Origin of the sequence: Collinsella sp. SGI.180, from assembly GCF_050313455.1 — a bacterium.
Lineage (GTDB): Bacteria > Actinomycetota > Coriobacteriia > Coriobacteriales > Coriobacteriaceae > Collinsella.
Window position 1 is genome coordinate 115,343 of sequence record NZ_JBNPLL010000001.1, and the last position, 57,671, is coordinate 173,013.

At 59.1% G+C, this 57,671-nt stretch carries 39 protein-coding genes, 1 tRNA gene, 1 pseudogene and 1 CRISPR repeat array (1 of these 42 cut by a window edge); of the genes and pseudogenes, 13 read left to right on the top strand and 28 right to left on the bottom strand.

Annotated features, from left to right (window positions below):
* From ACQRAP_RS00455 to ACQRAP_RS00465, 3 genes are all read right to left on the bottom strand, one after another.
* Positions 1–426: the 5' portion of a C69 family dipeptidase gene (locus ACQRAP_RS00455; RefSeq protein ID WP_427747736.1), read on the bottom strand. 1,098 nt of this gene lie to the left of the window's left edge; the window shows 426 of its 1,524 coding nt (coding positions 1–426); it begins with the start codon at positions 424–426; the stop codon falls past the left edge of the window.
* Positions 427–525: 99 nt separating this feature from the next.
* Positions 526–1,380: a bifunctional 5,10-methylenetetrahydrofolate dehydrogenase/5,10-methenyltetrahydrofolate cyclohydrolase gene (locus ACQRAP_RS00460; protein WP_427794624.1), complete on the bottom strand. Its 855-nt coding sequence runs from the start codon at positions 1,378–1,380 to the stop codon at positions 526–528.
* A gap of 2 nt (positions 1,381–1,382) precedes the next feature.
* A complete protein-coding gene (locus ACQRAP_RS00465) occupies positions 1,383–2,015 on the bottom strand; it encodes a cyclodeaminase/cyclohydrolase family protein (RefSeq protein WP_427794625.1) in 633 nt (210 codons plus the stop codon).
* A gap of 460 nt (positions 2,016–2,475) precedes the next feature.
* Here ACQRAP_RS00465 and ACQRAP_RS00470 point away from each other — a divergent pair, with 460 nt between their 5' ends.
* Entirely contained in the window at positions 2,476–4,929 is a 2,454-nt protein-coding gene (locus ACQRAP_RS00470) for a phosphatidylinositol-specific phospholipase C (RefSeq protein ID WP_427794626.1), read from the top strand.
* A 94-nt stretch (positions 4,930–5,023) separates the two neighbouring features.
* On the opposite strand, the gene ACQRAP_RS00475 is transcribed toward ACQRAP_RS00470, so the two are convergent.
* Entirely contained in the window at positions 5,024–5,293 is a 270-nt protein-coding gene (locus ACQRAP_RS00475; protein WP_373116800.1) for a hypothetical protein, read from the bottom strand.
* Between the two features lie 198 nt (positions 5,294–5,491).
* On the opposite strand from ACQRAP_RS00475, the gene ACQRAP_RS00480 reads away from it, so the two are divergent.
* Both ACQRAP_RS00480 and ACQRAP_RS00485 read left to right on the top strand, forming a co-directional pair.
* Positions 5,492–5,944 carry a helix-turn-helix domain-containing protein gene (locus ACQRAP_RS00480; protein WP_427794627.1) on the top strand — a complete coding sequence of 151 codons (453 nt, stop codon included), beginning with the start codon at positions 5,492–5,494 and terminating at the stop codon, positions 5,942–5,944.
* 139 nt (positions 5,945–6,083) lie between these two features.
* The gene (locus tag ACQRAP_RS00485) at positions 6,084–6,872 is read left to right on the top strand and encodes an ADP-ribosylglycohydrolase family protein (protein ID WP_427727497.1); all 789 of its coding nucleotides are present in this window, start codon (positions 6,084–6,086) and stop codon (positions 6,870–6,872) included.
* Here the strand turns inward: ACQRAP_RS00485 and ACQRAP_RS00490 are convergent.
* From ACQRAP_RS00490 to ACQRAP_RS00500, 3 genes are all read right to left on the bottom strand, one after another.
* Complete coding sequence (locus tag ACQRAP_RS00490; protein WP_427727495.1) at positions 6,869–7,063, bottom strand: hypothetical protein; 195 nt, start codon at positions 7,061–7,063, stop codon at positions 6,869–6,871. The two genes, ACQRAP_RS00485 and ACQRAP_RS00490, sit on opposite strands and share 4 nt — an antisense overlap.
* A gap of 102 nt (positions 7,064–7,165) precedes the next feature.
* Positions 7,166–7,250: transfer RNA gene (locus ACQRAP_RS00495), tRNA-Leu, on the bottom strand.
* Between the two features lie 229 nt (positions 7,251–7,479).
* On the bottom strand, positions 7,480–8,226 hold the full coding sequence (locus tag ACQRAP_RS00500) for a hypothetical protein (protein ID WP_427727493.1): 747 nt from the start codon (positions 8,224–8,226) through the stop codon (positions 7,480–7,482).
* A gap of 152 nt (positions 8,227–8,378) precedes the next feature.
* Here ACQRAP_RS00500 and ACQRAP_RS00505 point away from each other — a divergent pair, with 152 nt between their 5' ends.
* The 5 genes and pseudogenes from ACQRAP_RS00505 to ACQRAP_RS00525 all read left to right on the top strand — a co-directional run.
* Positions 8,379–9,356 (top strand): hypothetical protein, encoded by a 978-nt coding sequence (locus tag ACQRAP_RS00505; RefSeq protein ID WP_427794628.1) that lies wholly within the window; start codon positions 8,379–8,381, stop codon positions 9,354–9,356.
* Positions 9,353–9,547 (top strand): hypothetical protein, encoded by a 195-nt coding sequence (locus tag ACQRAP_RS00510; protein WP_427794629.1) that lies wholly within the window; start codon positions 9,353–9,355, stop codon positions 9,545–9,547. The genes ACQRAP_RS00505 and ACQRAP_RS00510 overlap by 4 nt, the downstream gene beginning before the upstream one ends.
* Before the next feature lie 121 nt (positions 9,548–9,668).
* Positions 9,669–10,550, top strand: a complete 882-nt coding sequence (locus ACQRAP_RS00515; protein WP_427794630.1) for a hypothetical protein — start codon at positions 9,669–9,671, stop codon at positions 10,548–10,550.
* Positions 10,519–10,689: a hypothetical protein gene (locus ACQRAP_RS00520; RefSeq protein ID WP_427794631.1), complete on the top strand. Its 171-nt coding sequence runs from the start codon at positions 10,519–10,521 to the stop codon at positions 10,687–10,689. Before ACQRAP_RS00515 ends, ACQRAP_RS00520 begins: the two co-directional genes overlap by 32 nt.
* Positions 10,689–11,048, top strand: a pseudogene (locus ACQRAP_RS00525) (HK97 gp10 family phage protein); the annotation flags it as partial. The gene ACQRAP_RS00520 and the pseudogene ACQRAP_RS00525, both read left to right, overlap by 1 nt.
* Before the next feature lie 339 nt (positions 11,049–11,387).
* A CRISPR array of direct repeats spans positions 11,388–16,284; the repeat unit is 36 nt; unit sequence GTTTGATTACCAGTTAGATCGACACTGCTCCAAAAC.
* A 55-nt stretch (positions 16,285–16,339) separates the two neighbouring features.
* Here ACQRAP_RS00525 and csn2 read toward each other — a convergent pair.
* The 5 genes from csn2 to ACQRAP_RS00550 all read right to left on the bottom strand — a co-directional run bounded on the left by csn2 (position 16,340) and on the right by ACQRAP_RS00550 (position 24,124).
* On the bottom strand, positions 16,340–17,020 hold the full coding sequence (csn2, locus tag ACQRAP_RS00530; RefSeq protein ID WP_154515875.1) for a type II-A CRISPR-associated protein Csn2: 681 nt from the start codon (positions 17,018–17,020) through the stop codon (positions 16,340–16,342).
* Positions 17,017–17,325, bottom strand: coding sequence for a CRISPR-associated endonuclease Cas2 (cas2, locus tag ACQRAP_RS00535; RefSeq protein WP_427794632.1), 309 nt, complete (start codon positions 17,323–17,325; stop codon positions 17,017–17,019). The genes csn2 and cas2 overlap by 4 nt, the downstream gene beginning before the upstream one ends.
* 23 nt (positions 17,326–17,348) lie before the next feature.
* The gene (cas1, locus tag ACQRAP_RS00540) at positions 17,349–18,230 is read right to left on the bottom strand and encodes a type II CRISPR-associated endonuclease Cas1 (RefSeq protein WP_427794633.1); all 882 of its coding nucleotides are present in this window, start codon (positions 18,228–18,230) and stop codon (positions 17,349–17,351) included.
* A complete protein-coding gene (cas9, locus tag ACQRAP_RS00545) occupies positions 18,217–22,425 on the bottom strand; it encodes a type II CRISPR RNA-guided endonuclease Cas9 (RefSeq protein ID WP_427794634.1) in 4,209 nt (1,402 codons plus the stop codon). Before cas9 ends, cas1 begins: the two co-directional genes overlap by 14 nt.
* Positions 22,426–22,786: 361 nt before the next feature.
* Positions 22,787–24,124, bottom strand: coding sequence for a hypothetical protein (locus ACQRAP_RS00550; protein WP_427794635.1), 1,338 nt, complete (start codon positions 24,122–24,124; stop codon positions 22,787–22,789).
* Between the two features lie 218 nt (positions 24,125–24,342).
* Between ACQRAP_RS00550 and ACQRAP_RS00555 the strand changes: the two genes are divergently transcribed.
* Entirely contained in the window at positions 24,343–25,524 is a 1,182-nt protein-coding gene (locus tag ACQRAP_RS00555; protein WP_427794636.1) for a cation diffusion facilitator family transporter, read from the top strand.
* An 18-nt stretch (positions 25,525–25,542) separates the two neighbouring features.
* On the opposite strand, the gene ACQRAP_RS00560 is transcribed toward ACQRAP_RS00555, so the two are convergent.
* Entirely contained in the window at positions 25,543–26,499 is a 957-nt protein-coding gene (locus ACQRAP_RS00560; protein WP_427794637.1) for a hypothetical protein, read from the bottom strand.
* A gap of 138 nt (positions 26,500–26,637) precedes the next feature.
* Between ACQRAP_RS00560 and ACQRAP_RS00565 the strand changes: the two genes are divergently transcribed.
* Positions 26,638–26,874, top strand: coding sequence for a hypothetical protein (locus ACQRAP_RS00565; RefSeq protein ID WP_035137347.1), 237 nt, complete (start codon positions 26,638–26,640; stop codon positions 26,872–26,874).
* 290 nt (positions 26,875–27,164) lie between these two features.
* On the opposite strand, the gene ACQRAP_RS00570 is transcribed toward ACQRAP_RS00565, so the two are convergent.
* The 12 genes from ACQRAP_RS00570 to ACQRAP_RS00625 all read right to left on the bottom strand — a co-directional run bounded on the left by ACQRAP_RS00570 (position 27,165) and on the right by ACQRAP_RS00625 (position 51,140).
* A complete protein-coding gene (locus tag ACQRAP_RS00570; protein WP_427794638.1) occupies positions 27,165–29,186 on the bottom strand; it encodes a zinc-ribbon domain-containing protein in 2,022 nt (673 codons plus the stop codon).
* A gap of 191 nt (positions 29,187–29,377) precedes the next feature.
* Positions 29,378–31,045 carry a formate--tetrahydrofolate ligase gene (locus ACQRAP_RS00575; protein WP_427794639.1) on the bottom strand — a complete coding sequence of 556 codons (1,668 nt, stop codon included), beginning with the start codon at positions 31,043–31,045 and terminating at the stop codon, positions 29,378–29,380.
* A 146-nt stretch (positions 31,046–31,191) separates the two neighbouring features.
* Entirely contained in the window at positions 31,192–32,259 is a 1,068-nt protein-coding gene (gene ruvB, locus ACQRAP_RS00580) for a Holliday junction branch migration DNA helicase RuvB (protein ID WP_427794640.1), read from the bottom strand.
* Positions 32,259–32,879 carry a Holliday junction branch migration protein RuvA gene (gene ruvA / locus ACQRAP_RS00585; protein WP_427793317.1) on the bottom strand — a complete coding sequence of 207 codons (621 nt, stop codon included), beginning with the start codon at positions 32,877–32,879 and terminating at the stop codon, positions 32,259–32,261. The genes ruvB and ruvA overlap by 1 nt, the downstream gene beginning before the upstream one ends.
* On the bottom strand, positions 32,879–33,400 hold the full coding sequence (ruvC, locus tag ACQRAP_RS00590; protein ID WP_035137351.1) for a crossover junction endodeoxyribonuclease RuvC: 522 nt from the start codon (positions 33,398–33,400) through the stop codon (positions 32,879–32,881). Before ruvC ends, ruvA begins: the two co-directional genes overlap by 1 nt.
* Positions 33,401–33,537: 137 nt before the next feature.
* On the bottom strand, positions 33,538–35,523 hold the full coding sequence (locus tag ACQRAP_RS00595) for a hypothetical protein (RefSeq protein ID WP_427794641.1): 1,986 nt from the start codon (positions 35,521–35,523) through the stop codon (positions 33,538–33,540).
* A 117-nt stretch (positions 35,524–35,640) separates the two neighbouring features.
* Positions 35,641–36,003, bottom strand: a complete 363-nt coding sequence (locus tag ACQRAP_RS00600; protein WP_427727454.1) for a desulfoferrodoxin family protein — start codon at positions 36,001–36,003, stop codon at positions 35,641–35,643.
* Between the two features lie 165 nt (positions 36,004–36,168).
* On the bottom strand, positions 36,169–39,642 hold the full coding sequence (locus ACQRAP_RS00605) for an SNF2-related protein (protein ID WP_427794642.1): 3,474 nt from the start codon (positions 39,640–39,642) through the stop codon (positions 36,169–36,171).
* A 162-nt stretch (positions 39,643–39,804) separates the two neighbouring features.
* Positions 39,805–43,608, bottom strand: a complete 3,804-nt coding sequence (gene dnaE / locus ACQRAP_RS00610; protein WP_427727452.1) for a DNA polymerase III subunit alpha — start codon at positions 43,606–43,608, stop codon at positions 39,805–39,807.
* Between the two features lie 263 nt (positions 43,609–43,871).
* On the bottom strand, positions 43,872–47,498 hold the full coding sequence (locus ACQRAP_RS00615; RefSeq protein WP_427794643.1) for a UvrD-helicase domain-containing protein: 3,627 nt from the start codon (positions 47,496–47,498) through the stop codon (positions 43,872–43,874).
* A gap of 3 nt (positions 47,499–47,501) precedes the next feature.
* On the bottom strand, positions 47,502–50,600 hold the full coding sequence (locus ACQRAP_RS00620; RefSeq protein WP_427794644.1) for a PD-(D/E)XK nuclease family protein: 3,099 nt from the start codon (positions 50,598–50,600) through the stop codon (positions 47,502–47,504).
* Between the two features lie 240 nt (positions 50,601–50,840).
* Positions 50,841–51,140, bottom strand: a complete 300-nt coding sequence (locus tag ACQRAP_RS00625) for a YerC/YecD family TrpR-related protein (RefSeq protein WP_154515917.1) — start codon at positions 51,138–51,140, stop codon at positions 50,841–50,843.
* A 326-nt stretch (positions 51,141–51,466) separates the two neighbouring features.
* Between ACQRAP_RS00625 and ACQRAP_RS00630 the strand changes: the two genes are divergently transcribed.
* Complete coding sequence (locus tag ACQRAP_RS00630) at positions 51,467–51,832, top strand: phage holin family protein (protein WP_427717799.1); 366 nt, start codon at positions 51,467–51,469, stop codon at positions 51,830–51,832.
* Positions 51,833–51,969: 137 nt separating this feature from the next.
* Here ACQRAP_RS00630 and ACQRAP_RS00635 read toward each other — a convergent pair whose 3' ends face one another.
* Complete coding sequence (locus ACQRAP_RS00635) at positions 51,970–52,398, bottom strand: RrF2 family transcriptional regulator (RefSeq protein WP_154515923.1); 429 nt, start codon at positions 52,396–52,398, stop codon at positions 51,970–51,972.
* Between the two features lie 251 nt (positions 52,399–52,649).
* Here ACQRAP_RS00635 and cysK point away from each other — a divergent pair, with 251 nt between their 5' ends.
* On the top strand, positions 52,650–53,588 hold the full coding sequence (cysK, locus tag ACQRAP_RS00640; RefSeq protein ID WP_427794645.1) for a cysteine synthase A: 939 nt from the start codon (positions 52,650–52,652) through the stop codon (positions 53,586–53,588).
* Positions 53,589–53,651: 63 nt separating this feature from the next.
* Complete coding sequence (gene mnmA, locus ACQRAP_RS00645) at positions 53,652–54,875, top strand: tRNA 2-thiouridine(34) synthase MnmA (protein WP_427794660.1); 1,224 nt, start codon at positions 53,652–53,654, stop codon at positions 54,873–54,875.
* A gap of 8 nt (positions 54,876–54,883) precedes the next feature.
* Here mnmA and ACQRAP_RS00650 read toward each other — a convergent pair whose 3' ends face one another.
* Both ACQRAP_RS00650 and ACQRAP_RS00655 read right to left on the bottom strand, forming a co-directional pair.
* Positions 54,884–56,257, bottom strand: a complete 1,374-nt coding sequence (locus ACQRAP_RS00650; protein WP_427747721.1) for a hypothetical protein — start codon at positions 56,255–56,257, stop codon at positions 54,884–54,886.
* A gap of 137 nt (positions 56,258–56,394) precedes the next feature.
* The gene (locus ACQRAP_RS00655) at positions 56,395–57,438 is read right to left on the bottom strand and encodes a M42 family metallopeptidase (protein WP_427794646.1); all 1,044 of its coding nucleotides are present in this window, start codon (positions 57,436–57,438) and stop codon (positions 56,395–56,397) included.
* Positions 57,439–57,671: the final 233 nt, after the last annotated feature.

The following is a 57,671-nucleotide window of genomic DNA, read 5'->3' on the forward strand; positions in this document are numbered from 1 at the left end:
CAGCACCAGGGTCACCATGTCCTCCTCGCCCAAACCGCCGGGCTGCGCCGGCACATAGCCGTCCTCGCCCTCGTTACCCTTGGCGGGCACGCAGTCCACGAGCGGATCGGCGCCGCGGACGCGCTCGTTGGTGGTGAGCGTCTCGGTTGCGGACATGCCAACATTGAGCTCGTTGAAACCGGCCTCGGCCCAAATGCCATGACCCGGGACAACGTCGGGGACGCTTGTGTAACGCATGGGATTGTCGGGCAGCTCAACGGTCAGGTGGCTCAGGACACTCGTGTAGACACGCGGCTGCTCGTCGGGATGCACTACGCGCATGCGCTTGGGCTCAAATACCCCATTGGGCGAGTCCTCGTTGCGGGCAACCAGCGTCGACCCGTCATAGCTCGCGTTCTTACCGACCAAAATCGTTGTGCACGGCATGCGCATCCTCCTTGAGCGAAGAAATCAAACGGCAACAGTGTATCGCTTCGATGCAAAAAGGGCGAAACCACAGCCTCGGTAGCCCCCGTGGTCAAAAGCCTATTTCGATGCGCGCTCGGCCGCTTCGATCACGTGTTTGGCGAGAATCGCGGTGGTCACAGCCCCCACGCCGCCCGGCACAGGCGTGATGGCGCCAACGATCGGCTCCGCAGCATCAAAATCGACGTCCCCGACCAGCTTGCCAGCGGCCTCGTCCCAGTTAATGCCCACATCGATGATCGTCTGGCCCTCGCGAACCGCATCCGCGCCAATCGTGCGCGCGCGTCCAACTGCCGCAACCACAACATCAGCCGCACGACACTCGGCAGCAAGGTCGCGCGTATGCGTATGGCACGTCGTCACCGTGGCATTGCGAGCCGTAAGCATGGCGGCAACGGGACGGCCAATCACCAGAGACCGACCGACGACCGCGACCTTGGCCCCATCCAGCTCAACACCGTAATGGTCCAGCAACGCCAACACGGCCTCGGCCGTGCAAGGAGCAAAGCCCTCGCCTCGCCCCGAAAGCGTGGTAAGTAGCGAGGCCGGCGTCATGGAGTCGACATCCTTGGCAGGATCGAGTGCCGCGGCAACCGCACCCTCGTCAAGCCCAGCGGGCAGCGGGCGAAACACTAGGCAGCCATGAACGGCGGGGTCGGCATTGATGTCCTTAATAGCCGCCAGCAGCTCATCCTGCGAAGCATCGGCAGGAAGCAAAACGCGGCGAGCATCGATGCCAGCCTTTTCACAGCGCTTGAGGGCGCCGCGCTCGTACGATAGATCGTCCTCGCGCTCGCCCACACGAACGATGGCCAGCGTCGGCACAACGCCCTGTTCGCGCAGGGCGGCGCAGTGAGCAGCGAGCTTCTCGGTCAAAGCACGGGCAACGGGAGCGCCTTTGAGCAGCTCTGCCATGGCTATCCCCTCTTCCTGGCTGCGTCGGCAGCACGGCGCGCCAGCGCATCGGCACGCGGCAGCCACGTATCCAGCAGCTCATCGCACGCCGCCTCGAGCTCCTCGGCGCGCGCCCGGTCTTTCATAGACGTAGTGTTGGCAAAGAGCGTCAGACTCGCGCCCTGCATGGCGGCGCGGCAGAACACGGCACCGCACGCCACGTCGGACAGCAGCTGGCGCGAACCCTTATCGGCCATGTCCTCGAGCAGCGCCAGCGCGCGCCCGCAGGCATCCATAATACGATACGGTGGCATAGCCGCCACGTGCAGCGCATCCTGAATCGCAGCCGGTCGAGCCGGATCCTCGCGAGAAATACCGTACGCCGCAGACACCTGCCCGTAGGCACGAACGTCCTCGGCAACCAGATCCACAAGCTCCTGCGCCAACTCATCCGCCTGGGCAAACGCGTGCGCCAAATCGTCCGCTCGATCGGCAAGCGCGGGATTCGTCGCACCGTAGCGGGCAACCATCCCGCAAAGTGAGGCTCCCAGCGCGCCCACAAAGGCGCTCGCGCTGCCACCGCCGGGAACCGGCTCGCGCGCGGCAAGTGCCTCGGCAAATCCGCGACAGGTTTTATCCATCATCTCTTGGCTCATACGCACGCACCTTCAAGTCATATAGATCGGTCGGGCGGCAACCGCCGGCCAACTGTATCGATCAAGTAATGGTGCTAAGTCTAGCCCATAAGCACATGAGCGTCAGCGCATCTGGCCATCGCGGATTTCTATGACACACGATAGGCGTCGGCACCGCAAGCATGGGACACATGGCCCACCCGAGCGAGCCGTCCACGCGTACAGTAAAGGCAGGTAATCCATGGGCGGTTACAGATCGAGGAGACACAACCATGAAAAACTTTCTTATGCCGGTAGCCGACGAACGCGAGGATGCCGGAACCACCCCAAATGTGGCAACAGTACGAAAACGGCAGGCACCCCAACACGTCCGCCCGCCGATTTATTGCGCCGCGCAGACAATTAAACCGGCTTCTTTAAACGTCTGGGCAGTATAGTGACCACAACGAGCGCGCAGCCGCACCCTGCGAATGGAGGATTTATGACCGAACATCACGCCATCAGTCGCCGAGCGTTTACGCTGGGCCTTGGACTTGCAGCGTTGTCGCCTCTGGCAAGCCTGCCCGAAACCGCCATGCTGGGCATTAGTCCGCGGACAGCCTTTGCGGACGGCACGGCCGATCCAGCGGCCAGCCTCGACAAGTTCGTCATTCGCCTTCGCCCCGCGGGCTATTTTCGCACCGCGAGCGTCAACGAAGACGGCAACGTCATCGGCAACGTCTGCCACCTATTTAATGACGGCACGTCCAGCAAGCTCATCCTTGAGCACGTAGCGACCGATACAGATAATACAAAATGGTATGCCATCCGCACCCTGCTCAATTTCGAAGAGCACAAGAAGACGGGCTACAGCATTTGGTCGGTCGATGGCGACTCGGACGAAGATGGAAAGGTCATCCACGTATGGAGTGGCGAGCATGACGACAAGCCCAGCCGCTCTTTTGCGTTCGACCGCCAGCAAGACGGAACCTACATCATCCGAGACCGCACAAACGAGGACAAAGACTTTAATTACCTGGCCATAGAAAAGGACGGCAAAGACCAAGACGACAACAAGATCTGCCACAAGAGGACGAGCATTCCGTGGGAACTCGAACTTGTCGGTTACGACATGGGCGAGACCAATGCCACAGTTAGCAGCATCGACTGGACCACGTATAGCAGCTACATCGACGGACCATGTTGGATGAGCCACGTCGACGACAACAAGTACCTCGACGAGCTGAGCATCCCGGGAACTCACGATTCGAGTACCTGCAGCGTCGACAACGACACCGAGCCCCAAACCTCGCTTGTAAAGTGCCAGCAGGATTACATACCCACGCAGTTGCTCGAAGGCATTCGCTATTTTGATATCCGACTTGGAGGGAACAACGAGCACGACGACCCCGGAATCGTCCATGGAAGAGGCTACCTGTTCAAAAAAGACGGGCACTATATGCAGCTCTCCGATGTCATCGGTTACTTCAAAACATTTTTGAACGAACACTCGTCAGAAGCGCTCATCATGCTTGTGTCACGAGGCAACAACGAAGCCACCGACGAAAGTGCTACGACGGCTTTCGCCAAGGTTATGGACGATAATCCCAATCTGTTCTACACGTCGAGCCACGTTCCCACACTGGGCGAGGCGCGCGGAAAGATCGTCCTGCTGCGTCGATTTGGACTCGCCGGCAGCAGCGCAAACGGCCGCACGTGGGGTCTCGACCTCACCGAATGGGACGACAAAATCGCAGCACACTCAGACAGCTCCTCTATGTGTCTCGTCAAAGACGCGCAAGGCTTTGAGGCTACGGGCAATGCGGGCAACATAGAGCCCTATTGCACAAAGGTATATGCCCAAGACCATTACAGCTGCACGGGATCCAGTAAGATAGCATGGGTCGATAGCGCCCTGAAGGCAGCGTCCGAACTCAAGCGCAACACCGTAGATATCACTGCCGCGGATGGAACAACGATGCAGGCAACGGAGCGCTGCTGGTCTATCAACTACACCAGCTGCACGCAAAACAACCCTTTTACCGCAGCGCGAGTGGTCAACGAGCATCTGTACAAGAGCCCGTACATCAATCCCGACGGCACCGAGGAAACAGAGCCAGATTACCTCAAGCACATTGGCATCATCGCATCCGACTTTGTTGATGCAGCGCTGGCCCGGAGCATCTATCAGCGCAATTACGATACGGAGCACAAGCAGACGGCTTCGTACCACCTCCCGACCCGCATGCGCATGACGTACGGCGACTCGCTGAGCGATGCCTCGCTCCAGGATGGCAAGACCGCTGGCGAGGGCTATTTCCGCCTCGTCGACAGCAGCAACGTACTCAACGTGGCGGCTTCGGGCCATGTGTTTGAAATCGTATATGTGGATGTCGACGCCTTGGGCAACGAGACCGTTACGGCGCTGCGGGGCTCCGTGCCCATCGATATCGATCCGCGCGCGTTGACACCCCATTTTAAGGGGCTCGAGGGCCTTAAGGCCGGCGAGGACGTGCGCGCCAAGATTACGGCGTCACTCGAGGGCAAGCTCGAAAACGATGCCTGCACCGCCCAACTCGAGTTTATGCACGATGCAAACGGCGCTCCGGGAACGGCGATGGCCGAGGGTGAGGCATTTGCCGCGGAAACGTACTGGGTGCGTGCGAAAAAAGACCTGTTGGGCGACGCGGCGCAGAACTACACGCTCGCCAGCGACGGAGCCGCAAGCTTTACCGTAGCGGCCTCGGACAGTGCAGGCGGCGCCGGCGCCAACGCGGGCAGCGCGAACAAGAACGGTAAGGGCAACAAGGGCAAGGGCTCGGGCGGAAAGCTCGCCGACACGGGCGACGGCTCTGGCATTGCCGCCGGGCTCGCTGCCGCCGCCATAGCTACAACGGTCGCCGGCGCAGCAATGCTTGTCAACGACCGCGAAGACAGCGAAGGCGCTAGCGAATAGGCAAGCCGACCGTTTGGACACATCGACTCAATCGGGGGCGCAGGATACCGTTCTGCGCCCCCGATTTTTACCGTGGCCCGAACGCCGCCATATGCTACATCACCATGTTCAGCGCGTTCACAAATTCCTGGGCCTGGGAGCGGCTGCTCAGGCTAAAGACACAAGCAGTCAACAGCCTGTTACGTAGGAAAACATCGCGGCCTTTGATTCTATTGACGCCCGTAATGTCCTTAAGATAGACAATCTCGGTGTGCTTGCCGCCGAAAGTGCCCTTCTTGAGCACCTCAATACGGTTGGGGTAGATCTTAACGTCTTTAAACCTACCCGAACCTTTGTCCTGGAACAGCAAAGTGTTGTTATCCATGCGTGTCGCTCCCGCGGGGTTCGCTAAAACTGCCTCTATGGCCACATTTTAGTCACCGCAAACCCTTTTCGCGGTCGTGCGCGGAGCACCAAAATCGTGTCCGCACGAGGCTTCAAACTAGAATCAATAAAGGTGTTTGATGCGCTTGGTGAGCTCTTAGGATGTTCCTCAAATCGCCGGCATCGGAGGAGGTCTTACATGGTTTACGTATGGGAATCCGAGTTCTTTGATTCGGACGGCATGGTCGATGCCGTGCCATGTGGCTCGCTGGGCGGAAGCGGAACGTTCGGATCCGGCCTAAACGACGCTGTCGAAAGCGCCGCTGATTTTCTCGCATGCATGGTCGATGACCACCTAATGGGCGGCGTCGACCTGCCTGCGCCGGACTTTGGCCACGAGCCGCAGCACGGTGGCAAGATTATTGCCGTGGCCGTCAGTCGCGAACTCGGCGACATCCCCACCGTCACCGCAGCGGATGCCGCTCGTATGCTCGGTGTTAGCTCAGCACGGGTATCGCAACTGATAAATGCAGGACTGTTGGATTCATGGAAGGATGGCACCAAGCGCATGGTGTCCAAAGCTTCCATCGAGGCACGACTCGCCGATACACCAAAGGCAGGACGCCCAAAAGAAATGCCTGTTGCCGTGTAAAGAGACGTCTATGCATACCATTTTGACATATTGACCATTGTGTTCTCTCGATTCGCGACGCACTGCATCGCGAATCGAGCTGGACATATTGCCGCTGATCGCCGCGCATCTCCAATCCGAAGTGCAAGAGGAGTTTTCCATGACAGACAGACCGAAAACAACACTGCGCGACTGCATCTACGGACTTGCCGTTGGCGACGCACTGGGCGTTCCCTACGAGTTTATGCCTCGCGGCACGTTCAAATGCACCGACATGATTGGCTATGGCACGCATGGGCAACCCGCCGGCACCTGGAGCGACGACACATCTATGACGCTTGCTACCTGTGACTCGATTAGGGAGCTCGAGCATATCGACACCGCAGACATGCGCGACAAGTTCGTAGGCTGGATTGCCCGTGGCGAGTATACGATTGACGGCGTTTTCGATTACGGCGGCACGACCGCTCGAGCCCTGCGCACCGGCAAAGGAGGCTCCGGCGAGCGCGACAACGGCAACGGATCGCTCATGCGCATCGCTCCCCTGGCGTTTGTCGACGCGACGGACGAAGAGATCCGTGAGATCTCCGCGATAACGCACGCTCACAGAACGTCGACCGAGTCATGCGTCACGTTCATCGAGCTGTTGAGGTCCGCGATGGACGGCGCGCTCCCCGAATGGGCACTCTGTCTGAAAGATGTACCCGAGCACGAAATCAGATCCGGCGGCTTCGTGCGCGACACGCTTAAGGCAGCCACCTGGTGCTTCGTCAACACCAGCAGCTACGAAGACTGCGTGCTTGCCGCCGTCAACCTGGGCGACGACACCGACACCACTGCAGCCGTCGCAGGCGCCCTCGCCGGCACGGCCTACGGTATCGAGGCAATTCCACGGGAGTGGATCGACACTCTACGAGGGAAGGATCTGATTGAGAGCTGCCTGTTTTAGGGCGCGGCGGCAGCAGAAACAAGCCAGAAGGCATCGCGGAGAGGTCGATGTTGCGTGAGGCTGCGAGAGTCTTTGCGCGACTCCTTCAGCGCGTTCTCGTAGAGCGCCTTGTAGTCGGGCTCCTGACCGGCGCCTCCGCCCTGTGCAGGTTCGGTCGGCTTGGTCTCGGTGGGCGTGGTCTCCTGGGCCACACTCCCTCCATTTCCGCCCCGTGCGGGGCATCGTCTTGCCCCGTGCGGGGCGCTTTTAGGCATGAAAAAGGCCACCCGTGCGGATGGCCTGCTTCAACGTTTTGGCCGGGGCGGCGGGACTCGAACCCGCACGGGCGATGTCCACGTGCTCCTGAGGCACGCGCGTCTGCCGTTCCGCCACGCCCCGGTAAGATGTGGCCCGCAGTTTAATCCGCGGTCGATGTGGTAGAATAATCTTAAAAAGAGCGCCTAGACCTGGGTGAGGAACCGAGGCCGCGGGCGCTTTTTCTATGGACGTGCGACTTGGCCGTCAGGCAGAATGCACCAGACGTTCACGGCCGTCCCTCCCGACTGCATGTCCGCGGCGATTGCGCGGGCACGGTCAACATCATTGACCTTTTGCAATCCAAGATAAGTCACCTTCTCCCCGGAGCCCACCGCCTCAAGCTGAGCCTTTGCGTGGCGAAGCCTTGCGGAGATTTTTTAGCCGAAGTTGGACATTTAATTTCGGCATAACCCAACGATGTCTGGATATCAGGGACGACATCCTGATCTGACGGAAGAAACTTTATGAAGCGCTCATAGGGCGAAATCTTGGCTGCGACCCAGAGCTCATCGCCATTTGGGTTGGCATATACAGCCGTCCCCCCGATATTCCTAATCGAGCCGCATTCCCATGTCGCCCCGTACTGCCCACCAAGGAGCCGCACAAACTCCCCGAAAGTCGCTTCGTAGTTCTGTTCGGTTTTCTCCCTCGCAAACCTATTCCAAGCGTCTCTTCTTGCCGCCTCGAATATCTCGGAAAGCTCAGACGAAGGTATCCGCTGTCTGCCGGACTGGGCAGCGAACCGATCGAGGCATGCATGCTTGAGTGCATCCTCCTGAATCCTCGGCAGACCGCAGTCGTCTATTTCCTTGAACCGAACGTACAGGTCGCGCAGCTCCTCCGGGTTCACGCCCTCCACGAGCTCCGCGTCCGGGTCGTCCTCGAAGCCGGGGACCACCTTGCAGTCGCAGTGCCGGTGGAAGTGCTTGAACTCGCCGGCGGACTTGCGCGTGTGGTAGACCGCGCCGCGGCTCGCGAGCATGATGCAGAAGGTGCAGGTCTCAAAGCCCGTCGGCACGCGCGCGAAGCGCACGCCCTTGCCGCTGTCGCGGCCCACGTTGGAGATGATCGTCTCATTCAGGCTTCGGAGCGCGTCGTTACGGGCGTACTCGCCGCACGCCCTGGCGAACGCCGCGTCGCCGCCCTTCGCGAGCTTCTTCGCCTGGTAGCGCGCGACCTCGTCGGCGGGGCCCCGGCCTGTAGGTCGCTATGGTGACGCGCAGCAGGGCCGGATTTCCAGCTGGCTCGACACTGCTCCAAAACAGAGAGCGCGGCATCCCACCTGGCTCGTTCCGCAAGATGAGCGCCGGCGACCAGCAGAAGGTACTGGACACGGCGCTGGCCCGAATTCGGCGCATCGCGGGCAAGCCCGATATGCCTGCTTCCGTCTACTCGTGCCTCAATGGGGATCAAAGGGATGCGGTGAAAGGCATTCTCAAGCGTTCGGACAAGGCTGCCCGTAGCGTTTACCTGAAGCATGAGCGTGATTTCGTTTTGCTGAACGGCGGATGGGGCGGGACCGCCCACTACAGCCCAACGGACGGTGGCGTGAGGCTCAACCTTGAAAGAGTGTTTTCGAAAGATGGATTGAGACCCCAAGGAACGACCTGGTTCCATGAGTTCGGGCACATGGTCGACGGTCTCAACTCGAATATATCGGAGACTTACAAAGGTGGGGTATTCGCGAAGACGATCAAGAAGGAGGCGAACGCATACATCGACGCTCGCAACAAGGAGATGCGCGAAGGCTTCAAGCGGGCAAAGGCGGCTAAGGACCTCGGGTGGCTAGAGGCGAACGGCTATATCTCAAAATGGAAGGTAGACTATTTAAGGAAGCACCCCGACAACGTCGCCGAGGCGATCTCATCCCTCAAGCACACGAAGGCGGACGCATACAACTCCGTCGCCTCCGAGATATGCGAGATGAGCAATGCGGACAAAGCAGACCTTTCCGACCTTTTCGGCGGGGCGACGCTGAACAAGTGCGAAGACGGCTGGTACCATGATAGAGACTATTGGAGGCCCAAGGGGTCAGGCGAGGACTTCACTCTGATGCGCTTGTCTCATGAAGGTTTTGCCGAGTTCTTCAGTGCTCATACCGCGAACCCGGAATCTCTCGCCGTCCTGCGCAAATACCTACCTGAATCAAGTAAAATATTCGAAGAGATGCTTGAGGAGCTGATTTGATAGAAAGCCAGGTTAAGCAGGAGAAGCTTGCAAAAGCTCGTATCGAGAAGGCCGAGCCCGTCTTTATTGAGATGTTCGGCTATGAGCCTATGTTCTACGGGCACGTTTGCGAATATGCCGACCTTCTGGAAGAGTCCATCTCGTCCGGTGAGCCTAAGCTTATGGAGCATGACTCTAGCATCTTCCTTTAGCCCATCAATCGGCTAATCGGTCTAACCGCTTGCCTAGTTCAGCCCCGCCGTGGCGGGGCTTTTTCATGCCGCGTGACCGCGGCGGGAACATCCTCGCAAGCAACCGAGCGCGGGGAGGGACATGAGCAAGAGCAGGGAGAGCTTCACAGGCTACGACGGCTTCGTCGAGAAGTTCAAGCCTAAAAAGACCACCGACGACTGCTACACGCCGCCGGAGGTGTACGCCGTCGTGCTCGACTACGTGCGAGAGCGATGGGGCGTGGAGGAGTCCGACGTCGTGAGGCCGTTCTGGCCGGGCGGCGACTGCGAGGCATTCGAGTACCCGGAGGGCTGCGTCGTGGTCGACAACCCGCCGTTCTCCATCCTCTCCAGGATTCAGGCGTTCTACCTCGAGTGCGGCATCAGGTTCTTCCTGTTCGCGCCGTCGCTCACCTGCCTCAGCGGCAGGCGCTGCATGGAGGTCGACCACATCGTCTGCGACTGCAGCATCACCTACGAGAACGGCGCAGTCGTGAGCACGGGTTTCGTGACGAACCTCGACGACGAGAACGTCCTAGAGGCTGACCCCGAGCTCGGGCGCAGACTGAACCATGCCAACGACGCGCGGCTCAAGGCGATGAGGAAGACGGTCGCCAAGTATGAGTACCCAAACGAAGTCATAACCGCCGCCCGCGCGCAGTGGCTCGCCGCGCACGGCACGCCCTACCGCGTCCGCAGGCGCGACGCGTGCCGCATCTCCGCGCTCGACGAGCAGCGCGAGCGCGGCAAGTGCATATTCGGCGGCGGCCTGCTGCTAAGCCGGGCCGCCGCCGCAGAACGCGCCGCCGCAGAACGATGGCACCTTAGCGACCGCGAGCGCGCCGTGCAGGCCGCGCTCGGTTATCGCGTGACAATGTCGCGACACTGCCCGCAGAGAGATTGGGGCAGGCATGAAAGAGCTATTCACATGTGCGAGCTGCGGCGACTGCGCCGTGAGGCTCGGTTTCGGTTTCACGTTCCCTGATACCTACATCTGCACGCAGCGCGGCGACGAGGTTGAGCCCGACGACGGCTGCACGCTCGGGTGCGAGGGCGTGCCGGTGCAGGCCATCGAGGCGGACGTCAACGGCCGCGTGGGCTACGGGTGCGAGGTGATGGACTGATGGCTTACGGGCTTGTCGGCGGCGTCGGCGACCATGGGCGGCACGGGACCCTCATCACCGAGGAGATCGTAAACGCCGCGAAGCTGGATACAGCCGGGCTCGTCGAGATACGGCAGGACAACCGCGAGGCCATCGCGGAGGCCATCGACCAGGCGCTCGCCACGGCGCTTGAGGAGATCGGCCTCGTCGCGGAGGGCTACGCCAAGCGTGCCTGCCCGGTCGACACGGGCCGGTTGCGTAACTCCATCACCCACATCGTCGACGAGGGCAGCAAGTGCGCCGTCATCGGCACGAACGTCGAGTACGCGCCATATGTCGAACTTGGAACGAGGCGCCAGAAGCCGCAGCCCTACCTCAAGCCGGCGGCCGAGGACCACGAATCCACATACCGCTCAATCTTCCGTAAGCACCTCGGGGCTAGTACCGCGTTGCGTCGTTTGGATACTCACCCTTGCCGCGAGGTATTGCGGCAAGGGCCCTGCCGAGGCATCAGGCGGGAACCCGCCCATTCCGAAGCAAGGGAGATTCTGTTGGCACTCACACGAAAGATGCTCAAGGCAATGGGCATCGAGGACGAGAAGATCGACCAGATCATCGACGAGCACGCCGAGAGCGTTAACGCGCTCAAGGCCAAGCTTGATTACCGTTAGATCGACACCGACCCAAAGCTACTACTATCAACCCATTGGCGCGTGGTGGTTTGATTGCCAGTTAGATCGACACTGCGCCAGAACTATAGTGGTGCCTTGCAAATCCGGTTCTACGTTTGATTGCCAGTTAGATCGACACTGCTCCAAAACGGCAATGTAGAGATTAAAGACGAGGACGGGTTTGATTACCAGTTAGATCGACACTGCTCCAAAACCCAGGGTACTGTCAACACCAACTGTGGTCAGTTTGATTACCAGTTAGATCGACACTGCTCCAAAACAACTTCTGGAAAGATTCCGCGATGCGAGCGTTTGATTACCAGTTAGATCGACACTGCTCCAAAACGCAAAGTTGACCTTCAGCTTGATGAAATCAGTTTGATTACCAGTTAGATCGACACTGCTCCAAAACGCTACACGTGGGACTTCGTCGTGTTGAACGTTTGATTACCAGTTAGATCGACACTGCTCCAAAACATGGCCGGCTTCGGTATCCCGGCGTATGCGTTTGATTACCAGTTAGATCGACACTGCTCCAAAACTTTCATAGGTTTACGCTATATCATGCAAGTGTTTGATTACCAGTTAGATCGACACTGCTCCAAAACCGATGCCGTTGATCTGCGCCAATGTCTGGGTTTGATTACCAGTTAGATCGACACTGCTCCAAAACAGGTTCATCGTCACCTCCAATATAGGGAAGTTTGATTACCAGTTAGATCGACACTGCTCCAAAACGGACGGCAGACCAATATCGACACTGCCTCAGTTTGATTACCAGTTAGATCGACACTGCTCCAAAACCGTCCGCGGTGGGGTGCTCCACGTCACCGTGTTTGATTACCAGTTAGATCGACACTGCTCCAAAACCCGCTATCGAGCATCACGGTAGTGCGCGGTGTTTGATTACCAGTTAGATCGACACTGCTCCAAAACAGCGGCGTCAACCAGGCTGTCGTGTCGCAGTTTGATTACCAGTTAGATCGACACTGCTCCAAAACTCGTGTTCGCAGTGACCTCGATGAGATGGAGTTTGATTACCAGTTAGATCGACACTGCTCCAAAACTCGTTTGCTTTGCGTCCTCGGTCTCTGCGAGTTTGATTACCAGTTAGATCGACACTGCTCCAAAACCGATCGCCGAGTCAGCCGAGACGAGTTTACGTTTGATTACCAGTTAGATCGACACTGCTCCAAAACTGACTTCAAGCTCTACACTATACGTTAGGGTTTGATTACCAGTTAGATCGACACTGCTCCAAAACTTCAACCGCGACTACGAGGGCGAGATTCGAGGTTTGATTACCAGTTAGATCGACACTGCTCCAAAACCGTGCCATTCATTCATTAACGGGTCGAGGGTTTGATTACCAGTTAGATCGACACTGCTCCAAAACACGGTTGCGGAACAGTCACGACGGAACACAGTTTGATTACCAGTTAGATCGACACTGCTCCAAAACCCACCTTGCGGTTGTTGACGTTGAATGCCGTTTGATTACCAGTTAGATCGACACTGCTCCAAAACGCGGATGCTCGCATACTGAGCCGCTAAAAAGTTTGATTACCAGTTAGATCGACACTGCTCCAAAACAGACGGTCGAGACGGTCGTGAAGATTGACGTTTGATTACCAGTTAGATCGACACTGCTCCAAAACTCTCTGATACTGTTGCAACTACTGAAAAAGGTTTGATTACCAGTTAGATCGACACTGCTCCAAAACCCGCTTGCCATGCTGTTCACGTGGTGAGCTGTTTGATTACCAGTTAGATCGACACTGCTCCAAAACCAAAGCAGTACGGCTACATCGAGATGTGGAGTTTGATTACCAGTTAGATCGACACTGCTCCAAAACAAAATATCTCGCCTGAAACCGCATTCCCAAGTTTGATTACCAGTTAGATCGACACTGCTCCAAAACTTATGAGACTTGGCGCTATCTTATGACCGTGTTTGATTACCAGTTAGATCGACACTGCTCCAAAACTGTTATGCTCCAAACTGTAGCAGTGATGAGTTTGATTACCAGTTAGATCGACACTGCTCCAAAACCGTACTTGTCGACGTCGACCGTTAAAAGGAGGTTTGATTACCAGTTAGATCGACACTGCTCCAAAACTTTCGGTAGCAATTAAAACGTTAATGTATGGTTTGATTACCAGTTAGATCGACACTGCTCCAAAACTCGGGCACCTCGAATATCTCGAATGGTGTGTTTGATTACCAGTTAGATCGACACTGCTCCAAAACCATCCCTCCATGAGGGAGCGGCTGCTGCATGTTTGATTACCAGTTAGATCGACACTGCTCCAAAACTCGCTGGTCCTCATGTCACTCCTTGATGAGGTTTGATTACCAGTTAGATCGACACTGCTCCAAAACTGCAACTCTTCGCAGTCTCGATAGCATCGGGTTTGATTACCAGTTAGATCGACACTGCTCCAAAACTAGAGATGAACGGCGTAAAGTGCGGCACGAGTTTGATTACCAGTTAGATCGACACTGCTCCAAAACCAGTATTGAGCCAAGGAGGTGAGCACATGGTTTGATTACCAGTTAGATCGACACTGCTCCAAAACACCTGATAGCGCCGCTATATGCTACTAGCTGTTTGATTACCAGTTAGATCGGCACTGCTCCAAAACATAATGTATATAAAGAGCTTGGATGTCAAGGTTTGATTACCAGTTAGATCGACACTGCTCCAAAACTCCGGAGGCCGAGGCGCTTGAAGATGCCGTGTTTGATTACCAGTTAGATCGACACTGCTCCAAAACCCAGCACCGTGAGCGTATCGTTTTAATCGGGTTTGATTACCAGTTAGATCGACACTGCTCCAAAACAGCGATACACGGCCAACCGATTCCCGAAGGGTTTGATTACCAGTTAGATCGACACTGCTCCAAAACGGTCTTCCACGACCTTCATGCCCCAGAGCAGTTTGATTACCAGTTAGATCGACACTGCTCCAAAACGAGCCACCCGGCGCGCGCGGTGGTCTGCGAGTTTGATTACCAGTTAGATCGACACTGCTCCAAAACTTCCCGAGTGGAGCCTTGGACGCTGTGACGTTTGATTACCAGTTAGATCGACACTGCTCCAAAACCCATTTGGTCCTCCTTGACCTCGAAACCAGTTTGATTACCAGTTAGATCGACACTGCTCCAAAACCGCTTGCCATGCTGTTCACGTGGTGAGCTTGTTTGATTACCAGTTAGATCGACACTGCTCCAAAACGTTCAAGTGATTAATCGCCTGTCGTTCGGGGTTTGATTACCAGTTAGATCGACACTGCTCCAAAACGCTTGCCCAGTGGTTGCGATCTGGCTTCGCGTTTGATTACCAGTTAGATCGACACTGCTCCAAAACGGATCGCGCCTCGGATGGCGGACACGATGTGTTTGATTACCAGTTAGATCGACACTGCTCCAAAACGCGCACGTTCAAAGCTGATTGTAAAGAGTGGTTTGATTACCAGTTAGATCGACACTGCTCCAAAACTGGATTACCCGGCAAAATCACTGGCGCATGTTTGATTACCAGTTAGATCGACACTGCTCCAAAACCAAAGCGAATCGCTGTGCGAGCAATAAGCGTTTGATTACCAGTTAGATCGACACTGCTCCAAAACCGTACTGGTCGACGTCGACAGTTAGAAGGAGTTTGATTACCAGTTAGATCGACACTGCTCCAAAACCGGATGCGCTTGTATCCGGTTGGGATTTTGGTTTGATTACCAGTTAGATCGACACTGCTCCAAAACCGCGAGGTTGAAGTAATGATTTCTCATTATGTTTGATTACCAGTTAGATCGACACTGCTCCAAAACTTATCTCGATATATCCAACGGGGAGAACTGGTTTGATTACCAGTTAGATCGACACTGCTCCAAAACGACCCTTAAGGCCGTTAGGGACGAGTCAATGTTTGATTACCAGTTAGATCGACACTGCTCCAAAACCCAGCATGGCGTTGAGGGCGGAGTCGCACGTTTGATTACCAGTTAGATCGACACTGCTCCAAAACTCCATCGGACGCGACAATGTATCCAGTAAGTTTGATTACCAGTTAGATCGACACTGCTCCAAAACGGTAGCCGATCGTCACGCCCGTGGGATCGGTTTGATTACCAGTTAGATCGACACTGCTCCAAAACGGGTATGTTTGGGCGTGCGAGTTGGTTTTAGTTTGATTACCAGTTAGATCGACACTGCTCCAAAACTGCGACCAACGTATTTATCATAATAAATAGTTTGATTACCAGTTAGATCGACACTGCTCCAAAACTTGCCTAAGTTAGGGTTTTGACACCCCGCGGTTTGATTACCAGTTAGATCGACACTGCTCCAAAACATGAGACCGTCATGTTCGGTAACGCCCCCGTTTGATTACCAGTTAGATCGACACTGCTCCAAAACATATGCGATTAACCCATAGGTGCATCATCAGTTTGATTACCAGTTAGATCGACACTGCTCCAAAACAGACAGACCGCGCGTACAACCTAGATCTGGTTTGATTACCAGTTAGATCGACACTGCTCCAAAACACCCTCCATTGCCTCATGCTCGGTCTGAAGTTTGATTACCAGTTAGATCGACACTGCTCCAAAACTTTAATGAAGGACTACTTCCATTGAAAGGAGTTTGATTACCAGTTAGATCGACACTGCTCCAAAACCCGCCTCAGGGTTTTCCAAGGCCCTCTGGTGTTTGATTACCAGTTAGATCGACACTGCTCCAAAACGGACGGCAGAGCAGTATCGCTACTGCCTCAGTTTGATTACCAGTTAGATCGACACTGCTCCAAAACTGGTCATGTCCTTTGTTTTCCCGTTTATCCGTTTGATTACCAGTTAGATCGACACTGCTCCAAAACCCACGAGGTGCCCATGGTCAGGTTGTAGGTGTTTGATTACCAGTTAGATCGACACTGCTCCAAAACCATTGGAGTAAAATCCCTACTGCGACGGGACGTTCAATCTAACCGGTCAGTTCTTTCAATGCTCTAAAAACTGCAGGTCAACCGTTAGTTTATGTTCATGTCCATAAGACATGGTGTCTTTTTTATTCTCCAGGAGCAACAGACTCAACTTAAGGAAAAACACGTGGTCATAGAGCGTTTGCAGCTCATTTTCCGTCAAAAAAGTTTTGAGATTTACAAATACGATTGTCTTTCTACAGCCAGCGTCAAGAGCAAATGAAAGGAAATTCAGCAGATTATCAAGGAACGATTTATCTTCTTGAGGCGCTGCGCCAAATCCTAAAAACTTGAGGTAGCGCTTCAAATCCCATTCTAACCCAAACCCCAAATCGGCATTAAAGCCAAGGTTCAATCCACCCAAACGCAGCTTTATTGCTCGTTCAGCCTCTTCCACTTGCATACGCAAATCTTCGTCTTCTAGAAACTCGCGCTCAACCTTCTTGGTGATTGCGGTCATAAACGCACGGTCATCCCATGGAAGATTCAACGCATCAGGTACCACCATCAGAGCGTTGCCGGGCTTAATCTCCTCATCGTCTTTCCAAAGGGAATAAGGCTCCATTGCCTGTCGTCCCAATCCGTTTTGCAAAGAAGCTACAATCCGCGCGAACAGAGCCGAGTTCTCGACTTGCAAAACCGATGTCTCCCCTGCTGTTAGCTCCAACGAGTTCTCAAGTCCCGCAAATACGAGCCTCATAAAACCAGAAGCTCCTCCATCGTGTCTATCTCCTCATGGGTCTCACGACTGCCCGTTATGTACTCCATGGTCGAAAACTGAGATTCAGTCACGCGTAACACCTGCACGAGGCCGGCGGGCGGGCGATGCTTCCTGAGCCTTTGCACCGCGCTTCCCGCCGCCCCATCATTAACAACGAGCTTTGCATACACGGATTCCTGGAGCATAAGATAGCCATCTTTAAGAAGAAATTTACGGAACACCCGGTAGTCTTTTCTCTGCGCAGGAGTATCGACGGGCAAATCAAAGAAGACAACAAGCCTCATATATCTGATCCTTTCCCCGGCACTCATACGACCTCAAACGACTCGATCTCATCTACCGACAGCTTCCGGTCAAGAGCCTTGAGGCAGTCGGCAACATACAGAGAAATTACGGAACCCACGCGATACGTGCCGCCTCGATATGCGATCCCCTGATTAAGCATGTCGACCAAAAGCAGCTTTGTCTCCTTAGAGAACTCGCCGTCAAAGTTGTCAAACACAATACGGTCTACAAGAGGCCTAAACGGCTCCATAAAATCACAGCTCAAGTTGAACTGGTTAAACTCATTTCTGTGACAAATCCCCGCCTGCGTAAGGTATCCGCGCGCCGCAATCTCGCGATTAACGCTCGACAGCAGAATCGCATAGCCGTAATTGAGAGCAGCGTTCAGAGGCGTGTCATCATCCCTCGAGAAGGACGAACCAAACAGAGAGCTGAAATACAGCCGGGCTGCATGTCCTTCGCGATTCGTCGTATCACCCGAACGCACCTCGGCAACAATGCTCCTGAGCGTCTCGCCCTGTTCCTCACGCGCACGGGCGTGGAGCACATCAGACTGATGCTTGATTTTGTCGCGCACGATTCGTTGCCATACGCGCTTTTTGATCGGCTCGCCCCACTCAAGCTGCTCCGCAATACGCTTGCTGGTGTTATGAGCCCCGTATAGCGGCAAATATTGCCCAATGGGGTCGCGTTTCTCGTCAGAAACGACAAACGCGACCTTTGCCTTGGCAAGCTCCGAGAGCAGATAAGCACTTATGAACACCTGATTGGTCTGAAGGACGACCGACGAAATCTCCGAAAGGTGGACTTTCGCCGTGTCGTCCTCCCGACGGACAACCATGTACCCGCCCTTGTACTGCAATTTGCAGGGGCTAGAAATGACAATGTTCCTAAAGCCCGACACGAGTCCTTCTCTCGAACATACCCGTTACGGACTGGTCAACAATAAAGAATGTGACTTGTGGATCGTTCAGCAACTTAGAGAATACGATGCTCATATGACCCGCTTTAGAAGGACCTCCCACCATCGACAAATCAACAATTCGATCGTTGCCATTTACGAGCGCAATAAGACCGCTAAGCAACTTTTTCCTCTGATCAGCAGAAAGATTCGCGTACGCCTCATCAAACCTGCCCAGATTTAGCTGCAACGACAAGCGTTTATTAAAAGTGAGCAGTGATTGATTAATTCCTAGCCAAATGGTATTTAGCTCAGCGATAGCATCAGAGGTTGGCATCTCGTCAGCAAATAGCAGGGCGCTCATCTCATCCTGCGAAAACGACAGTTGAGAACCCGATCTGACCTCCTTTGCGCCAGTAATAATCAAACGGTCTCCATCCACCTCAATCAGCTGTTTCTTGTAGATCTTCGACCTCGTGATACCGATGTATTCCAGGCCCTCCTTCTCCGCAAGTCCCCTCGCATACTCACCAAGCGCTGCCGAGTCGCCCTCGATGCGCGCCGCAAGCCACACGGGAACCTGAGAGAACCGGAACACCGGCTTACCTTTCTTTTTGGCCTCATAGATAAAGAAATACGCAAACTGCTGGCTCGAAAAACCGCCGTATTGTTTGGCGTCGAGCCCCTGTTTGGTCGACAACTCAAGCTTTGCGCCCATCTTGGGATCACGCGGCGAGTAAATCGTTGCCTTCCAGAACGCGCCCGTATCCTCCTGCGGCATCCTCGAGATGTAGCACTGGCGGTAGTTGAGCGCACGGCGAATGCCCTCGACCTCTGCCGCTGCGTTCCAGCCGTCCGGAAGATACTTTCCCCTATAACGTTTGACTTCGTCGTCCTCGGTCCAGGCATCGTCAAAGACCTCACCCGTCTCGGGATCAAAACCCGCAGTCATAAAACTATTGACGACAAATCCGGCCGATCCAGGCATGCGATGGGTTTTCTTAAACAGCTCGGACTGCTCGCGCACGTATTTCTTAATCACATGCGAGTAGCCAATGGGGTTCTCATACATTCCGGGGTGGCGCATCTGAATAAACAGCCCCAAGCGGCATGCCAGATAGGCATCGTGCGCATGATGGAAATCATTGGCTTCGCGGCATTTGACCAAGCCAGCTGCCTCACGAAGATTGTGCGACACGCTCGCCTTAACGGGAACGATCTTCGTCCCCTCATCGGCATAACGTGCCTCAAGCAACGCCTGCGCCATCTTGACCATCTGGCTCGTCTCCACGAGCTGACGCGCGACAAAGCCCTTCATAGCGTTCTCGTTTATGGAAGAACGCAGCAGGTTGCGATACTTTTTATCGCCAATGAGCTTCGCCTGATGCAGCTGTTTCCACGTCTCGCCCATCTTCCAGCGAATGCTCTTATCAATCAAAAGCTGGTCGGTCTTGTGCTGGTTCTCCTCGCGGTACACCAGCGCCTTGTTTTCGAGGCTGTCGTCCTTAATGTAGGCACGCGGAATGATATGGTCGACCTCGTACTCGCCCGAGCCTGCCATAAGCTTATTGAGATCGATAGCGCGGCCGGAATACAGGCATTTTCCGTTTTGCATCAGATAGAGGGTCAAGCGCTCGTCAAGGTCTACATTGGCTGCCTTGAGCTCTTTAAAATCGTCCATAACAGCCAGGTTGCCGCCCTCGGCCTTGAACGCCTTGAGAGCGTCCTCGATGGCGTCCCAGCGCTTCGTAGTCCGCTTGCCCTTTTTCTTTTCGTCCTCGTCGCGAGTCACCTCAACAAAAACGTTAGCCGGCGCGTGCCCCGCAATCCTTGCGATTTCGTCAACAATGCGAATCGCTTGATTCAGGCTGCGACGAATCGCCGGAGATCCGGGAAGCTCATTTACGCCTAGAGTCTTCTCATGTTCGGCATAGTATTTGCGATTGTGCTCATCCACTTTTTCCTGGAAGCCCAGTGTGTTGTCGTGGAGAATCTCCATCATCACCATGGTCTCGCCCAGGCGACGCTCGGAGCTGGGGTTTCCCTCTCGCAGCACGTCCATGATGCTCATAGAGCGACCAGCTTGCGTATCAATCCTGATGCCCGTCAGGAACTTCTCCGACAGACGTCCCCAACCAGTCAGGCGCTTTTTGCAGATCTTTTTTATCTGCTCGGCATCGAGCATTCCGTTGCCACTGGGGCCAAACTCATCCTGCAGTTTTTCCTTAAGGATCGAGCGGTCCTCGAACAACGTGTTCCAAAGAATGATCTTTTCGATAACCGGATACTCGGCGCGGCTCAACTCATCCACGCCAAAGATATCCTTGGCAAAGAAGATGTACGAGCCCATCTTTGATTCAAGGCCGCTCTCACCCTGGCCACCGCGGACAACCGGATTTGTCGCGTCGCCCTCTTTTACCAGCCAGTCGGCAATCATCTTGTAGGTAACGCGACGTTTTTTATGGAAAAGCTCATGGACAATGCCTTCGCGCTGCGCGGCATCCAGGCGCTGCCAATCGTCACCATCTTCGGACCAGCGAACACCATTGAGTTCATTCAGAACGCAGAACTCCTCATAGAGCAGAGACTGCTTGGGAAGCACCTTTTCACCAGCAAGATACGTGCAATCGCCCGTCATGCGCAGAATAAAGTTCTCGGCGCTCTTGTTCTTATCGATCACGGTATCCCAGTTCCAAGGCGTGATCGTCGCATCTTCCATGCCGGGCTTACGCTCGGACCATTGGAATCGGTGGTTGCCATGTTTGTCCTGGGCAGCATTTTTAGGCGTCAGCGGTCCCACATAGTACGGGATACGGAACGTGACCAGGCTCTCGATCTTCGCTGCATCGTCCTTGAGGAACGGATAGAAGCGGCCCTGGTTTTTGAGAATAGCCTGCAACTCCTCAAGATGCAGCTGATAGTAGATGGCACCGTTATCACTCGTCTTAAGGCGACGCAAAAAGCGTTGTTTGTCGAATGCGTCCATCATGGCAATATAGCGCTCATCCGTCTCCGCACCCGTTCCCGCAAAGAGCTTCTTTACGGATTTAGCGAAGTCATCATAGGACAGTTTATGCAGGTCATATGCGGTGTAACCCTGTGCCTTAGAGGCATCGTAGTCGCGCGAGGGGTCATCGCTATTCGAATCGTGATAGGTTGCGCCGCGGAAGAAAGACTCATATGAGCCGGGAGCATATTCGTGGACCAAAGTCTTGAGTCGATCAAGATCATTCGCGTAACAATTATATTTTTCGATCATGTTGACCGAGATTGTCTGGCCCTCAGCATAGGACAAAAGCCCCTGCAGCACGTAAGCAGAGTAAACACCGCAAACGGACTCAAGAAGCTCGACGCAGTCATCGGGACATGCGGCCTGCAGCGCTTCTAACTTCTCGTCATCCGAAAGCGCGAGCTTAGTCGCCTCGCACTCAAACTCGCCAAACACATCTTTGAACTCGCATTGGAGACCGACGACAGCGCTCGACAAACCCTTCGCCAGCTTTTTGTTCGCAGCCGCATCCGCAGTATCCACTTTAACAAGCGCCTGAATGTCTTTTGCCTTTTGCGAACGAGAAGATCGCTCATCAGCCAAGATCTTCGCTACAGAGAGTTCATCAAGCTTCGCGAACTCATATTCTCTCGATTCACACCATGCCTTCAGAGCGCCATTGAGATTCTTAAGGGCATCGGATGTCTTTGCCGTCTTTGCCGTCAGCTTCTCCCCCTGGCGCAAGAAGTTACCGCGATGCTTAACGATGTTATGGATTGCGAGATACACCAATCGAAGATCGGCCTGCTCATCGGTGTCCATAAGGTAAGTGCGCAGATGATAGATGGTCGGGAAGCGATCGTAGTAATCGGCCTTCGTGAAGTCCTTGGTAAAGATCGGATCGCCCTCAATGGTCCGCGACTGGTTAAGTCGCATGAAAAAGCCCGGATCAACCTCGCTCATCGCAGGCTCGAACAGCTTTTGCAGCAAGTCGAGGCGCCAGCGGCGGCGCACGTAACGGCGACGCTGTCCACGATGAACGCGCGCCTCGGACGCCGGCTGTGCGCTATCGAACAAACGACTGCCCCACGTCGGCTGTTTCTTAAAATGCAGAAGCTTGCCCTGGGCATCGGTCACCGCCCAGCCAACGGAGCCAGTTCCCATGTCGAGGCCGATATTGTAGTCGCCAGAGTAGTTTCTTAAATTCATGTCGACCAGCCCTTCCGCGCTGTGTTACAGTTGCCTTGTCGATTACCAGTTACATCGACACTGCGAGTCAAAATACGGCTTTGCCAAAAATGCCTTCCTTGGAAGGCGTCCCGTAGGGGACAATTTGACTTGCCAGAGGGGTTCCATTCGGGACCCCTCTTTTTTGATGCTACTACCGCGAACGGACATTTTTTAATAGCTATCGGCAAACGTAATGTTGCTCAACGTTCGTGCTGTGAGCGTGAGCGTTTAATGGAGTGCCTGCGGGTCCTGCTGCCGCACAAAACGGGGCGGCCCGCACCCCTGCGAGCCGCCCTGCACCCCCGGTCATCACGTTACAGCGCCAACCGGCACTACTCCCCTACTTCCCAAATAGCGCACCCAGCAGGCCGCGGCGTTTGGGCTTCTCTTCTCGGTAGGAACCCTCGGCCGCCGCTGCCACCTGACGCGGTTGCCCGCCACCTCCACGGCGCACGATCTGGTACAGAAACGGCGATTTAACGTATTTGACCTCGATGGGCGTGGCATGCACGGTGCTTTCGCTCGACAGCATCACGTTGGGATTGAGCGGTGCCACCACATGCGTCTCGCGCTTGTCGCTAAACACTACCGCGGCCGCACGACCCGTCTGGCCGTTTACGGCAATGCGCACCTGCTCGCCTTCGCGGCTGTCCGACGCCGGACGATCGACAAAGTAGACCGGCACCATCACCAGACCATCCTTGTGCTTGCGGGCCTTGCGCGCCCACGTGCGGATACTCTTTTTATTGAGCCCCAACACCGCCTCGGCATCGTTTCCGGCAACGTCGAGCGCCAGCTTATCAATGACCACCTGGTCCTTGGTAGACGCATCGACGGAAACAACGCGAAAGTCACCTTCCTGCATGGCAGGATCGAACGGCCCCACCCTGCCAAAGTCCCACGGCTCCAAAATGCCCATAAGACGAACGTCCAGGTAGTTTGCCCGCGGGTATGCCCAGTCGAGCACCTCGTAGTACACCAAGGTCTCCTTGCTCAGCCCCTTGCCCGGGAAGGACGCCATCATGCGCAAATCCGCGAGCGCCATGGGAAAGTAGAAGAGCATCATGTCGTTTTGGATCGCGTCTTCTACATCGTGACCGGCAAAGGCTTCCGCATACTGGTGCACCAGCTGCAGCGCGTTGGCACGTGCCTGCTGCGGCGAGATTTCGCAGGGAATACCCTGCTCGGGTACATACTCCGCACCAACGCCCATGGTCAGGCGCTTGCTAAAGGTGCCGGGCTTGAGTAGGTCTGCAACGCCGATCTTATTGCCGCAGGACGGGCATTCAAACACGCGCTGGGTCGACTCGCCTTCGAAGGATGCGCCACAGAAGGGGCACGGGATGCTCACGTGCGTAGCCTCCTGGAACTCCTGCGCCGTGCCGCGGTCCTCCCACAGTAGATGCTCCAGAACCGACTGGTTGCGCCAGTGCGCGTTGAAGAAATACCAGTCGGGATCCACCGGGCGCTCGAGCTGCGACACATGGGTGAGCTTAAGCAGCCCATCGACAACCGTCAGCGGCGCATGGCGAATGCCCAGGGCGCTCTTGGGCTCCCCCGCATCGGCCTGCCACGGAACGACCGTGCCGCAATAGGCGCACTCAAAGCTGCGTTGAGCCTGGTGTGAGTACATGGGGCCGCCGCAGTTTTGGCATTTAATGGCAAACATCTCGTCCATGGATACATCCTCCTTTACGCAGGGGCTGTCGACATTAAGTATGTCGGGCAGGCAGGCACATGCCCATACCCATGTGGCCCAAAATGGAGCACCCGGTCGGACAAGAAGCCCCGATCGTTAGCTCCAGCAGACCATTGCTGCATTTTCTGAGCATCGGCGCACGGCGCGCCCATGCGAGCTACACTATCCCCTTAAACGAGGATGCGAGGAGGTACGCCATGCTATTTGTAAATCGGCTGGTACATACACTTGTTCCTGGCAGCGAGGGCGAGCCGGTCGATGCATCATGTCGCACTAACGCGGGCTTTGCCGCAAGCCTCATCTGCATTGGCCTCAACATTACCCTGTGCCTGGCCAAGGGCATCGCGGGTCTGCTCGCCGGCTCTGTCTCGCTCATCGCCGATGCCTTTAACAACCTCTCCGACGCCTCGAGCAACATTGTGAGCTTGCTCGGGTTCCGCCTTGCCAGCCGCCCGGCAGACGAAGGCCACCCCTATGGCCACGGCCGTTACGAATATCTCGCCGGCTTGTTTGTCGCCGTCCTCGTTTGTGCCGTCGGCATCAACCTGGTGCTCGAGTCCATTACCAAGATCATCAAGCCCTCCCCCACCGCCTACACGCTGGTCTCCCTAGCCGCCCTCGTCTTGTCCATGCTCGTCAAATTATGGATGGCCGCATTCAACCGCGCGCTGGGCGACCGCATCGACTCGGAGACGCTCATCGCCACGGCGCAGGACTCCAAAAACGACGTCATCGCCTCGGGCTCGGTCTTGGCGGCGGCGCTTATTTCGCAGACGACCGGCTTTGACCTCGATGGCTGGGCAGGCCTGGGTGTGGGTATCTTCATCTGCATCAGCGGCATGGGCCTGGTGCGCGACGCCATCAGCCCGCTGTTGGGACAAGCGCCCGACCCCAAGCTCGTCCAGGAAATCCGCGACAGGATCATGTCGTACCCCCAGGTCTTGGGCACACACGACCTCATGGTGCACGACTACGGCCCCGGCCGTCAGTTTGCCAGCGCACACGTGGAAATGCCCGGCGAGGGCGATGCCTTTGAGCACCACGAGATCCTGGACACCATCGAGCACGATATTAAACGCCAGATGGGCATCGACATCACGCTGCACTGCGACCCCATCGCCACCACCGGTGACGACCTACGCGGCTGGGTCAAGCGTGGCGTGATGCAGATCGATCCCGCGCTCTCCATCCACGACCTGCACGAACACGATGGCTTTGTGTCATTTGACCTGGTGCGTCCCGACGGTTTTCGCATCTCCGACGACGAGCTGTTGGAGCGCGTAACGCATATCGTGCACGAGCGCAGGCCCGATGCATCATGCGTTGTCACGTTTGACTCGGGCTTTAGCTCGCCCGACCGTCCGGCCGAGCAGTTGTAGCCCCGCTCCGCTCGGCCGCTAGTTTCCCTGCGCGCCCGAAATGCCATTTTGCAGGGCATCCCAGGCGTTCGTTGCCATATCGCCCAGATTCTGAGCAGTATCACCGAGGTTCTGGGCTGTGTCGCCCAGCTCTTGCGCCTTGTCTCCCAACTCCTGTGCCTTGTTGCTCAGGTCTTCCAGCGTGTTGGAGCTCGAGCTGTCCGCGCCGCCCTGATCGCCGGACGCGTTGCTCGACGAGCTGTCCTTGCGCGTGAGCTGAATCTCAAGGTTGCCGTCACCGTTGTAGTAGGCAGATGTGACGACCCAGTTGGCATCGACGACGGGCGTCGAGCCGTCGTCGGTCAGAATCACGGCATTCGAAAGATCGGCCCCGCGCGACTTGAGGAGCTTCTTGGCGTTTGACCAGTACTGACCCGGGATATCGCTCAGGTCGACGGTGCCGGACTGGGCAGTCTCGGTCTGCTCGGCCATGGTATCAGTCGTGGCGCCCCGCTTGTTGAGCATGCCCGACACGATGGCAAACACAACCGACAAGGCAAAGAAGATCGCCAGCACGATAAGAATCTTCTTGATCACGCTCGACGAACGCGAAGGCTTCTTCTCCTCGTCCTCGCCATACTGGGGGATGGACTTGGGATACTCACGATACGGCTCGCGCGCGTATCGGTCGTGCGACTCGTAGCGCGGCTGTGCCGTGCGCGGCATATATGTCGTCTGCTGGGGCTGCGGAATGGGATTTTGCAGCAGGTCATCATAAGGGTCTACCGCCGCGTTGCCGTAGGGGTTCTGCGATGAGACACCATGCGGGTCCTGCGCCGCGTTTCCGTAATTCACAACGCGCGTAGGATCGGCCGACACCTGCGTCGTATCGGGGGCAGCGTAGCCGGGATTCGGCACGACGCGGGTCTCATCGGCGCCATTGCCCGTCCGCGGGGAGCCGTAGCCACCCATTACGGTCGTCTTGTCCTGGTCCATGCAACGATTCCTTTCCGTCGCCCGTAAGCATCAAGATATCCATGCATTCTACCCGCGCAAAAGCCTATGATGGACAAAGCCCGCCGGTATCTACAAGACATGCGCGGCCGACGGTCACAAGCGAATCGAGGATATGTCATGGCAAAAAGCAAGCTCATCAAGGACACGACGCGTGCCGAGCGTGAGGAGATCATCAAGCTAGCGCTCGCGGGCTGCGGCAACGGCAGCTGCGACAACTGCGGCAGCTGCAGCTTGGGAGCCGGCGACCCGTACGGTACCTACCAGCCCTACATTGACGGCGAGATGGAAATCGCCGACATCAACATGATGGTCGCCGAGCGCAACGCCAAACTTTTCGGCCTCCAGCGCGGCTAACGACCTCTTCTTGGGCTGTGCACCACAAAATGCGCCCATCTACTACGTTTAACCCAAGGGTGCCAACCATAGCCATATTTGTGTTAACAAAACCGCAGGTAAACGTCTTGCCGGATTGTTAAAAAACGCTCCATGGTCGGTCCAACCCTGGCAAACGTAGTAGATGGGCGCTTTTCGTGGCGCGGCTGGCCCAGACAGCTTGTCTCGGAGCCAATTTGCATCAAAAAGTCCCCGGCGGCGCTGCGTTTTGCGCCACCGGGGACTGTTCAATTTATCCCTCGCGGTCCACCTTACTCATTGGGTACGTACGTAGCCCTGGCTCGCTCGGGCGTCACGTCCTGACCACTGGAATAGCTCGAGTCGAATGCGTGCGCAACCAAGTCGTGCGTATCCCATGCCATGCAGTCAAACTCACCAGTATCGAGGACAACGATATAGCCCTTGCCGTCGTAGTAGAAATGGTCCTCGGTGTAGTTATTGTCATCGTCGATGTTGTCTTCAGACACAGAGTCCATATCCGGCTTTGCCGTCTTAATTGCCTGCTTGGCCTCACTCTTGAGGGTATCGAACGAGAGCCCGTGCTGCGCAAGCGAGTCCTCGAGCGAAACCTGCTCACCCGTCTTGAGGTTGTAGAACGCCGACCTTGTCACTCGCTCCGATCGATACGGAGGCTGATAGCTGTCGGTAAACGTGCGCACACAGGCAATATCGCCATCGATCGAGACGATCTCGGCGGTGTACATCATGGTCACGCGGCTGTCCTCGTCATCCATCGAGGCCTGCTTGCTCGCATCGAGCGTATCCGCAACGAGCTGGACCATATCCTTGTTAAACTTGGCGACACCAACGCCCTGGCCCTTCACCTGGGGATAGGTCCACGTTGCCGTGATCTGGCACGTGTCATCGGGGGACGGATTCAGCGGGCCTTCGCCAACCGCAGCCGTAAAGTCAACATCCTGCGTGGCAGAAACGGCCTCGTAGCCCACCTGCACATCATCGCCAGCGTCCTTCGACTTCAGCTGCTCCAGCGTCGTGGCGACCGTACCAATGGTGCTGTTAACCGAGCTCTCGTCGGCATATAAGAAACCAAAACCGCCCAAAGAGGCAGAACCGACTTCATTCGGGGCAACAAGGTCGGTCATGGCTTTGAATGACTTGCCGTCGTAGCCAATGAATTTAACTTGGTATTCGTGAGCAGAAGGACCACTTTCGCCAGAGAGATTGCTTTGTTTAATTGCTGTCCCATGGTCATACCACTGCGAAAAACCAATCTTGCCCTCGTATTCATCAAGCCAGACAGACACACACGCCTCCTGATGAGATACGTTTACCTCTGGCGTGTAGACCTTCTCAATCTCGCCATTCTTATACGCCCAGACCTCAAGATGCGCAGCGGCTGCGTTATCCCCACGGTCCACCGGTTCATCGGAATACTCAATCAGCAGCTCATCTTGACCATCGCCATCAAAGTCAATGAGCTTGGCGTAAGCAACACCCTGGGCTCCATACGCATATTCATCGAACCCGACAGCCTCGCCCTCGCCGTACTTCTTTTGGTACTCGAGAATCTTATCGGTGAACAGCTCGTTTGCCGTCTTGACCGCCGCCTTGGCAGAGGCTTTGGCCTCCTTTTTGGACTGCGTGAGCTCGACATTCTTGGGGGCGTCCGAACCTTCCTTGGTATAGTCGACCTTCATGGTTGTCGTGCTCTTCTTTTTGCCCTTACCCGAGGTGATGGTCATCTGGTACTTCTGATCGGGCAGCTCGCCAAAATCTTCCATGGCAAAGCCGTCCTCGCCATCGACCTTGATGGTGTAGCTCTTGCCCTTGCCGGACACCGGCGCCAGCTCGACGGTATAGCTCTTGAGCTTTTTACCCTTGCTGTTCTTGGGCAGCACTTTAGTCTCGCACGCGCAGACAACATAGCCCTTGCCGCCCGAAGTCACCTCGGACGACGCGCCAATACGCGGCACGATCACGATAGCGGCAACAATGGCGACAACGGCAACACCGCCGATAACGGCCGCGACGATACGGCCCTTGTGCTTGGATTTCTTTGGCTGCGGCGTCGGGACAAACGCCCGAGAAGCCTCGGCAGGCTCGGTCATAGGCTCCTCATAACGAGGCTGCGCCGCCATATGAGCCGAGATACCCTGAGGAGCGTGCTGCCCCGCAGGAGCGGAAGCCGGCGCGTCCTCCATCGGAAACGCCACGGGCTCCGCTTGGTCCTCGGTGCCACCCACGCGAGCCCCGCAGCTCGTGCAAAACGTGGAGCCGTCGGGTATTTGAGCTCCACACTTGGTGCAATACATCACATCTCCCGTCTCTCGCCGCAGCCGCAATGCGCCCGCGCAGTTCTTCCAACTACACCGTACGAGAGAAATCCCCATTCTTGTTGCGCAACATTGCCGCCGCAAAAAATGATCCCTTGGGGACGAAGGAAAAAGCCCCGCCGGGCCTTGGTAGGCACGGCGGGGCGGGCAAGCGGCTATGAGCAGCAGGCTTAGAACAGGCCGGTGATGTTGCCGTCGTTGTCGACGTCGATGTTCTCTGCCGCGGGAACCTTGGGCAGGCCCGGCATGGTCAGAACGCTGCCGGTCAGCGCGACCACAAAGTGGGCACCGGCGGAAACCTTGAGCTCGCGCACGGTGATGCGGAAGCCCTCGGGCGCGCCCAGAGCCTTGGCGTTATCGCTAAAGCTGTACTGGGTCTTGGCGACGCACACCGGCAGGTTACCAAAGCCGTTCTCGCGCAGCTCGGCGAGCTGGCGCTTGGCAGCCGGCGTAAAGTCGACGCCATCGGCGCGGTAGACCTTGGTGGCAACGGCCTCCAGGGCGTCGGCCACATCGGCACCGTCCTCGTAGGCAAACTTGAGCTCGCTCGGCTGCTCAATCAGGCGCATGACCTCATCGGCCAGGTCGAGCGCACCCTCGCCGCCCTTGGCCCAAACCTCGGACAGCTTAACGTTGACGCCGAGCTTCTGGCACTCGGACTCGATGAGCGCAAGTTCGGCCTCGGTGTCCGTCGGGAAGCGGTTGATGGCGACCACGCAGGGAAGACCATAGACGTTCTGGATGTTGTCGACGTGGCGCAGCAGGTTGGGCATGCCGGCCTTAAGGGCCTCGAGGTTCTCGTCGTTGAGGTCGGCCTTGGCAACACCGCCGTTGTACTTAAGCGCGCGGGCGGTGGCGACAACCACGACAGCACTGGGTCGAACGCCCGTCATGCGGCACTTGATGTCCAGGAACTTCTCGGCACCAAGGTCGGCGCCAAAGCCGGCCTCGGTAATCGCAACATCGCCAAAACGCATGGCCATGCGGGTGGCCATGATGGAGTTGCAGCCGTGGGCGATATTGGCGAAGGGGCCGCCGTGGACAAACGCGGGCGTGCCCTCGAGCGTCTGCACCAGGTTGGGCTTGAGCGCATCCTTAAGCAGCGCGGCCATGGCGCCCTGGGCCTTAAGATCGCGGGCGCGGACGGGCTCGCCGGCATAGCTGTAGCCGACAACGATCTCGCCCAAGCGCTCCTTAAGATCGTTGATGCTCGTGGACAGGCACAGGATTGCCATGACCTCGGAGGCAACGGTGATATCGAAGCCGTCCTCGCGCGGCACGCCCTGGGCCTTGCCGCCAATGCCATCGATAACATGGCGCAGTTGACGGTCGTTCATGTCGACGACGCGCTTCCAGGTGATGCGCTTAACATCGATGCCGAGCTGGTTGCCCTGCTGAATATGGTTGTCGAGCATGGCTGCCAGCAGGTTGTTGGCGGCACCGATAGCATGGAAGTCACCGGTAAAGTGCAGGTTGATGTCCTCCATGGGGATGACCTGGGCCCAGCCGCCGCCGGCGGCACCGCCCTTGACGCCAAAGACGGGACCGAGCGAAGGCTCGCGCAGGGCAACGGCGCTCTTGACGCCGCGACGACGCAGACCGTCGGCCAGACCGATGGTCGTGGTGGTCTTGCCCTCGCCCGCAGGCGTGGGATTAATAGCGGTCACAAGGACAAGCTTGGCCTGGTGATCAGTTGGCTCGTTGAGCAGAGAATAGTCGACCTTTGCCTTGTCGAAGCCGTACGGAATCAGGTGCTTAACGTCGACGCCGGCGTTCTTGGCCACCTCGGTAATAGGCAGCGGCGTAACAGAACGTGCGATTTCGATGTCAGTAGGCATGGGCGGTCCTTTCGTTACCGGATGAGAAAAAGACCAATTCAGCATAGCACGGGCGCGCAATAGTAAAACACCCGTAACCGATGAACGGCGATATGTTTATCCAATGTCCAGCGATAGCCTAACAGCCCGCCAAAACAAACCCGCCCCTAAACGGTAGGTTCAATCCCCAAGTGCTCAAAGGTGCGAAGGGTTGCCTGACGGCCCTGCGGCGTGCGAATCATCAACCCGCACTGCAACAGGTAGGGTTCGTAGACATCTTCGAGCGTACCCGGATCCTCGCCCACCGCGCTGGCAAGGGTCGTCAGGCCCACGGCACGGCCGGAGAACGTCTTGGCGAGCGTCTCCAAGATGCGAATGTCCATCCAGTCCAGACCAAGCTCATCAATCTCAAAGAACTCGAGCGCCTGACGGCAGATATCAAGCTCAATAGGACCGTTGCCGCGCACCTGGGCGTAATCGCGCACGCGCTTGAGCAAGCGGTTGGCAAGACGCGGCGTACCACGCGAGCGTGAGCCGATCTCGAGCGCGCTCGGATGGTCTATTGTCACGCCCAAAATGGTTGCCGAGCGCGTCACGATCTGGGCAAGCTCCTCGACCGTGTAGTAGTCCAGGCGATACGAAATACCAAAACGGTCGCGCAGCGGGCCGGTCAGCATACCCGAGCGGGTCGTTGCCGCCACCAGCGTAAACTTGGGGATATCCAGGCGAATCGAGCGCGCCGCCGGACCTTTGCCAATCACGATATCGAGCGCAAAGTCCTCCATCGCGGGATACAGGACTTCCTCCACCGAACGGTTGAGACGGTGGATCTCGTCGATAAACAGCACGTCACCCGGCTGTAAGTTGGTAAGGATGGCCGCCAGGTCGCCGGTGCGCGCGATGGCCGGGCCACTCGTCGTCTTAATCTGAGCGCCCAGCTCGTTGGCGATAACGGTGGCCAGCGTGGTCTTGCCCAGACCCGGAGGGCCCGAGAAGATCACGTGGTCGAGCGTCTCGCCACGGCTCTGCGCCGCCTCGATCAGCACGCGAAGGCTCTGCTTGATATGCTCCTGACCGCAGTAGTCGTCCAGGTGCTGGGGACGCAGGGTACGGTCGACATCGAGGTCCTCGGGCGTCAGCTCCGAGCCCACCATGCGCTCGCCATGCGCCATGGATACCGCCGGCGAGTTGCCGGGCGTCGCCCACAGGTCCTGAGAGTCATCGGCTTCCCACATCACGCATCCATTCCGAGTCGCTTAAGCGCCGCGCCGAGCAGATCCTCGACACGCATATCCTGCCCATCATACCCGCTCAGAGCGACATCGGCCTCCTGCGGGCTAAAGCCCATGGAAAGGAGTGCCGCGCGGGCATCATCGATGGCCGAGGGAGCGGCAGCGGGCACGGGCATCGCAACCTGTCCGGGAATCACGTCGACCGGCACAAAGCCCTTATCCTTGGCAAAGGTACTCTTGAGCTCCAGAATGAGGCGCTGAGCTGTCTTTTTACCCACACCGGGTACCTTGGCCATGCCCTTGTCGTCCTCGGCCATCACCAGCGAATACAGCTGCCCCACGGTATAGGTGGAAAGCACGGCGAGCGCCAAGCGCGGACCAACGCCCGAGACGGACACGAGCCGGTCGAACATCGTGCGCTCGTCCTTGGAGGCAAAACCAAAGAGCGTCATGGCGTCCTCGCGCACCTGCATGCGCGTGTAGAGGCGGACCTCGCCGCCGGGCGTCGGCAACGTGGCCGCAGTGCTGCCCGAGATGCCGAGCTCAAAGCCCACGCCCGACACATCGACGACAGCAGAGCTCATCGTGGCCTCGACAAGCGTTCCGTGGAGCTGGGAGATCATCAGTATCCGGTTCCTCTCTGTTGATAGAACTCGCCGCCGGTAAGCGCTCGGGTGCGGCTGAGGTTAACGTGGCAGATGGCGCAGGCCAGGGCATCGGCGGCATGGTCGGGGTGCGGGTCGTGATCGAGCTGCGTAAGCGTACGAACCATGTAGGCGACCTGTCGCTTATCTGCGGCGCCGGTGCCCACAACAGCCTGCTTAATCTGCATAGGCGTGTATTCGCCAATCTCGAGCGCGCATTCCGAAAGCGCCACAAGCGCAGCGCCGCGGGCATGCGCCGTGGGGATGGCCGAACGAACGTTAGCGCCAAAGTAGATGCTCTCGATAGCAGCGGTATCGGGACGATAGCGTTCGACAACGCCCTTAAGGTCGCGGGCGATATGCGACAGGCGCACCGCGAGCGGACTTCCAGCACTGGTCTCGATGCAGCCATAGGCACGACAGCGAACCTCGCCACGTCGTTCCTCGATAATCCCCCACCCCGTATGGGCCAAACCAGGGTCGATACCCAAGATAACCAAGCCAACCTCCCCTCGCCACAAGCGCAGCGCGAGGCAAGGCCCCACGCACTATTCACGAACGTCTGTTCTAGAATAACACAACAGGGCCAAGATGCTTAGCTAAAGCATCGGGGTTGGGAGCGAATCCTATCCCCAGTTTAGTTCTGCGAGAAAAAAGGAAACTGACGGGGATCCACCGGCGGATGTGGCATCGGCGTACCCTGGGGCCCGCCCTGCGGTCCGCCCTGGCCGCCCATCATCCTTTCGATGGCGTCCTGGACCTCGCCCTCGAACTTTTTCATTCCCTCGTGCAAACGACGCTGACCGTCCTCAGAGCGCAGCTCCTCCATCTGCTCGGGCGAAATACCCAACAGCTCACCCAACAGACCCATCATCTCACCGCGTATGCGATCGCCCGTATCGCTATCGGCAAAGCGGCGCACTTCGGCGCGCGCCAGTGAATCAACCGTCATGCGCTCCTTGCCGTTGAGCCCCAAATCGGACCACGCAAGCATGTACGGCCAAGCGCGCTCGGCAAACGAACGGGCCGAAACGATCGGCGCCGTCGGCAACATGCGACGGGCAGCCTCACCCTGTCGAACGAGCATCAGCAGCAGCGAGCAGGCCTCAGGCTTGCCAGCGGCCATCGGGATGTCGTCGAAAGATCGATTGCGGTCCACGTGCGCCTCGAGCGCGCCATCGACCTCACCCGGCTCAAGCCCGCCGAGCAGCTGTGCCGCGCGGTCGAGCATATCGACCGGACCGTCGAGCGTCGAGAGCGCCTGCGCCAGCACTCGCTCCATACAATCTTCCACCGCGTTGAGCGTCACGAGCTCTTGGGGCACCACGGCAGACGTGCGGTTGCGCACGCGCGCCACAAACTCAAGCGTCGACAGGTACACATCGCCAAAGGGCGCAAAGTCGCCCTGGTAGCCGCCGGACAGTGCGGGTGCCGCTAGCGCGTACTCGGTCTTGGAGAGCGGGCTCAACGCCATGGCGCCCAGCTCGAGCGCCGTATCCTCGAGCATCAGGCCCAGCGCACGCGAGCGCAGACGCTCGGCATCGCCCGCCGACACGTCGCGATCGAGCACACGCGCCGCATCCGGTGCATCGCGCTCGACGGTGCGAATGTGCAGGCGCTCGGCAATCGCGCGGACGGCGACACAGCGGGCAGCCTCGGCCTCTTCCTGAGCAGGCGTAAAGATACGGTTGCGCCCCAGCACAAGGCCAATCACATTACGCGGGCCCAGAGCGTCAACGGCAAGTGCTGCCAGCAGGGACGACGGCAAGTCACCCTCGAGTGCCACCACAGCACGCGACGCGCCGCGAGCGCGGGCATTGTCGCGCACGGCGAGCACCAGCGCCTGCCACAGCCACTCCTCGGAACGAAACTCGGGCAGTTCGTGATCTTCCAGGGCATCGAGCATCACGCCGCGCTGAATCTCCTGAACCAGCAGGCTCTCCTCAAAACACGGCGCCTGGGCCACCACGCGACCGCAGTCGTCGAGCACAAACGAACCGCCGGTATATACCGACTCGTCGTACGCACCGACCGGCGCCATGCAGGCAAACCACACGCTGCGCTTAGATGCGATCTTGCGGTAGGCACCGCTGCGAACGGCGGCGATGGCGGCAGTCTCGCGGTCGGTCATGTCAAACGCGTTGAATTGGAAATACGCAATGAGGTCAACACCGGTCGGCAACATCTCGAGTTCGCGGTCCAAGTCAAAAATCACGGCGATGCGCACGCCGTCCACGTCGAACACCGGCGGCGCCCAACGCGTGTCGTTGTTCTCGCCACGCTGCAGGGCAATGCTCGATCGCGCCGGCACCACACGACCGTCCTTGAGCATCATGTAGTCGAGCAGCGGCTGGCCCTCAAACGAAACCGCCGCGGGCACGATGCAGATCATATCGAGCTCTTGGATACGCTCGGCAACACCGGTCAGGCCTGTCAGCATGTCGTGCTCAAAGTCGGCAGTACCCATCAGGCCGCCGGGCAGAGCACCCATAAAGAGCGGAGCCGGGACGCACAGCACGCGCGCCCCGCGCTCGTGGGCCAGACGAGCCTGGTCCTCGATGCGACCGCAAATGCCCTCAATATCACCCAGGCGCATATCGATCTGTGCAAGCGCGAGCTTCATGGCCCAGCCCTTTCCGTCGTAAACCATCGAAACCGTAGTAAAAGCGCCGGCCGCATAATGCAGCCGGCGCTTGCATGTGCATATGCTAGCTATGATACCCCGAGCGGGGGCGCGCTCCTAGAACGTCGCGGACCACAGCCCATGCAGGTTGCAGTAGGCATAGACGGTACCGGTCTTGGAGCCGCCAGCGAAAAACGTCGCGGGCTTCATGCCGGGCTCAAGGTAATGGACCTCCAGGCGGCCCTCGGCCTCAAGCGCGATCCATTCGATGTAGTGCTCGGGCAGCATGGGGTGCTCCGTCGAGCCCACGCGCGCGCGAATGACGTGGCCGTCGCGCTCGATCTCGACAACAGGCACGTGCTTCTCGTGCGCCGCATCCTCGGTGTTTGCCGTCAGCTCCGTGCAGCCGGCAGGGGACGCAACGTCGTCGCCAAGAGCGGCAACGAGCTTGCCGTCGGAGTCTTTAAAGAATTTCGCCATGATGTTCTCCTTTGCTGATGTGCCAATGTTCTCGTTAGTTCTTATGCCCAAAGAGCGCCGAACCATCCATGGCATTGCAAATGAACACATAACGGGTGAGGCAAGCGGTCGGGCCAGGACGAACCGGCGACCTGGCCCAGCCCGGCAGCCCCATCCCGCGCGCAGCTAGCGACCGTCGCCACCGAGCAGCGCCAGAACATCCTCGCGGGTAAACAGCGCCGACGAGATGCCATCGCCGCCGAGCACACTGTTGACCAGGTCGCGCTTGGACTCCTGCATCTGCATGATGCGTTCCTCGATCGTGTCCTTGGCGATGAGCTTGTACACGGTCACGGTGTGCTGCTGGCCAATGCGGTGGGCGCGGTCGGTCGCCTGGTCCTGCGCCGCCACGTTCCACCACGGGTCGTAGTGGATGACCACGTCGGCAGCCGTCAAATTAAGGCCCACGCCGCCCGCCTTGAGCGAAATCAAGAACACCGGCACCTCGCCCGCTTGGAACTGCGCAACCATCTTGGCGCGGCTCTCTTTAGACGATGCGCCCGTAAGCTTAAGGAAGGCGATATCCTCCTTGGCCAGGCGCTTGCCGATGATATCGAGCATGCCCGTAAACTGGCTGAACAGCAAGATGCGATGACCGCCGTCGAGCGCGCCGTGGACGAGCTCCATACACGTATCGAGCTTGGCGCTTCCGGCCTTGTAGTCCGCGTAATGCAGATGAGGATCACAGCAGATCTGGCGCAGCTTGGTGAGCTCGGCAAGTACCTTGAGCTTATCTTTTTTGAACTCCCCGGCCTCGCGGTGCTGCACTTGCTGGGCAATGCGGTCCTGGTTGGCCAGGTAGAGCTTGCGCTGCTCGCCGGTGAGTTGCGCCATCACCGTATCCTCGATCTTCTCGGGCAGGTCGGCCACCACGTCTTCCTTGACGCGGCGCAGCACAAACGGCGACACGAGCGCCTGTAGGCGAGCGGCGCTGTCACCCTCGGCGTGCTCGACCGGGCTTTCGAAGCGCTTGGCAAACGACTCGCGCGTGCCGAGCAGGCCCGGCATCAAAAAGTCGAAGATGCTCCAGAGCTCGGACAAGCGGTTTTCGATGGGCGTACCCGTCAGGGCAAAGCGCACACCGGCCGGCAGACGCTTTGCGGCGCGAGCCACCTGCGTGAGCGGGTTTTTAATGTACTGGGCTTCATCCAGCACCACGCGGGCAAAGTCCTGCTCGACGTACTCGTCGATATCGCGGCGCATGAGGTCATACGACGTCACGACCACGTTATGCTCGGCCACGCCGGCAATTTGCACGCGACGCTGGGCCTTGGTGCCCACAATGGCGCACACATCAATCGACGGGGCAAAGCGCTCCAGCTCGGCAGTCCAGTTGTACACGAGCGACGCAGGGCACACCACAAGCGTGGGCTTAGCGTCCCCCGCCTCCACGCGCGCCAGGATATGCGCGATCATCTGGAGCGTTTTGCCCAGGCCCATGTCGTCGGCCAAGATGCCGCCAAGGCCCAGGTGTTCGAGCGAACCGAGCCACTGGTAGCCATCGACCTGGTAGCCACGCAGCGTGGCCTTGAGCGAGGCCGGCACCGTAAAGTCCATCTTGCCGAGCGTGTCCAGGCGCTCGACGGTGCGACGGAATGCAGCGTCGCGATCGGCTTCGAGCGCGGACGTGCGCGCAAGCATGCTGTCGACGAACAGGGTACTCGACGCGGGAAGCGACACGCCGTCGAGCAGGTCGACAGCATCGACCCCCAGATCCTCGGCAAGGCCAAACGCGGCGCGGGCTCCCTCGTCCAGGCGAATGATGTCGCCCGATGTGAGACGAGCAAACGTCTGGTGACGCTTGTAGGAATCGAGGTAGATGGCAAGGTCTGCCGCCGAAAGGCCGCTCGCGCCCAGTTCGACGTCGAGCAGGTTACTCTTGACGGTGGCGCGCACCGAAAGCTTGGGCGCAGGGCGGACCGAGATCTGGCGCAGGCGGTCGCTGAGCATGACCTCGCCCAGCTCGGACAGGGCAGACAGGCCCTCAGTCAGCAAGTGGAACAGGCTCTCGTCATCGCGTTCCTCAAACGCCAGGCCACCCTCGTAAAAGTCGAAATACAGGGCCGCCGTATCCATAACGCGAAACTCTGCCACCTCGTCGCGCGGCGGCACGCCCGGGCGCTGCTCTTCGAAGGGGCTGCCCGGAGCGCCCATGCTAAAGAGATCTGCCGACCAATCGCCGTAGGTAACCGTAATTTTGCAGGTCACAAGGCCATCGTCGACGCCGATCGCCATGGCAAAGCTCGGCTCGGGCGCCACGGTATCGAGCGCAGCGGGCGCGGTAAGGTCGGTGTAGTCGCGCAAGATAGGCAGCGCCATGCGGCAAAACTCACCCACCTGGTCGGCGGCGATATGGACCGGTGTGCGGCAGGGCAACAAGTGCGATAGGAACGGCGCGGCATGTTGGGCAAACGCCGTGTCGGTACGGCGCGCGCGGCGCGTATCGACCAGATAGGCGACGTCGCCCGAGGCAAAGCAGTACGTATCGGCCGGAAGGCGCAAGTCGTAGCTGCCCCCGGCTGCCGGCACAATCTTGGCAGCAATCAGCGGCGGGCGCTTAGCCGGGACTTCGTTCTCCCCTTCCGGCAACGACTCGACCGTCATCTCGTAGGCGCGGTGCGTCGTCGTCCCCCGCGACCAAGCAGGTTCAAAGGACATGGTCCTGCCACGCAGCAGGTCCAGCACGGACACGATGGAATACTCGGATACCGGCAACTGACGCTCGGCGACAAAACCGCTGCGGGCAAAGTCGTACGATGCCGAGCGCGAGCTCGTAATATCGCCTAGGTAGGCGACCGTCATTGCAACAAAGTCGAGCAGCTTTGCCGATACATCATCGAAAGCCTCGGGCGCATGAAGGAACGTAAGCTTCTTGCCATAGGAGAACGTACCGCCGCGCACATAGGCATCGGCCATGCCGTCGATATCCTTAACCACGTAGGACACCGATCCGCAGCGGATGCGAAACTCAAGCGCCCAGCTAAAGCGATCGGCAAACAGCGGATTGTAGTACGGCACCAGCGAGGGCTCCAGCACTGCTTTGGGCGCATCGGGGTCAATGGTGCCAGCGAGCTTGCGGCGCATGGCCACGAGTTTATCCATGCGCGCGTCCGAAAGATCGGAAAGCGCTGCCACAAGGCTCGGGCTCGTGGGCACGGGCGCCGGGAAGGGAAAGTTGGGGTTGACCGCAGATGCGCTGGGCGCGGAGCGTGTGGGCTGCTTGGACTGTGCGGGCGACACCGTAAACGTGCGGACCGGCGTGCGCAAACCCTCGACGGGCTCGGCGCCGCTGGCATCCAGATACGCCAACGCCGTGGCGATGGCGTGCTTGCACATGCCGGAATAGCGGAAGGCGGCGGGGCAATCGCAGTCGTAATCGACAACCTCGTGCTCGTCCATATCGAGCGCCACGTGCGTCTTATACAGGTCGCCGCGCGAACCACGCACCGTACCCTCGATATTCACGTTTTTGGAGAAGCGCGAGCCGGAGTCCTCAAACGACAGCACGGCGCCGTTGAGCATGAGCGAACGCCCCTTCATAAAGGTACTGCTGAGCGCCGCCTCCTTACGAAGCGCCTGCACAAACGTCCCCTGCGCCATCGCTTCCTCCAATCTCACCCGGGGTAGCTAATTTGGGACGGGGCTATTTTAGCTACCCCCATATGTCGGTTGAGATGTGTTCCGACCCCGACTCATTCGCCGTCAGCCAAAGGGTAGCTAAAAAAGCCCCGTCCCAAATTAGCTACCCCGCCAACGGCGTCCTTAGATCACCGTCACTCTGCCTTGGTTACCCACGATGGCCTTGGCCTCGGCCAACAGCGGAATCGAGCGTGCGTTGACCTTAGCAGGTACCTCGGCACGCAGCACGCGCCCGTCCGCCTGCTCGATAAAGATCTCTACGCGGTCGCCGCCCGGGTTGGCGGTGAGCACCGTGGCAAGACGCGCCATGTTGCCCTGGCTAAAGCGGCTGTTGGGCACCATGACCTCAAACACCTTGGGCTTGTTGTTCTCCTCGTTGAGCTCAAGCGGCACGATCTCCTGCGCGATGATCTGGTCGCCGCGGTCCGAGCGCTCGAGCTTGCCCTTAATGCGCACAAACGCGTCGGACAGCTGCGCGCCGGTCTCGGGGTCGACCTCGCCGTACAGATACCCCTCGGCCTCCTTGAAGGTCTTGGGGAACACCACGACCGTGGCCTCGCCTTCCATGTCCTCGAGCTGCACGATGCCCATGGGGTCGCCGTTTTTGGTCACGCGCTTGGACACGCTCGAGACCATACCGGCCCACCACAGCGCCTTGCCCTCGGGAATCTCCTGGTTGATGGTGCCGCCCGTGGGGTTTTGCACCTCGTAGCCGGTGTCGATCTGCGAAAACGAGAAGTCGCGCGCTTTGCTGAGCGCATACTCAAACGGGCGCAGCGGGTGGTCCGAGACATAGATGCCCAGAACCTCCTTCTCCTGGCTCAGCTTAAGGTGGCGGTCCCACTCCTGGCCATCCGGATCGGGTACGCTCACCTCAAAGCCCGAGCCCTCAACGTCGCCAAACATGTCGAAGAACGACGTCTGGCCGCTCGCGCGATCCTTCTGGCGCTTTGCCGCGGCATCGATGATGTTCTCGGGGTTGTTCTTGTCCACAAAGTGCATCATCTGACGACGCGGATACCCCGTGGAGTCGAAGGCACCTGCCTTGATGAGCGATTCGATCACGCGACGGTTGGCCTGGCTCGAGTCCACGCGCTCGACAAAATCATGCAGCGTCTTAAACGGACCGCCCGCCTCGCGCTCGGCGATAATCGCCTGCGCCACGCCGGTGCCCACGCCGCGGATGCCGGCCAGACCAAAGCGCACACCTTCCTTGGTAGCCGTGAACTCGGTACCGGACTCGTTGACATCTGGCGAAAGCACAGGGATGCCGTCGTGACGGCATGCCGAGACGTAGTGCACGATCTTGTCGGTCTTGCCCGTATAGGACGTCAGGACGGCCGCCATGTACTCGTGCGGATAGTGCGCCTTGAGCCACGCCGTCTGCATAACCAAGATGGCGTAGCCGGCGGAGTGCGACTTGTTAAAGGCGTAGGACGCGAACTCGAGAACATCGTCCCAAATCTTCTGGGCGACCTCGCGCGTGTAGTTGTTCTTGATGGCGCCGTTCATCCAGTGGTCGTAGGTGGTCTCGTCCGAGCCATCCTCCCAGTGGAGCACCGTCGACGTGAGCAGCTTGATCTTCTTCTTAGCCACGGGCTTACGGATACGCGAGTCCGATTCGCCCTTGGAGAAGCCGCACATCTCGACGGAGATGAGCATAACCTGCTCCTGGTAGACCATGGTGCCGTAGGTTTCGCCCAAGATGTCGTCCAGACGGTCGTCGTAGGAGACGGCCGGCTCCTTGCCGTTCATACGGTTGATGTAGGACGAAACCATGCCGGCGCCCAGCGGGCCCGGGCGGTACAGGGCGATCAATGCCACGACGTGCTTGTACTCGGTGGGCTTCATGTTCTTGATCGTGGCCGTCATGCCGGCGGACTCGACCTGGAAGACGCCGGCGGTGTGGCCGGAGCCCATGAGCTTAAAGATCTCGGGATCGTCAAAGGGAATCTCTTCCTCTTTGATGTCGATGCCGAAGTTCTTTTTGATGTTTGCCTTGGCCTTGGAGATAACCGTCAGCGTACGCAGGCCCAAGAAGTCCATCTTGAGCAGGCCCATGTCGGCAACGGTATGGCCCTCGTACTGGGTAATCTCGACACCGCCCTTGGTGTCGAGCTTGGTGGGCACGTGCTCGTTGACGGGGTCGCGGCAGATCAGAACGGCGCACGCATGCACGCCCTCGCCACGGGTGAGGCCCTCAATCGAGAGCGCCGTGTCGATGATGCGGCGGGCGTCGTCGTCCTTTTTATAGGCCTCGGCAAAGTCGGGGTTAAACAGGTCCTCTTTGCCGGGTTGTTTTTCGAGCACCTGCTTGAGCTTGACCTTGGGGTCGCTCGAGACCATCTTGGACAGGCGCTGGCCCATGTAGACCGGGTAGTCCAGGACGCGCGCGGCGTCGTTGATGGCCTGCTTGGCCTTAATGGTCGAGTAGGTGATGACGTGGGTGACCTTCTCGGGACCGTAGAGCTGGCGAACGTGCTCCACGACCTCGAGACGCCGCTCGTCGTCGAAGTCCATATCGATATCGGGCATCTCGGTACGCTGCGGGGACAGGAACCTCTCGAACATCAGACCGTTCTCGAGCGGGTCGAACGCGGTGATGTTCATGGCGTAGGCGACGATAGCGCCGGCGGCCGAGCCACGGCCGGGGCCGACGCCGATGCCGTTGTCCTTGGCCCATTGCACGTACTCGGCGACGATCAAAAAGTAGGCGGCAAAGCCCTTGTCGCAAATGACCTTGTATTCGTACTCAAAGCGCTCTTTGATGTTGACGCCACCGATCTCGCGCGTGGCCCAGTCGTCACCGTAGTGCTGGCGCAGGCCTTTCTCGCACTCGCGGCGGAACTGGCTCTCGTGCGTCTCGCCGGGATCGAGCAGCGGAAAGCGCGGCAGGATGATGGAGTCCCAGTCCAGCTCAACGTAGCACTTGTCGGCGATCTCGAGCGTGTTGTCGCAGGCCTCGGGGCAATACGGGAACATCGCCCGCATCTCCTCCTCGGTCTTCATGTAAAACTCCGAGCCGGTCATGCGCATGCGGTTGGGGTCGTCGACCTTGGCGTTCATGCCGATGCACATGATGACGTCCTGCACGGGCGCGTCCTCGCGGCGCAGGTAGTGGAAGTCGTTGGTGGCGATGACCTTGACGCCCACCTGTTTGGCGATATCAATGAGCGTGCGGTCCATCTGCTCGTCGGTCAGGCCGTTATCGGTGGTGATGCCGTGTTCCTGGATCTCGATGTAGAAGTCACCAGGCTCGAAGGTATCACGGAAGGTCTCGGCCCACTTGATGGCGCCTTCCATGTCACCGCGGTCGATGTATTTGGGGATGATGCCCGCGATGCAGGCGCTGGTGCAGATCATGCCCTTGGCGTGGCGGCGCAGGTTGTCGAGCGTCACGCGCGGCTTGTAGTAAAAGCCCTGCACGGCGGCCTCGGAAACCGTTTGCATCAGGTTGACGTAGCCCTCCTGGTCCTTGGCCAGAAGGATCATGTGGTAGAGCTCGGGTTTGTGGTCGCGGGCGAGCGTCTCGTCCGGCGTAAAGTAGACCTCGCAGCCAAAGATGGGCTTGATGACCAGAGGCGGCTTGAGCTCGTCGATATTGCCCTTCTCGTCCCACATGGCCATGTCCTTCACATACTGGGCATGCTCGCGCGGGTTTGCCTCGGGATCGGGCTCCACCAGCTCGTCGCGGCGGTCCTTTTCCAAGAAGGCCTTGTCGTGGCTCCACGTTTTGTACTCGGGCGTATTGTGGTTGACGGCGTCGCAGGCCAGCGCCAGATCGGGCACGCCATACATGTAGCCGTGGTCGGTAATGGCCACGGCGGGCATGCCCAGCTCTACGGCACGGTTGACCATATCCTGGATACGGGTTGCGCCGTCGAGCATGGAGAAAACAGTGTGGTTGTGCAGATGGACGAATGCCATGTGATGAGCTCCGATGCGGGTTCGTGTTCTGACTGAACGATTTTACCCCACGGCACGGACAGTGCCCGAACCTAGCCAAACCCACACGGGTAGCTAATTTGGGACGGGGCTTTTTTAGCTACCCTTTGACTGACGGCGAACGAGTCGGGGTCGGAATACATCTCAACCGATGTATGGGGGTAGCTAAAAGAGCCCCGTCCCAAATTAGCTACCCCTGAGCTGCAGTGGAATCGGGAGGGATTCCACCGCACGTTATCTGAGGGTTAGAGGTTGTAGGTGACCACCTGGGGCTCGGTGAGCTCGACTAAGACAGCTGGGGCCGTCTGCTCCACACGGACGAACTTGACGGTCACCGTCTTAAAGCCCGCCTTATGCAGAACATCCGAATAGACGCGCGCCTGCAGGGCGTGCTTCTCAAGCAGCTGGTCGGGTGTCTCATCCGGCGTGCCACCCGTCTTGTAATCGATGACCAGTGCGCGTGACGGATCGGCCGGGTCGGTCGCCAGCGCATCGATGGCGCCCTCGGCATATGCACCGAAGCGGGCAATGTCCTTGTCCTCGCAGCCCAGCGAGAAGAACGGCACTTCGGCACGGACGCACGGCCAGGCAAGAAGCTCGGCACGGACCGACGACCTGAGCCAGCGATTCAGGGCAACGTCAAAACGCTCGCGCTGCTCCGGCGTCAGGCACCACAGGCGCGTCAGCGCATCGGCACGCTCAGCAGGCAGCGCATCGGCACCCATCTCGATGAGCCACTGGCAGGCGGCATGGAACGCCGAGCCCAGCGCCATGGGGTTGCCGGCGGGCTCGACAGCAGCCACGTCTGCATCGGCCATCTCCGAGCCATCCGACTCGGCATCGTCGCCCGCCTCGTCCATGGGAACACGCGCCTCGGCGGCACGGTCTTCCGTCTCGGCATGGAGCGCCGCGGCGATCGACGAATAGCTGTACGAATCACGCGCCGGGAACGGACACGTGCCCATGCGCACGCCCGCCGCCTGGGGATATACGAGTTCAAACGAATCGGGCTTGGGGTCGGCAGGACCGGGCACGGTTGAGTGCGCAGCATTATCGGCGACATCGGTATCGCCACGAACGAGCCTGCCCTCGGCATCCAGCGAAGCGTTGGCCTCAAACGCCTGCTCGCCAAAGGTAAAGTCCGAAAGCGAAATGAGCTCGTAGTCGCCCGGCTGGGAGTTGTCGAATACCAGGCGGTCGGCATCGAGCTGCGGCATGTCCAAAGCGTCGGTCGGCAGAATGCGGCGCAGCACGTCGTAGGTCAGATCGGTCTCGACATCGAAGATCGGCGCCGTCACCTTGCCACGGCTCACGCCGGCATCCATCGCCAAGATCACCAGCTCGCGCGCACGGGTCATAGCAACATAGAGCAAACGGGCCCGCTCCTCGAGCGAAAGCTGCAGGTCGTCGTTGCGCAGGCGAGCAAATGCCTCGGCGGGAGAACCCGTCGCACAGACGTCCTCCATGAGCTCCGGCGGTAGCCACAGCGACGTGCCCTTGCCCTTAAACGCATGCTCAAACTGCTTTTTGACGTCATCGCCCTTTACGAACGTACCGTCCGAGAGTTTAACGCCGTCGAAGCGTGCCGGCAGCGCCACGACCTGCGCTCCGCCCTCGACGCGACCCATCTGTGCCGCACCCGAGGACTTACGCACGCCAAAGCACTCGGCGACCGCCACGACCGGATATTCCAGACCCTTGGAGGCATGAACCGTCATGATGCGCACCGCGCCGTCGCCCTCCTCGTTGAGGGCGCCCGGGGCCTCCTTGCCCGCCAGGAAGCGATCGAAGGCAAGCGCAATGGAGCGCGGCGAGTTACCGAACTCGGCCTCCGCCTCGGCCACGGCATCGAGCGCCTTGAGCACGTTGGCGGCGATGGCCTTGCCCTCGGGGCCGCGCTGCGCCAGGCGCACGAACCAGCCGGAGGCATTGACCGCGTCGCGCGCGATGGCGGCGAACGAATCACGCCCCACGCGACGCAGTGCGTAGCGCAGCACCTCGCGGGCACGCGTCACGAGCGGCAAGCCCTGCAAGCCCGGCACATCGGAATCGCTCATGATGCCCGCATCGATGTTGCGGCGCGACGTCTCGCCCGTCTGATCGTCGAGTTTGGTCGCCAGCGCCAGGAACTCCTGGGCGCCGAGTGCAAACATCGGCGAGGCCAGCAGTGGCATAAGACCCTGCGCCGTATCGGCCGGATTGGCGAGGGCACAAACCAGGGCGCGCACCGTCTGCACCTCGGCAGCTTGGGCAAAGACCGAGCCGCCCGCGATGACGCAGTCGAGCCCCTGGTCACGGAAGGCCTGTGCGTAGACGTCTGCGTTGGTCATGCGGCCCAGCAGCAGCACCATGCCGCCCTGGGGCTGGCCGGCATCGGCAAGCGCGCGGAATCGCTCCGCGATCGCGCGGGCCTTGGCCTGTGTGCGCTCCTGCGTACTGCCGCCGGCAACAAAGAGGGCCTGGCGGCGCGAGGCATCCGCCACCAGCGCGTCCTTGCGGCCGTCGCTCGCCTCAAGATCCAAAAAGCCCTGCATCAGGCCGCCGTCGTCGCCGTCGAAGACGCGGGCCACATAGCGCAGCACCTCGTCGTGGCTGCGGAAGTTGCGCACGAGCTTGACGAGCTCGCCGGCGGGGGCATCGGACGTGGCAACCGTCTCCGACGCCGCCGTCGATCCCACCTTGCGCTCCTGGCGACGGAACACCTCGACCTCGGCGCCGCGGAAGCGATAGATCGACTGCTGCGCATCGCCCACGGTGCACAGCGCGCGCTCCCCCGCACCCGTCAGGTAGCGGATTAGATCGACCTGCATCTGATCGGTATCCTGAAACTCGTCGATCATGACCATCTTAAAGCGGCCCTCGTACGCAGCACGAATGGCAGGGTAATCGCGCAGGGCCTCGTAGGCCATGCGCAGCAGGTCGTTATTATCGAGGGCGGACTGGGCAGCCTTCAGCGCGCGATACTCGGCCTCTACAGAGCGGGCCAAGCCCACCAGCGCATCGAGCGCGGGGCCACCGCAGGCAAGCACGATATTGATAAATGCATCGGCGGCCTCGGCCTTGAGCAGCTCGACCTGCTCCTTGGGGAATGCCTTGCTCGCGCGCGGCATGGCGCACGACATCATGAGTCGCGCCGCATCGGACATGGTCTTGCCGCTCGCCTCGAACGCGTCGATGGCATCGAGCGCCGTCTGCGCCTTCTCGGTCGCCGCCTTGCTTGCACCCAGCGCCGATCGATAGGCATCGGCGAGCGCCGAGGTATCGGCCTGGCCGCGCGCCACGCACACATCGTCCATACCGCCCGGCAGCTGGCTCGAGAGCTCCAGCAGGTCGCGCACCAGACCCTTGATGGTCGTGCCGGCGCCAAAGGGGCCGCCCTCGCCCGCCATGGGATACCAGGCGTAGAGGGCCTTGAGCGATGCCGCGAGCTCGGGGGCGGCATCGGGTGCCGTCGCGCGACCCAGCACATGCTCAACAGCCTGGTCCATGAGCTCGTCGGTATCGGTGAGCACCGTGAACTCGGGGTCGATGCCCAACTCCAGCGCGTGTGCGCGCAGGATACGCGAGCACATGCCGTGAATGGTCGAGATCCACGCGTCGTCGACGGTCAGCGCTTCCTCGTCCATGCCCTCGTCGATAAGCGCACGGCGCACGCGATCGCGAATCTCGGCCGCGGCATCCTTGGTAAAGGTAATGGCGAGCACCTGGTCCAGATGCTCGACGAACGGGCCGGATTCGGGCGAGAGCGCGTAGACGATGCGGCGCGTGAGGGTAAAGGTCTTGCCCGAACCGGCGCCCGCCGAGACAAACAGCGGACGGTCGAGCGTCTTGACGATCTGCAGCTGTTGCGGCATCAAGGTCGAAAGATCCATGGTCTACACGTCCCTCCTTACAAACGTTCCTTCGTGGTTATACGAGCAGCGGGCATGCGCGGCCTGCGTCGACGCCGGGTCGACAGCAGTGACGTTGCCCGCCTCGAGTTCGCGCAAGCGCTCGGCGATGCCGGCCTCCACGCGATCGAGCAGGGCGTCGAAGTCCATGCTGCCACCCTCGCCGGGAAAACCTTTCTTAAGGCCCGGGATGCGACCGTCGCCACGCTCCTCCTCGAGCAGCTCGGCGCTCGCGGCACCGCGCAACGCGGGCTTGCCGCCCTTGGTCGAAAAATAGAGTGCCGCACGGGTATCCAAATCCAGCGCCCGGCGCATGGCCTGGGCGTAGATGAGCGTTTGGGTATGTGGCGGCAACCAGCGCGGATCGTCGATGGGCGCCGTGCCCGATTCCTCGTCGCGCACCGTGGGGTCGGCGAGCTTAAACTCCTCAACGCCCGTGCGATGCTTGTAGTCAATCACCACAGCGCGATTCTCGGCATCCACATCCACACGGTCGATGCGCCCGCCGAGCGGCCAGCCGGCATACTCGACCTGGAGCTCGTTGAACGCAAACTCCAGGTAGCGCGGAGCGAAGGGGGCAAGCGCCTCGGACTCGCAGGCAAGCACGCCCTCCAGCTGCGGCAAGATCTCGGCAACCTGACGCTCCTCCACCGGCGAGAGCGGCACCAGCGGGCCCTCGTTGCCACGCTTGCCGGCGTGCTCGGCCAAGGTCTCGGCAAAGACCTCGTGCAGCAGCTCCTGCGCACGCGGCAGGTTTTCGGGCGTCACACGCTCCATGCCCTCTTGGGGCAAACGGGCATGCAGATGTTCCAGCACGTCGTGGACAAAGTTGCCCTTCTCCATGTTGCCAAAACCCGCGTCGATAGACTGGGGCTTAACGCGATACGAGACGAACCAGCACAGCGGGCAGGTGGAATAGGCCTCGATCTGCGAGGCAGACGTCAGACGCGGTACAAGCGGCGCGTCCTCGCCCTCGCCGTCCCGACGGCGCAAGACCAGATATGGCACGGCCGCCTCGCTCAAATGCTGAGGAGCCTCGCATGCCACGCGCTCGCGCTTGAGGCCCTTGCCGGCTGCAGGGTCAAAATCACCTACGATATCGCCCTCGCCCACGCATGTCACCTGAGCGGCACCGGTGGCCTCGGCATGCGCCCGCAACTCGGTCCACACGGCAGCCGGATAGCACTCGCGCGCCTGGCGATCGTGCGTCACGCGCGCAAGCGCAACCGGGCCACGTGCCGCCCGCATCGCGTGGCCAAAGCGCACGCGCAACAAGGCCGCAGGCTCAAGCGTCACGCCCTCGCGACCAAGGCTCGCAGCCAACGTGGCCAGCGGTCCTTCCTCGTGTGAGAGCGGATAGCTGTCCAGATCGACATCGGCAAACAGCACGGCATCGTAGCTGCCGGGGCGCAGAGCCGCCGCATCGGCAAGCGAGGCAAAGCGAACCTGGGCACGTGGCGCACCGTCAACCTCGTAGGTCTCGTAATCGTAGGCGGTGCTACGCTTGTCCACCTTGGTGCGAATGCCATCGAGCACGGGCACGGTCGCGGCCTGCGACACGTCGAGCGCGCGGGCGTCATTCATAAGGATGTCGATGGCGTGGCGCAGCAGGGCCGTCTCCGCTTGGCGACGAGCTTGGCCATCCAGGCTGCCCAGCGAGCGATCGGGCAACGCCTCGGCAACGGCAAGCATGGCCTTGAGCGCCGTCACGGGCTTGTCGCGCCACAGTGCCTGGAACACGTCCGAGACCACACACGGTACGTTCTTAAACCAGTTTTCGTCGCTCGCCGCCTTGCGTGCGCCCCTCACCTGGCCTTGCACGCTCTGCAGCAGGCTCTTAGCGCCCGCGGTAGTCTTGCTACGCGAGAGACGCATATTCTTATCGAAGATACGGGCATTGGCGGCATCAGCGCCCGAAAGCGGGCTGTAGATCCAGTCGGTAAGCTCCGGCGCGGGCCACCACTCGGTCTTTGACGCCACACCCTCATCGGCCGCCTTCATGCGCTCGATCAAGCTGGCAAGCGCCGCAAACTGCCTGCCCGCAATGGATTGGGAAAACGCCGTGAATTCAGTTGTCTCGGCAGCGATATGATGAGCCGCCAGACGAGAGGCGAGCTCACCGAACAGCTGGGGTGCCCGGGCAGAAACAACGAGCACGCGTACGGGGTCGGCGGAGAGGCCGGCGGTATCGTCGGCCCCGAAACCCTGGCACGCTTTTACCAGATCATCAATTGCGTCCGCATAAGCATGAGCACGGGCGTGGGGGCCAGCGACCTCAATAAAGGCAGGCTGAGCGGTAGCTCCACAAGCGGCATCAGACGCGACGGCGTCCTCCCCCAGCGGCGCGACCTCAAACAGCACACCGCTGGCATCAAATGCCGCGGCAAGTTCCTCGCGCATCGCCGCCTGCTCGCGAGCAAGCAGCACGACGACCTCTCCCCCACTGTTCGCCACAGCAGACAGCAGCTCGAGCAGACCGTGCGTAAACGACGTGACGCCGCGTACACAGACGGCACGGGCGCACGCCGGCAGATTATCGGCCAGAGCGCTGGCCATAATGTCAGCCGCCTCGCAGGGCTCGACCATATCTCGACGGTCCAAACCGCCCGCGTAGGCACGCAAAAGCTCGAACACACGAGCCTCGGCATCGCTTTTTGGCTCAGGCCGGCAATTGTTGCCACGGCATCGCTCGGCAGCTGTCCCCGCCACACCTGGCAGCACATCGCGGGCCATGCGCGCAAGCATGCGCACCGTGCCCTGGCTGCGCGAAAGCGGCTGCAGGTCGACATCATCGAGACGCGTGACCATGTCCGAAAACAGCATCTGGCGCTGCAGGTTGTCGACGAAACCGCGCCCGTCGCCCAAAAGCTCCCAAAGCGAGCGAAGCCACGACGCGGGCGTCTTGTAATCGATGCCCAGCGAAACGCCGGCTTCCGCCGCATCATGACGGCACAGGTCGAGCTCGGCAAACGTTGGCGCCAGCAGCACGGCACGCCCGTGGCGGGCAATAAGGTCGGCAAGCAGCGCCGACTCGGCATCGCTCAAATCCGTGCCGGCATTAGTGGTATAGATTCGAACAGGCATGGTCCTCCACTCAAACTGTTCGCAATAATCAATGCATCCATCCTACCCGCCCAAGCGGACACATTGCCACCGCAGCTTCATCTTTTGGCGCTTTGGAGACAAGTCGCTTTGCACCGCATTGGTGCCAAGGGGGCAGACTCGTCCGTTGGTGCAAGCGAACCTGGCCCCTTTGCACCAATTATTCGGCATATAAAAACCGCCCCCGGAGGAGCGGTTTTTCACAATTCGTTTTGCCGCGGCCTATTCGCCATCCTCCAGCTTAATGAGGATCTTGCGGTAGCCACCGTACTCGCCGTTGAGCGCCTTGGATACACGGCTCACCGTGGTGGACGAAGCGCCGGTACGGACCTGAACCTCGACATAGGGCTCGCCCTCGTCCAGGTAGCGCGCGACCTGCAGACGCTGCGATAGATCGCAAATCTCGCGCGGTGTGCAGATATCGGTCAAAAACGCTTGGATATCTTTCTCGTCGTCCAAAAGACTAAATGCGTGGACTAGCTGCTTGACATCAGGCTTGTCAAACATGTTCTCGATATTCATCGATCACCGCCAAACCCGCCAAAAGGCATCGAAGTTGATACTGGCACCGGGCATCGTTCGCCCATTCTATGCAATAGGGCAACGCATGTGGCTTTTGCCCGTAGCAGTTTAGCACACCACCAAACTAAAGTGTCAAGACTCTCTGTCAGCGGCGCGTTTTTTAGGACGAACGCCGTTTTGAAACCGAATGCGCACGCAAGCTCCACGAATATCTGAGACAATGGGCGCCCAACGCAGAGGCGCACGCCAAGGCAACCATCCGATTCGCCGCGGCAAACGAGCTTACGCGCCACCAACACGTCACGCGCACCGGAAAGGAACCCACCATGCGCTTCTTGCTCAACTGGCTTTTGACCTCAATCGCTATCGCGATCGCCACGTTCCTCGTCCCCGGCATTCAGCCCTTCGGCATGGCCGACGCCTGGGTCTGCTTTGCCTTTGTGGGACTGTTCCTCAACGTCGTCGACTCGCTCGTCAAGCCGCTCCTGACGGTCATCTCGCTGCCGCTCACCATTATCACGCTGGGTATTTTTCAGCTTGTAGTCAACAGCTTTATGCTCGAGCTTGCCAGCTACCTATCGGTAAATCTGCTGGGTGCGGGCATCTCCATTGCCAGCTTTGGGTCGGCCTTTATGGGTAGCATTTTGGTGTCCATCACTCGAAGCATCTTCGACAGCATCGCCAGGAACTAAAGCAACCGGATACGGACCGCCACAACACGCCAAAACGAAGGCCGTCCATCGCAACGATGGACGGCCTTCGCCTTTGTCAAGCCTCAGAGGACAAGAAAATCTACCATTTCTACCCCGTCCCCAAATGGCTGGTGGGGCTAGATGACGTAGTCGTAGCCCCCGTTGGGGGCGACGAGCGCATCGAGCGTCACACCGTCGAGGTAGTCGTTGATGAGCTTGTCCAGGTTCTTCCACACGTCGAGCGTGGGGCACTCATCAGATCGCGAGCAGCCCTTGCAGTCGCCATCCAGGCAGGCGACCGGCGCGAGGCTGCCCTCGGTCAGGCGCAAGATCTCTCCCACCGTGTACTGCTCGGGCGGGCGCGTGAGCACGTAGCCGCCGCCCTTGCCACGCATGCCCGAAAGCATGTTGGCGCGCACGAGCGTAGCCAAGATGTTCTCGAGATATTTCTCGGAAATCCCCTGTCGCGCCGCAATCTCTTTGAGCGGGATGCGACCGGCCGCCTGGTGCTCGGCCAGGTCGACCATAACGCGCAGGGCGTACCTGCCCTTAGTAGAAACCAACATATATAGTGCTGCCTTTCGGTCTTTTAATCCGTTGAAATTCTAGCCGAAAAATTGGCTTTGAAAATACCCATTCCAGTCAAGGTGGTTAATCAGCTCGTAATAATCTCCTATTTCCTATTGCATTACTAGGCTTTAGTGTCTACTATGCTTGCCAACAGCTAAACAAACAACCTATAAGGTTTATGGGTTTAGCTACTAGGCCACCGTAAAACCACACGGTATCCAGTCATTTGAACACTTGGAGGTTCACCATGAGCAAGGTTTATACGTCCATCGATCAGCTTATCGGCCACACCCCGCTTTTGGAGCTCACTCACTTTGAGGCCGATGAGGACCTTAAGGCCCGCGTTCTCGTCAAATTGGAATACTTCAACCCCGCCGGGTCCGTCAAAGACCGCGTCGCCAAGAACATGATTGACGAGGCCGAGAAGGCCGGCAAGCTCGTGCGCGGCGGCGACTATACCATCATCGAGCCCACGAGCGGCAACACCGGCGTCGGCATCGCCTCGGTGGCGGCGGCTCGCGGCTACAAGGTGATCATCACCATGCCCGAAACCATGTCCGTCGAGCGCCGCAAGCTTATGCAGGCATACGGCGCACAGCTCGTGCTCACCGACGGCTCCAAGGGCATGAAGGGCGCCATCGCCAGGGCCGAGGAGCTGCAGAAGGAGACCCCCAACAGCATCATCGCCGGCCAGTTCGTGAACCCCGCCAACCCCGCCATCCATAAGGCCACGACCGGCCCCGAGATCTGGGACGACACCGACGGCAAGGTCGACATCTTCGTCGCCGGCGTTGGCACCGGCGGCACCGTGACCGGTGTGGGCGAGTTCCTCAAGGAGCAGAACCCCGAGATTCAGGTTGTCGCCGTCGAGCCCGCCACCTCCCCGGTACTCTCCAAGGGCCAGGCCGGTCCGCACAAGATCCAGGGCATCGGTGCCGGCTTTGTGCCCGACGTCCTCGACACCCAGGTCTATGACGAGATCATCCCCGTCGAGAACGACAACGCCTTTGCCACCGGCCGCGCCGTGGGCCACAAGGAAGGCGTGCTCGTGGGCATTTCGTCCGGTGCCGCCGTGTGGGCCGCGCTGCAGCTGGCCAAGCGCCCCGAGAACGAGGGCAAGACCATCGTGGCACTGCTCGCCGATACCGGTGAGCGCTACCTGTCCACGGCACTGTTCCAAGACTAGAGCCTTTTTTTCCCATAGGTTGAGCTCAGGGACGAACCTGCCTCCTCTCTCTCTCCCGGCGGTCTGAGCCCATCCCGTCAGGGTGTCCCACGAGACGTCCGAACTTGCTACAATGTCTGCGGCGCGGAACCAGCCTCCCGCGCCGCTTTTCTTTTTTGGCCACATGCCACCAAGGAGAACCTCCCCATGCACAACAAGCGCGTGCTCGTCGCCATGAGCGGCGGCGTCGATTCCAGCGTGACTGCCTATCTGCTCAAGTGCCAAGGCTACGAATGCGTCGGCGCCACTATGCGCCTCACCTGCCCTGCGCCCGATCCCGTCACGGGCATGAGCAAGGTCGACCGTGACATCGCCGATGCAAAGGCCGTCGCCGATCGCCTGGGGATACCTCACCATGTGCTCGACCTGCAGCAGGCCTTCGACCGCAACGTTATCGAGCGCTTCGTGACCGCCTACCAGGAGGGGCTGACGCCCAACCCGTGCATCATCTGCAACCGCCATATTAAGTTTGGCGCGCTGCTCGACGCGGCGCTCGATATGGGCTGCGACTACATTGCCACGGGTCACTACGCCAAAACGAGCCAAGCGCCCGATGGCACCTGGAAGCTGCACCGCGGCGAAGACTCCAAGAAGGACCAGAGTTACTTTTTGTATTCGCTCACGCAAGAGCGCCTGGCACGCACAATCTTTCCGCTGGCAGGGTTGGACAAAGAGCGCGACGTGCGCCGCATTGCCGCCGAGCAGGGCTTCATCAACGCCAAGAAGGCCGAGAGCGAGGATATCTGCTTTATCGCGGACGGCGACTACGCGGGCTATATCGAGCGCCGCTGCGGGCATGCCGCCGAGCCAGGCGATATTGTATGGCGCGACGGCAGCGTGGTCGGACGCCACAACGGCGCACTGCGCTATACCGTCGGCCAGCGCAAGGGCTTGGGCGTCGCGATGGCGCGCCCCGTGTATGTAACGGGCGTCGATGCCGCCAACAACATTGTGCATCTGGGCGAGGCTGAGGACCTGACGGCGACAGCACTCACGGCCAACGAGTGGATCTGGAGCGCCCCTGCCGACCGCATGGAGGCAGAGCTCACGTCCGGCGACATTCGCGTGGGCACCAAGTACCGCTACCGTCAAAAGGATCAGGCAGCGACCCTTACACGTGGCGCCGACGGACAGATGCTTCTGACCTTTGACGAGCCGCAGCGAGCCATCGCCCCCGGCCAGGCCGTCGTTATCTATCGCGGCGACATCGTCCTGGGCGGCGGCACGGTAACTGCCGCCATCAAGTAGCCGCAGGATTATCGCCGCACGTGTCGAAGCACCTCAACAGCAGCATTCACCTCGATAACGCGACGCTCGAGGCCGCGGCAAATGGACTCGAGCCGGCCCTCCGCTGTGGCCCATTCGCTCTGCGAAAGAATCTCGATCGCCTCATCAACAAATCCGTTGAGCCGCGATGAATCGAACCAATCGAGTGAGTCCGCAAGCGCCAGCTGGACGGAAGGGTCGGGCCCAAACGGCTTAGCAGAAAACCCAAACTCCCCAGCTGCGAGCACGGCAGTTGGTACGTTGTACCATAGGCAGTTGCCGCTATCGAACAGCGGAGCAGGCCTTATCTCCAGGGTGTCGACATTGCGGATGATGCCGAAGTTTCGCCAATGGCGATCGCTGTTGGCCAAAAGGGCATCGCAGACAATCATCTGCGACATAGACCTTCTCACGGCAGCCTCGTCTGCTCCATGCTTACCAAGGAAGCGGCAGTACCGGTCGTATGTCGAGTTTCCCCGCTGGCTACCAAGTGCGCCCTTAACGTAAACAGCCGGAACGTATTCCTCGCGGCCGTCAAGAAAGTCGTCGCACAGACACACAGGGCCATCGAACATCCGCTCAACCGTATAAGGAACAAACTCGCCCTCCGACAACAAGCGACGATGTAGAGCCGTTGCAACCGCCTCGTTAAAGGGACGCTGATCGTCCATGCCGCACCCCTTGACCAGAACGCGAACAGCATTGCGAATCATCCACGATTTAGGAAGCTCGCCCTCGGATGTGTTGTCGGGATTTTTAAGACCGATGCCCTCCAGCCAACCCGAACGTCCCTCGGGCGCCGATCGCTCAAAATCATTCTCGAAGTAATTGAGGTTTCGCCATTTGAGCCCGTCGCATTCTGCCGGCCGCAGCCAATAGCAATCCGAAAGCGAGAGGCCCAGGCACCGAACCGGGACCTCGATGCCACTGGCAATTCCCAGTTCACGATAGCGCGAGACGAGTCCGGGGCGAACATCGGGCACTGACCGATGGCTCCACCACACGTTGAGCTCCCGTTTATTCACCGTAGGAGAAGAGCTCGAGCACGTGCCAAACGGCATTCGTTGTGCATCGAGGACCTCCGCGATTTCGAAGGGAAATTCGCGCGACGGATCAAATGAGACATGCGCGACCTCATGGTCGGCCGACATCAGCGTAAACTTGCGCCCCACATCGGCCGCAGGACGGCGTCCACGTTTGCGGACCTTTTGATAAGCGACCGCGGAATTGTACTCGACCATCTTCCGTCCGCCCACAATATCGCACGCGAGCGTTCCCGATGCGGCAAGTTGAGATATGCGGGCTTTCGTAACGCCCAGCAGGCGGGCAGCATCACCCATAGACAAGTACTCAGACGTATCCATACACCGCATCACCTCGTTAAGTAATTTACACGTTTAGTTAATAGATTAGATACATCATAATACTAAACGACCTAAAGCGAAAAAAGCCCGAGAAATCGGGCTTTAGCGATTGGTCAGCCGAGTCGCAAGCTGCTCCCCTAGCGCTGAACGTAGGCGCGAACCAGCTCGTAGGTATTGCGCACGCCGTCGATGTGGCTGCGCTCGTAGTTGTGGCTCGCGTATACGCCAGGGCCGATCAGGCCGTGACGGATGTCGTAGCCGGCAGAAAGCGTGGCCTCAACGTCCGAGCCGTAATGCGGGTACACGTCGATGGCGTAATCGAGCTCCAGCTCGCGCGCGATATTGGACAGCGTGGTCACCAGATCGTAGTTGTAGGGGCCGCCCGAATCCTTGGCGCAAATCGACACCATGCGCTCGGTGCAGCCCAGATCGTCACCCACGCAACCCATGTCAACGCTGATCATCTCGCGCGTGTCGGCCGGCACGAAAGCGCCACCGTGGCCGACCTCCTCGTACACCGTAAAGAGCAGCGACACCTTGCGCGAAAGCGACACCTCGCCAGCGGCGACGGCACGCGCCAAGCCCAGCAAAATGGAGGCCGACAGCTTGTCGTCCAAGAAGCGGCTCTTAATGTAGCCGCTCTCCGTCACCGTGGTACGCGGATCCATAGCGATGATGTCGCCCGTCTGAATGCCCAGCTCAAGCACATCATCCTTGCTGTCGACGTTCTCGTCGAGCAGGATTTCCATGTTCTTCTCGATGGTCTTGACCGGCTCGTCGGCCACGTGCGCCGAAGGCTCGGTATTGAGGACCACACCCGTGTACACATTGCCATCGCGCGTGTAGACGGTGCAGTTCTCGCCATCGGCCGTAGACCACTGATGCCCGCCGAGCGTCGTGGGACGCAGGCGACCATTGTCCTTAATGGAGCGCACCATGGCGCCCAGGGTATCGACATGGCTCGCCAACACAAGCGGCTCGCCCTCGCCGCCAAGCTCAACCAGCACGTTGCCCTTATTGGAACGCTCGGGGCCAAAGCCCATATCGCGCAACGTTTCCATTAGATAATCAGTCGCCGCACGGGTATAGCCCGTAGGCGAAGCAATCGAAGTAAGCGCCTTAAGCTGTCCCGCGATATAGGAGAGCGTCTCCTCTAGAGAAGCATCAATATTAGAAGCCATATGCGTCCTTCCAAGTAAAACTAAGACCGAGTCCCGATTTTAACCGTTCTGCACGGTCAATGCCCTAGGAGCCGAGCCGCCTCCCGACGTCCCCGCACCGGTTTTGTGCACGCGCACGTCTTACAATCCCAATCTTGCATAAATCCTATCGGTATCTGCATAGAAATGAGGAATCTTTTTGCTTCGTCTCAGGGTACCCCACCTTGGGCCGTGCAAAAAACGGAGTATTCAGC

Excerpts from the sequence above, each read along its gene's own strand:
- ACQRAP_RS00460 (WP_427794624.1), bottom strand. The coding sequence starts at position 1,380 with ATGGCAGAGCTGCTCAAAGGCGCTCCCGTTGCCCGTGCTTTGACCGAG.
- ACQRAP_RS00465 (WP_427794625.1), bottom strand. The coding sequence starts at position 2,015 with ATGAGCCAAGAGATGATGGATAAAACCTGTCGCGGATTTGCCGAGGCA.
- ACQRAP_RS00470 (WP_427794626.1), top strand. The coding sequence starts at position 2,476 with ATGACCGAACATCACGCCATCAGTCGCCGAGCGTTTACGCTGGGCCTT.
- ACQRAP_RS00475 (WP_373116800.1), bottom strand. The coding sequence starts at position 5,293 with ATGGATAACAACACTTTGCTGTTCCAGGACAAAGGTTCGGGTAGGTTT.
- ACQRAP_RS00480 (WP_427794627.1), top strand. The coding sequence starts at position 5,492 with ATGGTTTACGTATGGGAATCCGAGTTCTTTGATTCGGACGGCATGGTC.
- ACQRAP_RS00485 (WP_427727497.1), top strand. The coding sequence starts at position 6,084 with ATGACAGACAGACCGAAAACAACACTGCGCGACTGCATCTACGGACTT.
- ACQRAP_RS00505 (WP_427794628.1), top strand. The coding sequence starts at position 8,379 with ATGGTGACGCGCAGCAGGGCCGGATTTCCAGCTGGCTCGACACTGCTC.
- ACQRAP_RS00515 (WP_427794630.1), top strand. The coding sequence starts at position 9,669 with ATGAGCAAGAGCAGGGAGAGCTTCACAGGCTACGACGGCTTCGTCGAG.
- csn2 (WP_154515875.1), bottom strand. The coding sequence starts at position 17,020 with ATGAGGCTCGTATTTGCGGGACTTGAGAACTCGTTGGAGCTAACAGCA.
- cas2 (WP_427794632.1), bottom strand. The coding sequence starts at position 17,325 with ATGAGGCTTGTTGTCTTCTTTGATTTGCCCGTCGATACTCCTGCGCAG.
- cas9 (WP_427794634.1), bottom strand. The coding sequence starts at position 22,425 with ATGAATTTAAGAAACTACTCTGGCGACTACAATATCGGCCTCGACATG.
- ACQRAP_RS00550 (WP_427794635.1), bottom strand. The coding sequence starts at position 24,124 with ATGGACGAGATGTTTGCCATTAAATGCCAAAACTGCGGCGGCCCCATG.
- ACQRAP_RS00555 (WP_427794636.1), top strand. The coding sequence starts at position 24,343 with ATGCTATTTGTAAATCGGCTGGTACATACACTTGTTCCTGGCAGCGAG.
- ACQRAP_RS00560 (WP_427794637.1), bottom strand. The coding sequence starts at position 26,499 with ATGGACCAGGACAAGACGACCGTAATGGGTGGCTACGGCTCCCCGCGG.
- ACQRAP_RS00565 (WP_035137347.1), top strand. The coding sequence starts at position 26,638 with ATGGCAAAAAGCAAGCTCATCAAGGACACGACGCGTGCCGAGCGTGAG.
- ACQRAP_RS00570 (WP_427794638.1), bottom strand. The coding sequence starts at position 29,186 with ATGTATTGCACCAAGTGTGGAGCTCAAATACCCGACGGCTCCACGTTT.
- ACQRAP_RS00575 (WP_427794639.1), bottom strand. The coding sequence starts at position 31,045 with ATGCCTACTGACATCGAAATCGCACGTTCTGTTACGCCGCTGCCTATT.
- ruvB (WP_427794640.1), bottom strand. The coding sequence starts at position 32,259 with ATGTGGGAAGCCGATGACTCTCAGGACCTGTGGGCGACGCCCGGCAAC.
- ruvA (WP_427793317.1), bottom strand. The coding sequence starts at position 32,879 with ATGATCTCCCAGCTCCACGGAACGCTTGTCGAGGCCACGATGAGCTCT.
- ACQRAP_RS00595 (WP_427794641.1), bottom strand. The coding sequence starts at position 35,523 with ATGAAGCTCGCGCTTGCACAGATCGATATGCGCCTGGGTGATATTGAG.
- ACQRAP_RS00600 (WP_427727454.1), bottom strand. The coding sequence starts at position 36,003 with ATGGCGAAATTCTTTAAAGACTCCGACGGCAAGCTCGTTGCCGCTCTT.
- ACQRAP_RS00605 (WP_427794642.1), bottom strand. The coding sequence starts at position 39,642 with ATGGCGCAGGGGACGTTTGTGCAGGCGCTTCGTAAGGAGGCGGCGCTC.
- dnaE (WP_427727452.1), bottom strand. The coding sequence starts at position 43,608 with ATGGCATTCGTCCATCTGCACAACCACACTGTTTTCTCCATGCTCGAC.
- ACQRAP_RS00615 (WP_427794643.1), bottom strand. The coding sequence starts at position 47,498 with ATGGATCTTTCGACCTTGATGCCGCAACAGCTGCAGATCGTCAAGACG.
- ACQRAP_RS00620 (WP_427794644.1), bottom strand. The coding sequence starts at position 50,600 with ATGCCTGTTCGAATCTATACCACTAATGCCGGCACGGATTTGAGCGAT.
- ACQRAP_RS00625 (WP_154515917.1), bottom strand. The coding sequence starts at position 51,140 with ATGAATATCGAGAACATGTTTGACAAGCCTGATGTCAAGCAGCTAGTC.
- ACQRAP_RS00630 (WP_427717799.1), top strand. The coding sequence starts at position 51,467 with ATGCGCTTCTTGCTCAACTGGCTTTTGACCTCAATCGCTATCGCGATC.
- ACQRAP_RS00635 (WP_154515923.1), bottom strand. The coding sequence starts at position 52,398 with ATGTTGGTTTCTACTAAGGGCAGGTACGCCCTGCGCGTTATGGTCGAC.
- cysK (WP_427794645.1), top strand. The coding sequence starts at position 52,650 with ATGAGCAAGGTTTATACGTCCATCGATCAGCTTATCGGCCACACCCCG.
- ACQRAP_RS00650 (WP_427747721.1), bottom strand. The coding sequence starts at position 56,257 with ATGGATACGTCTGAGTACTTGTCTATGGGTGATGCTGCCCGCCTGCTG.
- ACQRAP_RS00655 (WP_427794646.1), bottom strand. The coding sequence starts at position 57,438 with ATGGCTTCTAATATTGATGCTTCTCTAGAGGAGACGCTCTCCTATATC.